36 protein-coding genes, 3 tRNA genes and 2 pseudogenes are annotated in these 52,381 nt (G+C 66.1%); 27 read left to right on the plus strand and 14 right to left on the minus strand.

Annotated features, from left to right (window positions below; all coding sequences use genetic code 11):
* From ABWY06_RS23485 to ABWY06_RS23515, 7 genes are all read left to right on the plus strand, one after another.
* Positions 1-6,791, plus strand: a 6,791-nt coding sequence (locus tag ABWY06_RS23485; RefSeq protein WP_353928015.1) for a non-ribosomal peptide synthetase, incomplete at its 5' end; no start/stop codon positions are given.
* A complete protein-coding gene (locus tag ABWY06_RS23490) occupies positions 6,788-10,288 on the plus strand; it encodes a non-ribosomal peptide synthetase (RefSeq protein ID WP_353928016.1) in 3,501 nt (1,166 codons plus the stop codon). The genes ABWY06_RS23485 and ABWY06_RS23490, both read left to right, overlap by 4 nt.
* The gene (locus ABWY06_RS23495) at positions 10,285-18,579 is read left to right on the plus strand and encodes a non-ribosomal peptide synthetase (protein WP_353928017.1); all 8,295 of its coding nucleotides are present in this window, start codon (positions 10,285-10,287) and stop codon (positions 18,577-18,579) included. The genes ABWY06_RS23490 and ABWY06_RS23495 overlap by 4 nt, the downstream gene beginning before the upstream one ends.
* Positions 18,576-19,538: a TauD/TfdA family dioxygenase gene (locus ABWY06_RS23500; protein WP_353928018.1), complete on the plus strand. Its 963-nt coding sequence runs from the start codon at positions 18,576-18,578 to the stop codon at positions 19,536-19,538. Before ABWY06_RS23495 ends, ABWY06_RS23500 begins: the two co-directional genes overlap by 4 nt.
* Before the next feature lie 46 nt (positions 19,539-19,584).
* A complete protein-coding gene (locus ABWY06_RS23505) occupies positions 19,585-20,556 on the plus strand; it encodes a TauD/TfdA family dioxygenase (RefSeq protein ID WP_353928019.1) in 972 nt (323 codons plus the stop codon).
* The gene (locus tag ABWY06_RS23510; protein WP_353928020.1) at positions 20,553-21,725 is read left to right on the plus strand and encodes a hypothetical protein; all 1,173 of its coding nucleotides are present in this window, start codon (positions 20,553-20,555) and stop codon (positions 21,723-21,725) included. The genes ABWY06_RS23505 and ABWY06_RS23510 overlap by 4 nt, the downstream gene beginning before the upstream one ends.
* Positions 21,726-21,751: 26 nt before the next feature.
* Positions 21,752-23,128 carry an alpha/beta hydrolase family protein gene (locus ABWY06_RS23515; protein WP_353928021.1) on the plus strand — a complete coding sequence of 459 codons (1,377 nt, stop codon included), beginning with the start codon at positions 21,752-21,754 and terminating at the stop codon, positions 23,126-23,128.
* 7 nt (positions 23,129-23,135) lie between these two features.
* Here the strand turns inward: ABWY06_RS23515 and ABWY06_RS23520 are convergent, their stop codons facing one another.
* Positions 23,136-23,369: a hypothetical protein gene (locus ABWY06_RS23520; protein WP_353928022.1), complete on the minus strand. Its 234-nt coding sequence runs from the start codon at positions 23,367-23,369 to the stop codon at positions 23,136-23,138.
* A gap of 237 nt (positions 23,370-23,606) precedes the next feature.
* Positions 23,607-23,858, minus strand: a complete 252-nt coding sequence (locus ABWY06_RS23525; RefSeq protein WP_353928023.1) for a DUF1654 domain-containing protein — start codon at positions 23,856-23,858, stop codon at positions 23,607-23,609.
* A gap of 668 nt (positions 23,859-24,526) precedes the next feature.
* Between ABWY06_RS23525 and ABWY06_RS23530 the strand changes: the two genes are divergently transcribed.
* Both ABWY06_RS23530 and ABWY06_RS23535 read left to right on the plus strand, forming a co-directional pair.
* Positions 24,527-24,847: a helix-turn-helix domain-containing protein gene (locus ABWY06_RS23530; protein ID WP_353928024.1), complete on the plus strand. Its 321-nt coding sequence runs from the start codon at positions 24,527-24,529 to the stop codon at positions 24,845-24,847.
* A gap of 83 nt (positions 24,848-24,930) precedes the next feature.
* Positions 24,931-25,446 carry an SRPBCC family protein gene (locus ABWY06_RS23535; RefSeq protein ID WP_353928025.1) on the plus strand — a complete coding sequence of 172 codons (516 nt, stop codon included), beginning with the start codon at positions 24,931-24,933 and terminating at the stop codon, positions 25,444-25,446.
* 13 nt (positions 25,447-25,459) lie between these two features.
* Here the strand turns inward: ABWY06_RS23535 and ABWY06_RS23540 are convergent, their stop codons facing one another.
* The 4 genes from ABWY06_RS23540 to ABWY06_RS23555 form a co-directional block, all read right to left on the minus strand.
* Positions 25,460-25,765, minus strand: coding sequence for a hypothetical protein (locus tag ABWY06_RS23540; RefSeq protein WP_353928026.1), 306 nt, complete (start codon positions 25,763-25,765; stop codon positions 25,460-25,462).
* Between the two features lie 225 nt (positions 25,766-25,990).
* Positions 25,991-26,266, minus strand: a complete 276-nt coding sequence (locus tag ABWY06_RS23545) for a hypothetical protein (RefSeq protein WP_353928027.1) — start codon at positions 26,264-26,266, stop codon at positions 25,991-25,993.
* Positions 26,267-26,752: 486 nt separating this feature from the next.
* Positions 26,753-27,094 carry a DUF3703 domain-containing protein gene (locus ABWY06_RS23550; protein WP_353928028.1) on the minus strand — a complete coding sequence of 114 codons (342 nt, stop codon included), beginning with the start codon at positions 27,092-27,094 and terminating at the stop codon, positions 26,753-26,755.
* Positions 27,091-29,364: a heavy metal translocating P-type ATPase gene (locus ABWY06_RS23555; protein ID WP_502948243.1), complete on the minus strand. Its 2,274-nt coding sequence runs from the start codon at positions 29,362-29,364 to the stop codon at positions 27,091-27,093. Before ABWY06_RS23555 ends, ABWY06_RS23550 begins: the two co-directional genes overlap by 4 nt.
* A gap of 128 nt (positions 29,365-29,492) precedes the next feature.
* On the opposite strand from ABWY06_RS23555, the gene cadR reads away from it, so the two are divergent.
* Complete coding sequence (cadR, locus tag ABWY06_RS23560) at positions 29,493-29,939, plus strand: Cd(II)/Pb(II)-responsive transcriptional regulator (protein ID WP_353928049.1); 447 nt, start codon at positions 29,493-29,495, stop codon at positions 29,937-29,939.
* Between the two features lie 76 nt (positions 29,940-30,015).
* On the opposite strand, the gene ABWY06_RS23565 is transcribed toward cadR, so the two are convergent.
* Together ABWY06_RS23565 and ABWY06_RS23570 are read right to left on the minus strand one after the other, a co-directional pair.
* On the minus strand, positions 30,016-30,738 hold the full coding sequence (locus ABWY06_RS23565; protein WP_353928029.1) for a UDP-2,3-diacylglucosamine diphosphatase: 723 nt from the start codon (positions 30,736-30,738) through the stop codon (positions 30,016-30,018).
* On the minus strand, positions 30,735-31,229 hold the full coding sequence (locus tag ABWY06_RS23570; RefSeq protein ID WP_353928030.1) for a peptidylprolyl isomerase: 495 nt from the start codon (positions 31,227-31,229) through the stop codon (positions 30,735-30,737). Before ABWY06_RS23570 ends, ABWY06_RS23565 begins: the two co-directional genes overlap by 4 nt.
* 122 nt (positions 31,230-31,351) lie before the next feature.
* Here ABWY06_RS23570 and ABWY06_RS23575 point away from each other — a divergent pair, with 122 nt between their 5' ends.
* Positions 31,352-33,046: a glutamine--tRNA ligase/YqeY domain fusion protein gene (locus ABWY06_RS23575; protein WP_353928031.1), complete on the plus strand. Its 1,695-nt coding sequence runs from the start codon at positions 31,352-31,354 to the stop codon at positions 33,044-33,046.
* Between the two features lie 124 nt (positions 33,047-33,170).
* Entirely contained in the window at positions 33,171-34,553 is a 1,383-nt protein-coding gene (cysS, locus tag ABWY06_RS23580; RefSeq protein ID WP_353928032.1) for a cysteine--tRNA ligase, read from the plus strand.
* Between the two features lie 134 nt (positions 34,554-34,687).
* Here the strand turns inward: cysS and ABWY06_RS23585 are convergent, their stop codons facing one another.
* From ABWY06_RS23585 to ABWY06_RS23600, 4 genes are all read right to left on the minus strand, one after another.
* Positions 34,688-34,885 (minus strand): hypothetical protein, encoded by a 198-nt coding sequence (locus ABWY06_RS23585; protein ID WP_353928033.1) that lies wholly within the window; start codon positions 34,883-34,885, stop codon positions 34,688-34,690.
* A gap of 82 nt (positions 34,886-34,967) precedes the next feature.
* A complete protein-coding gene (locus tag ABWY06_RS23590; RefSeq protein ID WP_353928034.1) occupies positions 34,968-35,717 on the minus strand; it encodes a DUF695 domain-containing protein in 750 nt (249 codons plus the stop codon).
* Positions 35,718-35,749: 32 nt separating this feature from the next.
* A complete protein-coding gene (locus tag ABWY06_RS23595) occupies positions 35,750-36,706 on the minus strand; it encodes a class I SAM-dependent methyltransferase (RefSeq protein ID WP_353928035.1) in 957 nt (318 codons plus the stop codon).
* Positions 36,707-36,889: 183 nt separating this feature from the next.
* On the minus strand, positions 36,890-38,782 hold the full coding sequence (locus ABWY06_RS23600; RefSeq protein WP_353928036.1) for a sigma-54-dependent Fis family transcriptional regulator: 1,893 nt from the start codon (positions 38,780-38,782) through the stop codon (positions 36,890-36,892).
* Between the two features lie 310 nt (positions 38,783-39,092).
* Between ABWY06_RS23600 and ABWY06_RS23605 the strand changes: the two genes are divergently transcribed.
* The 6 genes from ABWY06_RS23605 (at position 39,093) to ABWY06_RS23630 (ending at position 45,072) form a co-directional block, all read left to right on the plus strand.
* Entirely contained in the window at positions 39,093-40,187 is a 1,095-nt protein-coding gene (locus tag ABWY06_RS23605; protein ID WP_353928037.1) for an ABC transporter ATP-binding protein, read from the plus strand.
* Complete coding sequence (locus tag ABWY06_RS23610) at positions 40,187-41,284, plus strand: ABC transporter ATP-binding protein (protein WP_353928038.1); 1,098 nt, start codon at positions 40,187-40,189, stop codon at positions 41,282-41,284. The genes ABWY06_RS23605 and ABWY06_RS23610 overlap by 1 nt, the downstream gene beginning before the upstream one ends.
* The gene (locus tag ABWY06_RS23615) at positions 41,281-42,147 is read left to right on the plus strand and encodes a carbohydrate ABC transporter permease (protein ID WP_353928039.1); all 867 of its coding nucleotides are present in this window, start codon (positions 41,281-41,283) and stop codon (positions 42,145-42,147) included. The genes ABWY06_RS23610 and ABWY06_RS23615 overlap by 4 nt, the downstream gene beginning before the upstream one ends.
* 10 nt (positions 42,148-42,157) lie before the next feature.
* Positions 42,158-42,955, plus strand: a complete 798-nt coding sequence (locus tag ABWY06_RS23620) for a carbohydrate ABC transporter permease (RefSeq protein WP_353928040.1) — start codon at positions 42,158-42,160, stop codon at positions 42,953-42,955.
* Between the two features lie 11 nt (positions 42,956-42,966).
* Positions 42,967-43,239 carry a DUF2160 domain-containing protein gene (locus tag ABWY06_RS23625; RefSeq protein WP_353928041.1) on the plus strand — a complete coding sequence of 91 codons (273 nt, stop codon included), beginning with the start codon at positions 42,967-42,969 and terminating at the stop codon, positions 43,237-43,239.
* Positions 43,240-43,329: 90 nt separating this feature from the next.
* The gene (locus tag ABWY06_RS23630; RefSeq protein WP_353928042.1) at positions 43,330-45,072 is read left to right on the plus strand and encodes an ABC transporter substrate-binding protein; all 1,743 of its coding nucleotides are present in this window, start codon (positions 43,330-43,332) and stop codon (positions 45,070-45,072) included.
* A 629-nt stretch (positions 45,073-45,701) separates the two neighbouring features.
* Here the strand turns inward: ABWY06_RS23630 and folD are convergent.
* The gene (gene folD / locus ABWY06_RS23635; RefSeq protein WP_353928043.1) at positions 45,702-46,556 is read right to left on the minus strand and encodes a bifunctional methylenetetrahydrofolate dehydrogenase/methenyltetrahydrofolate cyclohydrolase FolD; all 855 of its coding nucleotides are present in this window, start codon (positions 46,554-46,556) and stop codon (positions 45,702-45,704) included.
* A gap of 280 nt (positions 46,557-46,836) precedes the next feature.
* Between folD and ABWY06_RS23640 the strand changes: the two genes are divergently transcribed.
* The 8 genes and pseudogenes from ABWY06_RS23640 (at position 46,837) to ABWY06_RS23675 (ending at position 50,061) form a co-directional block, all read left to right on the plus strand.
* Positions 46,837-46,913: transfer RNA gene (locus ABWY06_RS23640), tRNA-Arg, on the plus strand.
* A 51-nt stretch (positions 46,914-46,964) separates the two neighbouring features.
* A tRNA-His gene (locus ABWY06_RS23645) sits at positions 46,965-47,040 on the plus strand.
* A 58-nt stretch (positions 47,041-47,098) separates the two neighbouring features.
* Positions 47,099-47,183: transfer RNA gene (locus ABWY06_RS23650), tRNA-Leu, on the plus strand.
* A 504-nt stretch (positions 47,184-47,687) separates the two neighbouring features.
* Positions 47,688-48,393 (plus strand): annotated as a pseudogene (locus ABWY06_RS23655) (tyrosine-type recombinase/integrase); the annotation flags it as partial.
* Between the two features lie 260 nt (positions 48,394-48,653).
* Positions 48,654-48,795: pseudogene (locus ABWY06_RS23660) on the plus strand (IS3 family transposase); the annotation flags it as partial.
* Positions 48,780-48,905 (plus strand): DUF4113 domain-containing protein, encoded by a 126-nt coding sequence (locus ABWY06_RS23665; protein ID WP_353928050.1) that lies wholly within the window; start codon positions 48,780-48,782, stop codon positions 48,903-48,905. The pseudogene ABWY06_RS23660 and the gene ABWY06_RS23665, both read left to right, overlap by 16 nt.
* A 369-nt stretch (positions 48,906-49,274) precedes the next feature.
* Entirely contained in the window at positions 49,275-49,556 is a 282-nt protein-coding gene (locus ABWY06_RS23670; protein WP_353928044.1) for a hypothetical protein, read from the plus strand.
* A 139-nt stretch (positions 49,557-49,695) separates the two neighbouring features.
* Positions 49,696-50,061, plus strand: coding sequence for a hypothetical protein (locus tag ABWY06_RS23675; protein WP_353928045.1), 366 nt, complete (start codon positions 49,696-49,698; stop codon positions 50,059-50,061).
* A 242-nt stretch (positions 50,062-50,303) separates the two neighbouring features.
* On the opposite strand, the gene ABWY06_RS23680 is transcribed toward ABWY06_RS23675, so the two are convergent.
* Entirely contained in the window at positions 50,304-50,492 is a 189-nt protein-coding gene (locus ABWY06_RS23680; RefSeq protein ID WP_353928046.1) for a hypothetical protein, read from the minus strand.
* A gap of 665 nt (positions 50,493-51,157) precedes the next feature.
* Between ABWY06_RS23680 and ABWY06_RS23685 the strand changes: the two genes are divergently transcribed.
* Complete coding sequence (locus ABWY06_RS23685) at positions 51,158-52,351, plus strand: IS4 family transposase (protein ID WP_353928047.1); 1,194 nt, start codon at positions 51,158-51,160, stop codon at positions 52,349-52,351.
* Positions 52,352-52,381 lie beyond the last annotated feature (30 nt).

Consider the following 52,381-nt stretch of genomic DNA (forward strand, 5'->3'; position numbering starts at 1 on the left):
CGCAGCCGGGCGCCGAGCTGCAGCCGGCCGGGCTGCGTGCCGCGCTGGCCGCGGTGCTGCCGGACTATATGGTGCCGACGGCCTATGTACGGCTGCCGCGCCTGCCGCTGACCGCCACCGGCAAGCTCGACCGTCGCGCGCTGCCGGTACCGGATGACCAGGCCGTGCTGCAGCGCGATTACCAGGCGCCGGAGGGCGCGCTGGAGCAGGACCTGGCGCAGCTCTGGTCGCAGCTGCTGGGGGTGGAGCGGGTCGGCCGCCAGGACCATTTCTTCGAACTGGGCGGCCACTCGCTGCTGGCCATTCGCCTGATCTCGCAGCTGCGTCAGCGCCTGAACATCGAGCTGCCACTGGCGGCGCTGTTCGCCCATCCGCGCCTGCAGGCGCTGGCGGTGCAAGTGGCGGCGGCCGGGCAGAGCCGCCTGGGCCGCATCGAACCGGCGGACCGCAGCGCTCCCTTGCCGCTGTCCCCGGCCCAGCAGCGCCTGTGGTTCGTCGCCAGCGTCGACGCCCGCGCCAGCCTGGCCTACCACATCCCCGTGGCCGTGCGGCTGCGCGGCCAGCTGGACCGGGCGGCGCTGCAGCACGCGCTGGACCGTATCCTCGAACGCCACGAGGCACTGCGCACCCGGGTGGTCCTGCTCGAGGGCCGGCCCTGCCAGGTGATCGATCCGCCGCGACCCTTTGCACTGCCGATACAGGAGGCGCGCGACCTGCCACCAGGTGGCCTGGAGGCGTTATGCCAGGCGGCCGCGGCCGAACCCTTCGACCTGGCGGCCGGGCCGCTGGTGCGTGCACGGCTGCTGTGCCTGGCGGACGACGACCAGGTGCTGCTGCTGACCCTGCACCACCTGGTGGCCGATGGCTGGTCGCTGAGCCTGCTGATGCGCGAATGCGCGGCGCTGTACCGGGCCGCCCGCGAGGGCCAGGCCGATCCCTTGCCGCCGCTGGCCCTGCAGTACGCCGACTACGCCGTCTGGCAACACCAGGGGTTGCAAGGCCCACGCCTGCGTCAGCAACTCGAGGCCTGGGCGCAGCAGCTGCGTGGCGCACCCGAGCGGGTCGACCTGCCCAGCGACCGGCCGCGCCCTGCGCTGCAGGACTACCGGGGCGCGAGCCTCGCGGTCAGCCTGGACGCAGAGCTCAGCCAAGGCCTGAAGGGCCTCGCCCAACGCCACGGCGCGACCCTCTACATGACCCTGCTGGCGGCCTGGGCGGCACTGGTGGCGCGCCTCAGTGGCCAGGCGCAGGTGGTGATCGGCAGCCCCCATGCCGGGCGCAACCGGGTCGAGGTCGAGCCGCTGATCGGTCTGTTTATCAATACCCAGGCGGTCAAGATCGACCTGCAGGGGGCGCCAACGACCGCCAGCTTGCTGGCCCAGGTGCGCGAGACCACCCTGGCCGCCCAGGCGCGCCAGGAGGTGCCGTTCGAGCGCCTGGTCGAGGCACTCAATCCGTCGCGCTCCATGGCCCATCACCCGGTGTTCCAGCTGATGCTGGCGTGGCACAACACCCCGCCCGTGGACCTGCACCTGGACGGCCTGGCCGTCGAGCGGGTCGACAGTCTTCCCGCCAGCGCGCAGTTCGAGCTGGCCCTGGACCTGGAAGAGCAGGGCGAGGGCATAGTCGGCCGGCTCAACTACGCCACCGCGTTGTTCGACGCGCCCAGCGTGGCGCGGCATTGGCGCCAGCTGCAGGCGCTGCTGCGCGGCATGTTGGCCGACGACCAGCAGCCGCTGGAGCGCATCGACCTGCTCGACAGCGCCGAACGCCAGCAGCTGCTGCAGGGGTTCAACCCGGTGCCGCTGGCGGCGACCGAGGAAGGCCTGGTGTACCAGGGGTTCGAGCACCAGGCGCGGACCCGGCCGGCGGCCACCGCGCTGTCGTACGAGGGCCAGACGCTCAGTTATGCCGAGCTCAACCGGCGCGCCAACCAGCTCGCCCACTACCTGCGTGAGTACGGGGTACGTCCCGACGATCGCGTGGCCCTGTGCCTGGAGCGCGGTATCGACGCACTGGTGGCGTTGTTGGCCACGCTCAAGGCCGGTGGCGCCTACGTGCCGCTGGACCCGGCCCAGCCCGATGCGCGCCTGGCTTACCTGCTGCAGGACAGCGCGCCGCGGCTGCTGCTGACCCAGGCCGCGCTGCTGCCCCGGCTGCGCCTGCCGCCGAGCTGCGCGGCGCTGCTGCTCGACAACCACGCCGGCGCCCGGCGGCCCTGGGCCGACGGCCCCGGGCACGACCTGGCGGCCGCCGAGGTCGGCTTGCAGGCCCGGCACCTGGCTTATGTGATCTACACCTCGGGCTCCACCGGCGAACCCAAGGGCGTGATGGTCGAGCACCGGCAACTGGTGGCGCAGCTGGCCGCGTTGCAGCCGCTGTACAAGGTGGGCCCGGACGACCGGGTGTTGCAGTTCAGCGCGCCGGGATTCGATGTGGCCCTCGAGGAAATCTTCGGCGCCCTGCTGCACGGCGCGACCCTGGTGCTGCGCAGCGACGCCTGGCTCGACGAGCCGCGGCACTGGTGCCAGCTGTGCGCCGAACAGGGGCTGACCCTGGTCAACTTGCCTACCCTGTTCTGGCAGCGCCTGGCCCAGGCCCCGGAGGTCAGCTTGCCGCCCCGCTTGCGGCAGATCGTGATCGGCGGCGACGCGGTCAGCGCCGCGGCACTCGAGGCCTGGTGGCAGCGCCCGGGCCACCGTCCGGCCCTGGCCAATGCCTACGGCCCCACGGAAACCACCGTCAATGCCAGCGTGGCCCGCTGCGCCCCCGACGACAGCCCGGCCAGTATCGGCCGGCCACTGGCCTGCAGTCGCCTGTACGTGCTCGACGGTCAGGGCCAGCCGGTGCCGTTGGGGGTGGTCGGTGAGCTGCATATCGGCGGCAGCGGAGTAGCGCGCGGCTACCTGGGACGTCCGGCCCTGAGTGCAGAACGTTTTGTCCCGGACCCCTTCGCCGGGACAGCCGACGCGCGCATGTACCGCAGCGGCGACCTGGCGCGCTGGCGCGCCGACGGCAGCCTGGAGTTTCTCGGCCGCAACGATTTCCAGGTCAAGCTGCGTGGCTATCGCATCGAATTGGGCGAGGTCGAGGCGCAACTCAGGGCATTGCCCGGGGTGGCCGAGGCAGTGGTCCTGGCCCGCCCCGACGAGCTGGGCGAGCCGCGCCTGGTCGCCTACCTGGTGGCAACGGCGGACGGCGAGCTGGAACCGGCGGACCTGCGCGCGCAACTGGCCGAACGGCTGCCGGCCTATATGGTGCCGGCGGCCTATGTGCGGCTACCGGCCTTGCCGCTGACGGCCAGCGGCAAGCTCGACCGCCAGGCGTTGCCGGCACCCCAGGACCAGGCGCGGGCGCAGCGGGCTTATGCGGCGCCGCGCGGCGCCCTGGAGCAGCGCCTGGCGCAGCTCTGGTCGCAGTTGCTGGGGGTCGAACAGGTCGGCCGCGATGACGATTTCTTCGAACTGGGCGGCCATTCATTGCTGGCCATCCGCCTGATTTCGCAGCTGCGCCAGCAGCTGGACCTGGAGTTGCCGCTGACCACGGTGTTCGCCCAGCCACGCCTGGCGGCGCAGGCCGCGCAGCTGGCCGAGGCCGAGCAGAACCGCCTGAGCGCCATCGAGCCGGCCGACCGCAGCCAACCCTTGCCGCTGTCCCATGCCCAGCAACGCCTGTGGTTTGTCACCCGGATCGACGCCCATGCCGGGCCCGCCTACCACATCCCCGGTGCCCTGCGCCTGCGCGGACCGCTGCATCGGTCGGCCCTGCGCGCGGCGGTGCAGCGCATCGTCGAACGCCACGAGGTGCTGCGTACGCGTTTTGTCAGCCACGAGGGGCAGGCCTGCCAGGTGATCGACGTTCCGGGCGCGCTGCGGTTGGAGGAGCGCGACATCACCGGCGTCGGCGCAGCCGAATTGCAGCGGATTTGCCGCCAGGAGGCCGCCGCGCCCTTCGACCTGGAGCGCGGGCCGCTGATCCGCTGCCAGCTGTTGCGCCTCGGCGAGGAGGACCATCTGCTGCTGCTGACCCTGCACCACATCATCGCCGACGGCTGGTCGCTGAGCGTGCTGGCGCGGGAATTTTCCAGCCTGTACCGGGCCTTTTGCCGGGGCCAAGCGGACCCCTTGCCCGCGCTGGCCATCCAGTACGCCGACTATGCGTCGTGGCAGCGCCAGTGGCTGCAGGGCCCGTTGCTGCAGGCGCAGTTGCAGTACTGGGTCGGGCAGTTGCAGGGCCTGCCGGCGCTGATCGCGCTGCCCACCGACCGGCCGCGCCCGGCCAGCCAGGACTACCGCGGCGCGACCTTCGCGGTCGAGCTGGATGAGGCACTCAGCCAGGGCCTGCGGGCGCTCGGCCAGCGCCATGGCACGACGCTCTACATGACCCTGCTGGGCGCCTGGGCGGCGCTGCTGGCGCGGCTTAGCGGGCAGACCCAGGTGGTGATCGGCAGCTCGGTGGCGGGCCGCAACCGCGCCGAGTTGGAGCCGCTGATCGGTTTTTTCGTCAACACCCAGGCGCTGCGCTTCGACCTCGAGGGTCCGCTGGAGGTGACGCAGTTGCTGGCCCAGGCCCGGCGCGTCGCCCTGGCGGCGCAAAGCAACCGCGATGTGCCCTTCGAGCAGGTGGTGGAAGCGCTGAACCCGCCGCGCTCGATGGCCTATAACCCGATCTTCCAGGTGCGACTGGCCTGGCAGAACACCCCCGAGGCGCGCCTGGAACTCGACGACCTGCAGTTCGAGAGCCTGGGCAGCAGCGCCGGCAGCGCGCAGTTCGACCTGTCCCTGGACCTGGAGGAGTCCGGTTCGCGCATCGTCGGCCAACTGAACTACGCCAGCGCGCTGTTCGACGAGGCCAGCGTGCGCCGCCACTGGCAGCAGCTGCAGCGGCTGCTGCGGGCCATGGTCGCCGATGACCGGCAAGCGCTGGCCGGCATCGAGTTGCTCGACCCCGCCGAGCGTCAGCAGCTGCTTCAGGGTTTCAACGACAGCCGCCGCGAGTATGCCGGCGAGCCGCTGCTGCACCGGCTGTTCGAGCGCCAGGCCGAGGCACGGCCGCAGGCCACCGCGCTGGTGTTCGACGGCCAATCGCTCAGTTATGCCGAGCTCAACCGCCGCGCCAACCAGCTGGCCCATCACCTGCGCGCCCAGGGGGTACGCCCCGACGACCGTGTCGCGCTGTGCCTGGAGCGTGGCTTCGAGCAGGTGGTGGCGCTGTTGGCCACGCTCAAGGCCGGCGGCGCCTATGTGCCGCTGGACCCGGTCCACCCGGACGCGCGCCTGGCCTACCTGCTGCAGGACAGCGCGCCACGCCTGCTGTTGACCCAGGCCCGGCTGCGGCCGCGCCTGCGCGAGCCGGCCGGCTGCACCACCTTGCTGCTGGACGCTGCGACCTGGCACGGATCGCCCTGGGCCACCGCGTCGCCGCACGACCCACTGCCGGCCGAGGTGGGCCTGGACGCTTCGCACCTGGCCTACGTGATCTACACCTCGGGTTCGACCGGCCTGCCCAAGGGGGTGATGGTCGAGCATCGCCAGGTGCTGAATTTCCTCCATGGGCTGGAGGACGTCGTCTACGGCGCCCAGGCCGACTGCCAGCGAGTGGCCTGGAACTCGTCCCTGGGTTTCGACATGGCGGTCAAGGCCTGGGGCCAGCTGCTCCGCGGGCGGACCCTGTTCCTGCTGTCCGAGCCGACCCGCCTGGATGCCGAGGCCTTGCTCGACTTCCTCGAACGCCATGCCATCGAGGCGATGGAGTGCACCCCCTCGCACCTGCGCATGCTGATGGCCGCCGGCTTTGCGCAGCAGCGGCCGACCTCGTTGCGCCTGCTGTTGCTGGGCGGCGAGGCCCTGGACAGCGCCACCTGGCAGGCCCTGACGGAGGTCCGCGGAACCCGTTTCATCAATATGTACGGCCCTACCGAATGCAGCGTCGACGCGCTCTGCGGGCCGGTCGAGGGCGCGCTGCCGAACGTCGGGCGGGTGATGCCCAATGCCCGTGTCTACCTGCTCGATGCGCAGTACCAGCCGGTGCCGTTGGGGGTGGTCGGCGAGCTTTATATCGGCGGCGCCGGGGTTGCCCGCGGTTACCTCGGCCGCGAGGACATGACCGCGCAGCGTTTCCTCCCCGACCCGTTCGTCGAGGTGGCCGGGGCGCGCCTGTACCGTACCGGCGACCTCGGCCGCTGGCGCGCCGATGGCTGTCTGGAGTACCAGGGCCGCAACGATTTCCAGGTGAAGATCCGCGGTTTGCGCATCGAGCTGGGTGAGATCGAGGCCCAGTTGCTGCAGCTGGCCGAGGTACGCGAAGCCCTGGTGCTGGCCCGCCAGGACAGCCCGGGCGAGCCGCGCCTGGTCGCCTATGTGGTGGCACGGCAGGGCGCGACGCTGGAACCGACCGTGCTGCGCACGCAGCTGGCCGAGACCTTGCCGGACTACATGCTGCCGAGCGCCTTCGTGACGCTGGCGGCCTTGCCCTTGACCGCCAATGGCAAGCTCGATCGCCAGGCGCTGCCGGCGCCCGAGGCGCAGGCGCTGGCGCAGCAGGCCTACGAGGCACCGGGCGACCTGATCGAACAGCAACTGGCCGAGTTGTGGCGCGAGCTGCTCGGGGTGGCGCGGGTCGGCCGTCAGGATAATTTCTTCGAGCTCGGCGGCCATTCCGCCCTGGCCATCCAGTTGATCCAGCGTATGGGCGAGCAGCAGCTGCAGGTCGACGTGCAGATGATTTTCAACGCGCCGACCCTGGCCCATCTGGCGAGCGCAACGGTGCAACTGGAAGAGGTGCTGCTATGAGTGCGCAAGCGCTATTGGAGGAACTGGATGGCCTGGGCCTGGAGTTGCGGGTCAAGGATGACAAACTCGCGGTGCTCGGCGACACGCGCCTGCTGGCCGATGCACGGCGGATGGCCGCGCTGCGCACCCACAAGCAGGCGCTGATCGGCTTGCTGCGCCAGCGCGAGGGCGGCGATCCGCTGCACTACCGCATCGCCCCGGGAACCCGGCAGATCACCCCGCAGATGCTGCCGCTGGTGCAGCTCTCGCCGAGCGAACTGGCGGCATTGCTGGGTGCGATTCCCGGCGGTGCGGCCAATGTGCAGGACATCTACCCCTTGGCGCCACTGCAGGAGGGCCTGCTGTACCACCATCGCCTGCAGCGCGAGGGCGATACCTACGTGGTGCCGACGCTGCTGCGCTTCGACAGCCGCGCGCGCCTGGAGGCGTTCGTTCAGGCGCTGAACCAGGTTATCGCCCGTCACGACATACTGCGTACCTCGGTGCATTGGCAAGGCCTGGCGGAACCGCTGCAAGTGGTCTGGCGCGAGGCGCCGCTGCTGCTGCAGACCGAGACACGGGCACCCGGCGAGTCGGCCCTTGAACGCCTGCAACAGCTCACCGAGCCGCGGGTGCTGCGCCTGGACCTCGGTCAGGCGCCCCTGCTGCGGGCGCTGGCCTGCGACGAGGGTGACGGCCACTGGCTGCTGCAACTGCTGCATCACCACTTGATCATGGACCACCGCTCCAGCGAACTGCTGGTGCAGGAAGTGCTGGCCATTCTGCAGGGACGTGGCGCCGACCTGCCGTCACCGCTGCCGTTTCGGGCGCTGGTGGTGCATGCGCGACGGGGCCTGTCGACGGCCGCCCACGAAGCCTATTTCCGTCGGCAACTGGGGGATGTCGACGAACCCACGGCGGCCTTTAGTTTGTTCGATCTGCAGGGCGATGGGTCGACGGTGCAGCGGCGCGGGGCACACCTGGGGCGGGCACTGGCCGGGCGCCTGCGCGAGCAGGCGCAGGCGCGTGGGGTCAGTGCGGCGAGCCTGTTCCACCTGGCCTGGGCCAAGGTGCTGGCCTGTGGCAGCGGCCGTGACGACCTGGTGTTCGGCAGCGTGCTGTTCGGTCGCCTGCACGGCGGCGCGGCGGCCGATCGCGCGTTGGGCCTGTTCCTCAACACCCTGCCGCTGCGCGTGCGCCTGGGGCAGGACAGTGTCGAGCAGGGCCTCAAGCGCACCCATGCAGCCCTGGCTGAACTGCTGCACCACGAACACGCGCCACTGAGTCTGGCGCAACGCTGCAGCGCGCTGCCGGCGGATCGGCCGCTGTTCACCAGCCTGCTCAATTACCGCTACAGCCATGCCGGCGGCGACCGCCTGCTGGAGGGCATCGAGCACCTGGGGGGCGACGACCGCACCCATTATCCCCTGAGCGTCGATATCGACGACCTGGGCGATGATTTTCTGCTGACTCTGCATGTGGCACCCCCCGCGGATGGGGCCCGCCTGCTGGCCTTTACCCAGCAGGCGGTGACGCAGCTGGTCGAGGCCCTGGAACAGCGGCCCGACCTGCCGCTGAGCCAGCTGGACGGCCTGCCCGAGGCCGAGCGCCAGCAAGTGCTGCAGGGCTGGAACGCCACCGCCGGTATGCGGCTGGAGTCCGTTTGCCTGCACCAACTGGTCGAGGCCCGCGTGGTGTCCATGCCCCAGGCGGTGGCGGTGGAGCAGGGTGGGCGGCAGCTGACCTATGCCGCGCTCAATGCCCAGGCCAATCGGCTGGCCTGGGTGCTGATCGAGCAGGGGCTGCGACCGGACGCGCTGGTGGCGCTGCATGGCCACCGCAGCCCGGACCTGCTGATCGCCATGCTGGCGGTGCTCAAGGCCGGTGGCGCCTACCTGCCGCTGGACCCGGACGCCCCCCGGGAGCGCCTGGCGCTGTTGCTGCGCGACAGTGCCCCCGGTTGGCTGATCGGCTGGGATGCCTGCCTCGCCCCCTGGGTCGCGGCGCCGGATGGCGGCCCGCGCCTGGTCGACCTGCGCGACGCGGCCGTGCAGGGCCGGGCGCCGCGCGACGACAACCCGGAGCCGCTCGCCCTGGGGCTGCACCCGGGGCACCTGGCCTACCTGATCTACACCTCGGGGTCCACCGGGCGGCCCAAGGGGGTAATGGTCGAGCACCGCGCGGTGGTCAACGAGGTCAGGGCCTTCGCCGATGCCCTCGGCCTGCACGGCGGGGACCGGGTGCTGCAGTTCGCGGCGCCGGGTTTCGACGTTTCGGTGGAAGATATCTTCGCCACCCTGGCCCGGGGCGCCACCCTGGTGCTGCGCAACCAGGACTGGCTGGTGGGCGGGGCCGGCTTCTGGGCGCTGTGCGAAGGACACCGTATCAGCGTGCTGAACCTGCCGACCCAGTTCTGGGGGCAATTGGCGCAGGCCGATGCCCGGGTACCGGCCTGCGTGCGGTCGTTGGTGATCGGCGGCGATGCCCTGGGCGAGGCGGCGTGGCGCGCCTGGTTTGCCGGCGCGGGCTGGCGGCCGGCGTTGTACAACGGCTACGGGCCCACGGAAACCACGGTGACCACCAGCCTGCTGCGTTTGCAGGGCCACGCGGATGAATGGCGCCGGATCGGCGGGCCGCTGGCCAACACGCGGTTCTATGTGCTGGACAAGCAACGCCAGCCGGTGCCGATCGGCGTGGCCGGCGAGCTGTATATCGGCGGCGCGCAGCTGGCGCGCGGTTACCTGAACCAGCCGGAACTGACCGCCGAGTGCTTTCTCGAGGACCCCTTCGTGCCGGGCGAGCGCCTCTACCGCACGGGCGACCGGGTCAGCTGGCACGGCGACGGCAGCCTGACCTACCTGGGCCGTGAGGACTTCCAGGTCAAGGTCCGCGGTTACCGCCTGGAACTGGGCGAGCTCGAGGCGCAGTTGCTGCGCCTGGACGGGGTGGCGCAGGCCGTGGTGGCGGTGCGCGAGGAAGCGCCCGGCGACCAGCGCCTGGTCGCCTATCTGGTGCCGCAGCCCGGGTCGGTGCCACAGCCCGCCGCGCTGCGCGCGCAACTGGCGCAGTGGCTGCCCGACTATGCCGTACCGGCCGCCTATGTGTGCCTGCCCCAGTTGCCGCTGCTGGCCAGCGGCAAGCTGGACCGTCGCGCCTTGCCCGTGCCGACGCCCGACGCCTTCGCCCGCCAGGCCTACGAGGCGCCGGTGGGCGAGGTGGAGGTGGAGCTCGCGCGGATCTGGCGCGGCTTGCTGGGCACCGAAGAGGTGAGCCGGCATGACAGCTTTTTTGCCCTGGGTGGCCATTCGTTGCTGGCGGTGCAACTGCTCGAACAGCTACGCCAGCGCCACTGGTCCATCGACATTCGCGCGTTGTTCGCCCAACCGGCGCTGGCCGCCATGGCGGCGGCCGTCCAGCGCGCACCCACCCCCATCACTGACGCCATGCCCCGCAGCGCCATCCCGGACGCCTTTGCGGCCTTGGCTTTGGACAATGATATCGAGGAGCTCAGACTGTGACCGCAGAAGCCGTGAGTGTGCAAACCCAGGACGCGTCCGCCCTGATCGAATGGCTCGAGGCACGCCAGGTCGAGGTGCGAGTGGAACAGGGCGAACTGGTGGTCAAGGCGGCCCGCGGCCTGCTGACACCGGACAAGGTCGCCTCGCTGAAGCGCCACAAGCAGGCGCTGCTGCAGTGGGCGGAGGGGCTGGCGGATGCGCCGCCGGGTGCCACGGCCGCGGCCGCTGCCCGGATCACCCCCGAGATGGTGCCGTTGGTGCGCCTGGACCAGGCGCAGATCGACCGTATCGTCGAGGCCACGCCAGGCGGGGTGAGCAATATCCAGGACATCTACCCGCTGGCGCCGTTGCAGGAGGGCATTCTCTTCCATCACCTGTTGCAGCAGGAGGGCGACGCCTACCTGACCCAGTCGCTGATGAGTTTCGCCAGCAAGGCCCTGCTCGACCAGTTCGCGCTGGCCATGGAGCAGGTCATCGCCCGCCACGACGTGCTGCGCAGCGCGGTGCACTGGGACGGCCTGAGCGAACCGGTGCAGGTGGTCTGGCGCCGGGCGCGGCTGCAGATCGAGGAACTGCAGTTCCCCCACGGCGACGTGCAGGCGCAACTCTGTGCCCATGCCGACCCGCGCCGTCTGCGCCTGGACGTGCGGCAAGCGCCGTTGCTGCGGGGGTTCGCGGCCTTCGATGAAGCGGGGCAGCGCTGGTTGTTGCAGCTGCTCTACCACCACCTGGTCATGGACCATATCAGCCTGGAGCTGCTGGTCGAGGAAGTGGCGCTGCTATTGCAAGGTCGCGACCAGCAGCTGCCCGAGCCCGTGCCGTTTCGCCACTTCGTCGCCCAGGCGCGCCTGGGCAGCAGCGAGGCCGGCAGCGGCGGGGCCGAGCACCAGGCGTTTTTCCGGCAGATGCTCGGTGACCTGGATCAACCCACCGCGCCCTTCGAATTGCTCGAAGTGCAGGGTAGCGGCGCCAACACGGTCCAGGCCAAATTGGTGCTGGACACGGCGCTGGCCGCGCGCCTGCGGCGGCTGGCGCGTGGGCGGGAAGTGAGTCCGGCGAGCCTGTTCCACCTGGCCTGGGCCCAGGTGCTGGCGCGGTGCAGCGGACGCGACGACCTGGTGTTCGGCACCGTGCTGTTCGGCCGGCTGCAGGGCGGGCCCGGTGCGGACCGGGCCATGGGCATGTTTATCAATACCCTGCCATTGCGCCTGCGCCTGGCCGGGCAAACGGTCGAACAGGGCCTGCTGCAGACGCACCAGGCGCTGATCGAGCTGCTGCGCCACGAGCATGCGCCGCTGAGCCTGGCGCAGCGCTGCAGCGGCCTGCCGGCCAACACGCCGCTGTTCTCGGCCCTGCTGAACTACCGCTACAGCCCGCAGGAGCAGCCGGCCAATGGCCAGGTGATCGCCGGCATCCAGCACCTGGAAAGCCGGGACCGCACCAACTACCCCTTTGTGCTGCACGTCGACGACCGCGGCCAGGGCTTTAGCCTGACCGCCGAGATCGTCGACAGCCTGTCGGCCGAGCGTATCGCCAGCTTTGTCCTGCAGGCGCTGGAGGCCCTGGTCGATGCGCTGGAGCAGGCGCCGCGTACCCCGCTCCAGGCCCTGGAGGTGCTCCCGCTCGGCGAGCGCGAGCAATTGCTGGCGGGGCTCGGCAGCGGGGCGCGGCAGCCCCGCGCGGGCACGCTGGTCCACCGGCAGTTCGAGCGCCAGGTGGCCCGCACGCCTGAGGCTGTGGCGCTGGAGTTCGAGCATCAGCGCATCAGCTACCGCACGCTGAACGAGCAGGCCAACCAGCTGGCCCATCACTTGCGTGGCCTGGGGGTTGGCCCGGACCAGCGGGTGGCGGTCTTTCTGGAACGCGGGCCGGGCCTGGTGCTGGCCCTGCTGGCCACGCTCAAGGCCGGGGGCGCCTATGTGCCGCTGGACCCGGCGCACCCCCGCGAGCGCCTGGCGCAAATGCTCGAGGACTGCCAGCCACTGGCGCTGCTGAGCCAGCCCCGGCTGGCCGAGCGGCTTGCGCCGCCGGCGGGCTGTGTCGGGTTGCTGCTGGACCAGCTGCCCTGGGAGCAGGGCCCCTGGGCCGGGCAGCCGCGCGACGACCTGGAAACCGAGGCGCTTGGCCTCGACCCCGACCACCTGGCCTATGTGATCTACACCTCCGGCTCCACCGGGGTACCCAAGGGCGTCGGCATGCCGCACCGGGCCCTGGTCAACCTGTTGGCGTGGCAGCAGCAGGTCTTGCCCGAACCGGCGCGGACCCTGCAATTCGCCGCACCGGGTTTCGACGTGGCCTTCCAGGAAATCTTCTCCACCCTGGTGGCGGGGGGCACCCTGGTGCTGGTTGACGAGACCCAGCGCCAGGACCTGTCCAACCTGGCCGACTGGATCGGCCGGCACGCCATCGAACGTCTGTTCCTGCCCTATATCGCCTTGCATACCCTCAGTGAGCTCTGGGCGCAGCAGGGCACCGCGCTGTCGGCCTTGCGCGACCTGATCACCGCCGGCGAGCAACTGCGCATCACGCCGGCCATTCGCCGGTTGTTCGAACAGACCGCCGCGCGGCTGCACAACCACTATGGGCCGACCGAAAGCCATGTGGTCTGCGCCCATACCCTGAGCGGGCCCGCGGCCGACTGGGAGGACTTGCCGCCGATTGGCCGGCCGATCGACAACTGCCGGATCCACCTGCTCGACGCCCAGCGCCAATTGGTGCCGCTGGGCGTGGCCGGTGAGCTGTGCATCGGCGGAACCGCGGTGGCGCGCGGTTACCTGCAACGCCCGGAGCTGACCGCCGAGCGCTTCGGCGAGGATCCGTTTTTCGCCGGCGAACCCTTGTACCGGACCGGCGACCTGGCCCGCTGGCGCGCGGACGGCACGCTGGAGTACCTGGGACGCAACGATTTCCAGTTGAAGGTCCGTGGCTACCGCATCGAACCGGGGGAGGTCGAGGCCCAGCTGTTGCGCCTGCCGGGACTGCGCGAGGTGGCCGTGGTGGCGCGCGAGGACGTGCCCGGCGAGCCACGCCTGGTGGCCTACGTCGTGGTTGACGAAGGGGGCGAGGCGCCCGACCCGGCCGTGGTCCGCGCCCAGCTGAGCCAGGTGCTGCCGGCCTATATGTTGCCGGCCGCCTTTGTCGCCCTGGCGGCGCTGCCGCTCACGCCCAACGGCAAGCTGGATCGCCAGGCGCTGCCGGCGCCGGAAGGCCAGGCCTTCAGCCATCGCGGTTACGAAGCCACGATCGGCGACATCGAAACCACCCTGGCGCGGATCTGGTCGAGCCTGCTGGGCGTCGAGCAGGTCGGCCGCCAGGACAATTTTTTCGAACTGGGCGGCCACTCGTTGCTGGCCATGCGGCTGATCTCGCAATTGCGCCAGCAGCTGGGCATCGAGTTGCCGCTGGCGGCGCTGTTCACCCATCCGCAGCTGGCGGACCTGGCCCAGGACGTGGCCGAGGCCGGCCAGCACCAGCTGACCGCGATCCTGCGCGCCGACCGCTCGGTGCCGCTGCCGCTGTCGTTCGCCCAGCAGCGCCTGTGGTTTATCGCCCGGGTCGACCCCGAGGCCAGCAAGGCCTACCACATTCCCGACGCGGTCCGGCTCAGCGGCCCGCTGGACCGGTCGGCCCTCAAGGCGGCGCTGGACCGCATCGTCGAACGCCATGAGGTGCTGCGCACGCGTTTTGTCGGTATCGGCGGCGTGCCGCGCCAGGTGATCGACGCGCCCCGCGGCTTTGCCTTGCGTCAGCGCGACCTGCCCGGGGCCAGCGACGCCGAGCTGGCGCGGATCTGCGCCGAGGAGGCCGCGGCGCCCTTCGACCTGGCCCGCGGTCCGCTGATCCGCGGCCAGCTGCTGTGCCTGGGCGAGGAGGACCATGTGCTGCTGGTGACCATGCACCACATCATTTCCGATGGCTGGTCCCAGGCGCTGCTGACCCGCGAGTTCGCCACGCTGTACCCGGCGCTGCGCGACGGCCAGGGCGATCCCTTGCCCGCGCTGGCGATCCAGTACGCCGACTACGCGGCCTGGCAGCGCCAGTGGCTGCAGGGGCCGTTGCTGCAGCAGCAGCTGCAGCAGGCCGTCGAGCGGCTGCGCGGCGCGCCGAGCCTGCTCGACCTGCCCACCGATCGTCCGCGTCCGGTCTTGCAGGACTACCGTGGCGCGAACCTGGCGGTGGATCTGGGCGTCGAGCTCAGCCAGGGCCTGCGCGCCCTCAGCCAGCGCCATGGCTGCACCCTGTACATGACCTTGCTGGCGGCCTGGTCCGCCGTGCTCGCCCGCCTGAGCGGCCAGCAGCAGGTGGTGATCGGCAGTTCCTACGCGGGTCGCAACCGGGTCGAGGTCGAGCCGTTGATCGGCTTTTTCGTCAACACCCAGGCACTGAAGCTCGACCTCGGCGCCGGCCCGAACGTCAAGGCGTTGCTGGCCCAGGCCCGCGAAGTCGCCTTGCAGGCCCAGCGCCTGCAGGACGTGCCGTTCGAGCGGTTGGTGGAGGCGCTCAACCCGCCCCGTTCGCTGGCCCATCAGCCGTTGTTCCAGGTCATGCTGTCCTGGCACAACACGCCCAAGGGCTCGCTGCAGCTGCCGGGGCTGCAGGCGCAACGCCTGGGCGACGAGCCGGACAGCGCGCAGTTCGAGCTGTCCCTGGAGCTGCGCGAGGAGGGCGAATCGATCGTCGGCCAGCTGAACTACGCCACCGCGCTGTTCAACCCGGCCACCCTCGCGCGGCACCTGGGCTATTTGCGCGCCATGCTGCAGGCCATGGTCGAGGACGACAGCCAGCCCGTGGCGCGCATTGCCTTGCTCGACGCCCGCGAGCGCGAGCTGCTGCTGCAGGGTTTCAACGACAGCCCCGCCGCGCTGCTGCAGGACCCGCTGCTGCACACCCGCTTCGAGCGGCAGGCGGCGGCCCAGCCGGAGACCCTGGCCCTGGTCCATGCGGGGCAGAGCCTGAGCTACGCCGCGCTCAATGCGCGGGCCAACCAACTGGCCCATCACCTGCGTGCACTGGGTGTCGGCCCCGACCAGCGGGTGGCGATCTGTGCCGAACGCGGCCTGGACCTGCCGGTCGCGCTGCTGGCGACGCTCAAGGCCGGTGGTGCCTATGTGCCGTTGGATCCGGTGTACCCGGATGCACGTCTGCAGCAGATGCTGCGCGACAGCGGCGCGCGGGTGCTTCTGACCCAGCGCGCGCTGGGCCCGCGCCTGCACCCGGCGCCGGACTGCGCGCGGCTGCTGCTGGACGACGCGTCCTCGACCCAGGGCGCCTGGGGTGGGCAGCCGACCGACAACCCCACGCCGGCTGCGGTCGGCTTGCAGCCCTCGCACCTGGCCTATGTCATCTACACCTCCGGTTCCACCGGCACGCCCAAGGGGGTGATGGTCGAGCACCGCCAGGTGCTGAATTTCCTCGAGGGCCTGGAGCTGCATGTGCACGGGCTGCAGCCGGACTGCCGGCGCATCGCCTGGAACTCCTCCTTCGGCTTCGACATGGCGGTCAAGGCCTGGGGCCAACTGCTGCAGGGTCGCACCCTGTACCTGGTGCCCGATGCCACCCGGCTCAGCGCCCAGGCGTTGCTGGCCTTTCTCGAGGAGCAGCGGATCGAGGCGCTGGAGTGCACGCCGTCCCATTGGCGCCTGCTGCAGGACGCCGGGCTGCTCGACGGCCGGGCGCCCGCCCTGCGCAAGGTATTGCTGGGCGGCGAGGCGCTCGATGGCGCCACCTGGAACAGCCTGGCGGCGGATGACAGCCGGCTGTTTTTCAATATGTACGGGCCCACCGAGTGCAGCGTCGATGCCAGCTGCGCGCTGATCGACGGGCGTCTGCCCCACGCCGGACGGGTCATGCCCGGCGCGCGCATTTACCTGCTGGACGCCGAGCGCCAGCCAGTGCCATTGGGGGCAGTCGGGGAAATCCATATCGGTGGGGCCGGGGTGGCGCGCGGTTACCTGGACCGCGAGGCGTTGACCGCCGAGCGATTCCTGGCGGACCCGTTCGTCGCCACGCCAGGCGCGCGCCTGTACCGCACCGGCGACCTTGGCCGCTGGCGCGCGGACGGCAACCTGGAAGTCCTGGGTCGCAACGATTTCCAGGTCAAGCTGCGCGGCTTTCGCATCGAACTGGGGGAAATCGAAGCCCAGTTGCTGCTGCAGCCGGGAGTGCGCGAGGCGGTGGTGATCGCCCGCGAGGACCAGGCGGGCGAACCGCGCCTGGTGGCCTATGTGGTCGCGCAGGCGGCGCTGGAGTCGCTGGACCCGGCCGCCTTGCGTGCCGGCCTGGCCGAACGGCTGCCCGAGCATATGTTGCCGGTGGCATTCGTGACCCTGCCAGCCTTGCCGTTGACCGCCAACGGCAAACTCGATCGCCGCGCGCTGCCCGCGCCGGAGGGCCAGGGGTTGGCGCTGCAACGCTACGAGGCCCCCGAGGGCGCGCGCGAGCAGGTGGTCGCCGCGCTCTGGTCGCAGTTGCTGGGGGTCGAGCGCATCGGCCGCCACGACAACTTCTTCGACCTCGGCGGCTATTCGCTGATGCTCTTCCAGGTGATCGAGGGGCTCAAGGAACACGGCTACGAGGTGGCCCTGCAGGACGTGCTGCAAGCTCAGAAACTCAGTGCCCTGGCGCAGGTGCTGAGCCGCGCCGAGGAGGCGCTGGCGGCCCACCCGCAGTGGCTGGTGTTGCGCAAGGGCGGCGCCCGGCGGCCGTTGATCTTTATCCACGAGCCGAGCGGCGAGGTGCTGTCCTACGAGCGCCTGACCCGCGTGCTGGACCCGGAGATCGGTGTCTACGGCATCCGCGCGGACCGCCACGGGGTGGGTGCCGACAGCACCCATGAGGCGCTCGCCGAACATTATGTGCAGCTGATTCGCCAGGCACTGCCGGACGGCCCCTACCGCCTGGCGGGGTGGTCCGCCGGCGGCGCGCTGGCCTATGAAGTGGCGCGGCAGTTGATCGGGCAGGGCCAGTCGGTGGAGTTCCTCGGCCTGATCGACAGCTGGCACCACGGCGAACACGACCGGGGCGTCTCGGCCTTGGGCCTGGACGACAAAAAGCTGCTGTTGGTCGCGTTGATCGAGTACTACGGTTACAAGCTGCAGGAGGAGCAGATCGCCCATCTGATGCAGGCGCCCGACCTGCCGGCGGCGGTCGAGCGGGCCCGATCCGCAGGCTGGTTGACCAAGGAACTGAGCGGCGAGGAGGTCGAGGCGCGGGCACAGCTGTGGTTCGACCTGCGCGCCGCCGCGCACCGCTATCATGCCCAGCCGGTGGACGTCCCGGCCCACCTGTTCAGCGCGCTGCCGGCCGAGCCGGCGGACCCCTCGAACGGCTGGGGCGCGCTGCTGGGGCGGCGCCTGACGGTGCATCCGGTCGGTGGCGATCACTGGAGCATCATGATGGATCCGCGCTGGGCCACCCGCGTCGGTCATTTGATCGACGCGACCCTGGCCAGGATCGACGCCGCGACGCCACCGCCCGATGCGCCGTTGCACCCCTCGGCCGTGCTGATCCGCAGTGGCGGCGCAGGGGCCAGCAGGGTCTTCTGCATCCCCGGCGCCGGGGCTAATGCCACCTCACTGCTGCCGCTGTGCAGTGGCTTTGCCGGTCCCACCCGTTTTATCGCCTTGGAGGCGGCGGGCCTGCTCGACCCGTCGGCTGCGGTGCACAGCGTGCAGGACACCGCCGGGGCCTATGTCCGGGCGATCCAGTCGATGCAGCCACAGGGGCCCTACCACCTGCTCGGCCATTCCTTCGGCGGCTGGATCGCCCTGGAAGTAGCCCGTCAGCTGTTCGAACAGGGCGCCGCGGTGGCGCCGGTGGTGCTGCTGGACACCCAGGCACCGCGCGAGCAGGGCCATGGCGGGCGCAGCGAGGCCCTGGGCGAATACCTCAAGCTGATGGAGCTGACCGCGGGCGCCAGCCTCGGGCTCGACCTTGAGGCGCTGGCGGCGCTGGATGAAAGCGCCCAGTGCCAGCGCCTGTTCGAGCGGATGAAGCAGGCCGGAGTCTTGCCGGCCAGCGCCCGCCTGCGGGACATCGCGCCGGTCATCGAGCTGTTCTGCCGCCAGTGCGCCATGGGTTATCCCGCCGAGCAGCCGTTCGCTGGCCTGCCGCTGCTGCTGCGCGCCACGTCGCGCGCCGACGGTGACGATGACCTGCAGCGCTGGCGTCGCCGCGAACCGGGGGTCCGGGTGGTCGAGGTCGAGGGCAGCGATCACCTGTCGATCCTGCAAGCGCCCCATGTCGAGCGCCTGGTCGAGGTGATCGGCCAACACTGGTACCTGGCGCCATGAGCGCCTTCGACGAGGGACGGCTGATGGCCAATCCGGCGGCTGGCCAGGACCTGGAGTTTCCGCTGCGGGTGCAGGTCGACCTGGCCGAGTCGCAGTGGCGGGCCTGGCTGGAAACCCATCGCGTGGCATTGCTGGAACGCCTGCAACAGGTCGGGGCGGTCCTGTTGCGCGGCTTGCCCCTGCGCAGCGCGGCGGACTTCCAGCAGGCGGTGGCGTTGCTGGCGCCGCGGCTGCGCGGCTATGCCGGCGGCACCTCGCCGCGGCGCCAGGTGGTCGAAGGGGTGTACACCTCCACCGAGTACCCGCCGCACCTGGAAATCCCCCTGCATAACGAGATGGCCTACAGCGCCCGCTGGCCGCAGCGGCTGTTCTTCTTCTGCGCCCAGGCGGCGGCCCAGGGCGGGGAAACCCCGGTTGCCGACTCGCGGCGGATCCTGGCGCGGCTGCCGCCGGCGCTGGTCGAGCAGTTCGAGCGGCGCCAGCTGCTCTACGTGCGCAATCTGGCTTCGGCCGAGTCGCGCTACAACGCCTGGACCCAGGCCTTCGAAACCACCGACCCGGCGCAGGTGGAGGCGACTTGCCGGGACCTGGACATCGATTTTCAGTGGCAGCCGGGGGGAGGCCTGCGCATCCGCGAAGTCCGCCCGGCGTTGCGGGTCCATCCGCAGACCGGCGAGCGGGTCTGGTTCAACCAGGCTCACCTGTTCCACGCCTCCAATACGCCGTTGGCCAGTCAGGTCAGCGCCCACATCGAGCGCGGCCTGCCGATGGCCGCCTATTACGGCGACGGCGGGCGCATCGACAACGACAGCCTCGACCGCGTGCGTGCGGTGCTGCGTGCCGAGCGGCATCTGGTGCCTTGGCAAGCGGGCGACCTGCTGCTGCTGGACAACCTGCTGGCCGCCCATGGCCGCATGCCCTTCGAGGGGCCGCGGCAGGTACTGGTGGCCATGGCCTAAACCCGTGGACCGCGCTTTTACCCAACCAACCTGTGAGTTCAGGACCATGAATATATCAAGTGCGACGCGCGAGCCCCTCGCGCCATGGATCAGGCGGCACCGCGACGAGATCGACCAGGCCCTGTGGACGGACGGCTACGTGCTGTTTCGCGATTTTGCGGTCGATGGCCTGGCGGGCTTCGAACAGGCGGCCAGCGCGGCTTGCGATCAGCTCTACAAGGACTACGGCGACCTGCCGTTGAGCAGCGCCGGCGACCATGTGTATTTCGCCACGCCCTATCCCAAACACCTGCCGATCCAGTTCCATAACGAGGCCTCGCACACCCCCAGCTGGCCCTCGAGGCAGCTGTTCTATTGCCTGGCTCCGGCCGCGCAGGGGGGCGAATGGGCCCTGTCTGACGGGCGCCAGGTGCTCGAGCAATTGCCTGCGGCCATGGCCGAGCGTTTTCGCGAGCTGGGCCTGCTCTACCGGCGGCGTTTTATCCGCGGGTTGGACACCTCCTGGGAGCAGTTCTTCCAGGTTGCCAGCCTGCAGCAGCTGCGGGACAAGGTGGTTCCCAGCGGCCAGCAGGTCGAGGCCAGTTCGGCCGATGACGTATGTGTGTCCTACCGCACCCGGGCGGTGCTGGAACTGCCCGAGCGGGGCACCGCCGCCTGGTTCAACCAGGTGCTGCTGCACCATCCCGCCGCGCTGGCCCCCGAGGTGGCGGCGCTGTTGGGCAAGCACTTCAGCCCCGAGCGGTTTCCCCGCACGGTGTTGTTTGGCGACGGCAGTCCGATCCCGGGTGACTGGATCACGGCCCTCGAGGCGCTGCTGAACCGTAGCGCGCTGCGCATCCAGACCCATGCCGGGGACGTGTTGCTGGTCAATAACCTGCTGATGGCCCACGGCCGCCTGCCTTACAGCGGCAACCGCCAGGTGCGGGTGGCGCTGGGCGATATGCGCAGCCACGGCTGCGGGGCGCTCGCCAGCCGAGGGCAAGGTTCGAATACTCACAGCAGGAGGCAATGGGGATGATCAAGCGTCAGCAGGTGGTCAGCGATTTTTTTGCCGAGGCCGAGTCGTTGCGCACGGCGTTCGAAAACCGGGTCAGGAACAGTTACCAGCAGGGTATCGCCTGGCGCTATTTCTGCGTACCGCAGATGTACACCTACCTCAGCTGCGTACCGCAGGCGTTCGCCCCCGAGCCGCTGGTGGCGCGTTTTATGCGCCACCTGACGCAGTGGTGCCTGGATAACCTGGGCATGATCCCCACCGGTCCACCCAACCTGCACCTGATGGTCAACGGCTGCACCCTCGGCTTGCACAGCGACTTCCATAACGGCACTTGGGGCTTCGTCTATTCGCTCACGCGCTGGGAGGAACGCAAGTTTTCCGGTGGCGAGACGCTGCTGATGCGCGACGGGGTGCCCAGCTACAAGAAACACCATGTCCATGGCGAAGTGCTCTACGAGCTGTTTCCCGCGCACTTCAACCAATTGCTGCTGTTCGACGATCGCATCGTGCATGGTACCCGGACCATCGAGGGCAGCATGGACCCGCTGCAGGGGCGGATCGCCCTGGTCGGCCATCTGCGCGCCACCTCGCCACGCATCAGCGGTCCCCTGGAGCCCGCGGCGGCGCGCCAGGTCATCCTGGCCGTGCAACGCGAGCTCGGGCCCCGGCTGCGGGACTTCCAGGAGGTGCAGGGCAGTTTCAGCTTCCGCTTGGCGGTGACAGCCTCAGGTGCAGTGGAGTCGATCACCGCGCTGACCGACAACCTGGTGACCGCAGCCAGCGGTTACCAGGCGTCCGCCGAGGTCGAACAGGTCAGGGCGCTGCTGCATCAGGCATTGTCCAGCCTGCAGTTTGCCGCCGCCGCGGAGGCTTCCTCCGTCACCGCCGCCGTGCTGGTGCCGCTGCCGGAGCTCAGTTCCATCGAGGTCCAGGTACCGCACCAGCGTCACCCGGGCACGCTGCTGGAGCTGCTGAACCGCCAGCTGAGAAACGGCCAGGCCCTGGGGTTCCAGGCCGTGCTGCAGGGTGACACCTTTGTGGTGCAGGAACCCCTGGCGGGCAGCATCCGTATCGAGGCCACGCGCATCCTGGCGACCTTCGAGCCGCCGATGTGGGTGCCGTCCCAGCGCGATCACTTCGAGACGGCGCTGCGCGAGAACCTGGAGTACCTGGTGACGCAGGGTGGCTAAACGGCGGGGTGACGGGGGAAGGACGGATGTCGGCGCTCGATAGCCTGTTGCTGCTGGCGGGTATCGGCCTGGGGTTGTGGATCGGCCTGTCCCGCCGATGGCCAGGCCAGGGCCTGTTGGTCGGCTGGGCGCTGCTGGTGCTGGGCGCGCTGCTGCAGTTCGGCCTGGAAGGTTTCTATTGGCAGTTCCTGCCGCTCTACGCGGTGCTGGCGTGGGCCGGTGTACAGCTGCTCAGGCCGCGGCGCGGCCGCAATTTCGGGCTGGCCGGCGCCAGCCTGCTGGCGCTGGCGCCTTGGGTGCTGCTGCCGGTGCCTCAGTTACCCGCACTGCACGGGCCCTACCGGGTCGGCACCGAGGTGTTTCGCTGGGTCGATCCAAACCGCCCGGAGTCGGCCACCGCCACCCCGGACGACCGTCGCAACCTGGTGGTCCAGGCCTGGTACCCGGCGGCGGCCGGGCAAACCGGGACAAGCGCGCCCTATATCGATGGCGTGGAGCGCTTGCCCGGCTGGGTGTCGTTTTTACCCGGTTGGGCGATGGCCCGTTTCGACCGCATCGACAGCCATGGCCGGCTTGGCGTCGCCCTGTCCGCCGACCTGCGCCAGTGGCCGGTGGTGATCTTCTCCCCCGGTTACGGTGCGCCACGAGCGTTTTACACCGCACTGGTCAGCGACCTGGCCAGTCGCGGTTTCGTGGTGCTGGCCATTGACCATCCCTATGAAGCGGCGGTGACTGAACTGGCCGATGGCCGGCTGGCCACGCCGATCGAGCATTTTTTGCCGAACGATCCCGACCTGCTCGCCTATATGGACCAGCACCTGGCGCTGCGCGCGGCGGACCTGGGCTTCGTTCTCGATCAGCTGCAGCGGCCCGCCGTCTGGGGCCCGCGGCTGGCCGGGCGGCTGGACCTGCAACGGGTCGCGGCGATCGGTCATTCCTTCGGCGGCGCCAGCGCGGTGGCCGTGGCTGTGGCCGATGCGCGGATCACGGCGGCGGCCAATATCGACGGTACCCTGTATGGCGGCTTGGCCGACCAGCCGTTGTACCGGCCGTTCCTGCTGCTGGAGAGCGACCATGGCGAAACCGGCCATTCCGCGCAGTACCTGCAGGACAACCAACGACTGGGCGAGACCCTCAAGGCGCCGGGCGCGCGCTACCAGCTCCTGCGGGCGAACCACTTCAGCTTTACGGACGCGCCGCTGTTTTTCTCGCGACCCGCGCGCTGGGCGCTGGCCCAGTTGATCGGGGGGACCCGCGGCACCGCGCGCACCCTGGCGGCGTCCAACGACTTGCTCACGACGTTCCTGCAGCAGGCGTGGGGCAAGGGGCCAGCGGATACGCAGGCCGTGGCGATGCGCTACGGCGATATCCGTGGCGGACCCATAACGCGGCAGGGTCGGTAAGCGGGGGTCAATCCTGGGTTTCGAGGCCGTAACGCAGCGACTGGTCACGGGCGCGGGTGGCGCAGGTGATACGGGCCAACCAGTAACTCAATTCACGGTCATCGAACACCGTCAGTCCATGGGCCATATAGGCCATGCCTTCGGCGAGGTTGAGCTGGGGTGTCGCGGACGAATTGATCAACCTGATCTGGTTTTCGATCAGGTCGCTGGCATTGGCTTTCAGATCCGCGATTTTCAACATGTATAACACTCCTTGTCGATATTGCCTGGCATCCCATGCCAGCCCTGAATGGGTAGGTGTCGCCGTATTCGCTTCTCGTACACCCTGAGAAGCATTGCTAGCCTAGCTGGATTCTCCACGCTTGCCATCTGTCCAGTGGCGACAAACGGAGGTGGTGGCGGTGCAAACCGCCACTGCCGTGCAAAAGGAGTGCTTTCGGCTGGTTCATCGCTTGCCCCAGGCGGATCCGTGGCTCGTTCAGTCCTCCTGGGGCACGATCCAGAACAGTTGTACGCCGCCGTCATCGCGATAGGCCAGGGTCACGTTGTCGGTGTCTTCGATCTCGGCCAACAACTGTGCCCAATCGTCCGCTGACTCATGCTCGGCCTTGAACAGCAGGGCCGATTTGCTCTTCTGCGCCGTCTGCGAGTTGATGATTTTCTGTACCCGCAGCGCGACCTGTTCATAGGGGCTGGGCAGCGGAAGGCGGGAGGGTTTGGCGTTGGCCATGGCGCACCTGTAACTGTATGGATAAACAGTATAGTGCCAGGCGGCATAGCCGTTGACCAGCCCAGGCCTAGCCAGCCGTGCACTGGGTCTGGCGGCTCCTCAGCGTGCGCGCAGCCAACTCGCCAGCCAGCGCGGCAGTCGACCCGAAGGGTGCAATTTCAGGCGCAGGGAACGCGCATGGCACTGTTCGCAGCGCAGTACCGAGACCCCGGTCCGGCCTTTGGCAATCGGCTGTAACGGGCCGCCACAGTGGCGGCAGGGGACTGACTGAACCAAGGCGAGCTCCTCTGGGATGTGCACGGCCGTGCCGAAAGCTGTTTTGACACGAGGCCAGACGTGACCGGCGGCATTGGTGAACAGGCCAGGCCTGGGACCATTTCCCGCGCAACGCGGCGGGTGAGGCCTGTGCCCGCACGCCCGGGCAAAACCGCCTGCGGCACTTCGGCACCCTGAGCGCAGGGCCCATGCTGCATAGAGCGACGTGTAGCGAAATGGTTGCGGTCAGCGGTCAGGGCCCGGCCTGATACCAGCCCAAACATGAAATCGTTCTACCGTCGGTCTATCGGCCGGTCGAAGCGTTCATTAACCTCACGACATAGCTACGATTAACGTAGTATCCAGTCAGGTGCAACGATTCTCGTAGTCCCTCAATGCAGCAGGGCTCCAGCATGGCGAGTAATCGGGTGTGGGCACGCCGTTTCAAGGAGGCCCGGGAAGCCAAGGGATTGTCCCAGCGGCAACTGGGTATCGAAGCGGGGTTGGACCCCTCGGTGGCCAGCACACGGATCAACCGCTATGAAACCGGAGTGCATCGGGCGGCCGGTCCCATAACCGAAAAGGTGGCGCAGGTGCTGGATATCCCCGTGGCCTACCTCTACGCCGACGATGACCTGTTGGCCGAGCTTATTTTGTTTTTTGACCGTGCCAGCGCCGCGCAAAAAGCCGAGTTGCTGCACCTGGTTCATGAATGGAAGCAAAAAAAAACCTGAACGCAGCGCATCGGTAACACCAGGGGCGTGTTGTAGCTTGACCGACGTTGAAAGAACGACCTCCGGGAATGATTGGAGCAGCGATGACTGGACTAAGGCGCAGTACCACAGATAAGCAGGCGAACACCGCCGCTACCGCAGAGTCGGCCAAGGAGGGCCTTGTCATCAGTCGATTGATCGACGCTCCACGGGAGCGGGTGTTCCAGGCCTGGACCGATCCCGCCGAACTGGTGCACTGGTGGGGCCCTCATGGCTTCAGCACGCCCCTGTGCGAACTGGACGTGCGGCCCGGCGGCGAATTCCGCTTGCATATGCGCTCGCCGGAGGGCGAGGTTTACCCCATCAGGGGCCGTTACCACGAGGTGGTGTGCCCCGAATTGCTGGTCTACAGCGACGATTGGGAGGAGGGTTTTCGGCCCTCCCAGGATTCCCACGTACAGGTGCAGTTTACCGAGCAGGCGGATAAAACCCTGCTGACGGTCAGGTCGCTGTTCGCCTCGGTCGAGGAGCGCGAAGCCATGGAGCAGCAGGGGTTGATCGAGGGCTGGCTGGAAGGCCTCGAACGCCTCGAGTCGCATCTGGCCAAAGGCCGAAGCTGAGGTGACCCCGTAGTCAGGACTGACCGGCTGACTTCAACTCGGTAATGACCGCCCCGCGGTGTTCCATAGGGCGCGCCGGCAGGCGACCTGCGGTCGCAAGTGCCAGCTCTTCGAGAAACAGTTTGCCCAGGCGACGGATCTGCTGCGGCCGGCAACAGTCGGCGGCGCGCACGCCGACGATGGCGAAGCAGTCCGGGTTGGCGCGGCTGTGGAATTGAAACGACAGGGAGCCGTCGACTCCGCGCGTGCAGCGTGCCTGGAAGGACGGCATGCATGCCTCCAGAAGCCGTTCGATCTCGTGAACCGGCAATGCATTCATCACTGAACACCTCCGCGAAAACCAACTACCACTTGGCCCAACATAGCAGTTACGGCTAAAAGTTGAAGGCTGGCGTTTTGCCTTATCTGGCCCTACGCCATGGGTTCAACTCGGGATTGAGTGGGCGTGGTCCGGCGACAGCGCTGCCCTAAGCCGAGCGGCCTTGGCAGGCGGGGGTTTGACCTTTTGTCCAGCCGACAATCGGTAGGTGGCTAAGGCGCCGTGCTACTCGCTGATTTGGCGAATATCCAGCAATGCCCAGGTTTCCAGGCCTTCTTTACGCACAGCCTTCTCCGCCTCGAGTTGGGCTTGCAGGGTGCTGATGGAGCTGGATTTGTATTCGAAGCGAAAGGGTGGGCCGCCACTGGGGTGGCGCACGCTTAACTCCACCAGGGTGTAGGTCGAGCGGCGTTTGTTGATGGTTTTTGCGGGAGTGGCTTTGCTCGGCGCCAGCCCCAGGGCTGCGCGCATGTCGGCTTCGGTGATCTGCGGTGAACTCACTGATTATTTCCGTTAATACTCGATAACTGTTTGACCGCTCAATCGGCAAGCGTTCACCGTGGCGGAGCATTGACATCCTGTTAGGGTTAAATAGGCTGCGGAGTGCGTGCTAGACGCACTCCAGAGTGCCGTCGACCAGTATAAGACAGACGGACCCGGACCGTGACCCCTGGTTTTGCCTCGGCCGGGATCCAGCCGCTGTCATTTAACCCTGGAGCGGGCGCGTAATGTCGTACAGCGCCTGGTGCGCCTTGCAGCCTGGGTATGAGCGCCTTGCAGCATGGGTATCGCTGCGCTCAACGCCATCCTACGGGGTCCCGCGGCCCCTTGTAGGAGGCGCGCCTCCGCGCCGAAGGCGGCCGGGTTACCGTGGTGTTGTGCAGGGTCCTGCCGCATGGGTATCGCTGCGCTCAAGGCCGTCATACGGGGTTCCGCCGCATGGGTATCGCTGCGCTCAACGCCATCCTACGCCGCCCGGGTTTGTCCTTAGGGGTCCGCCAGCAGGTCTTCCAGCTCGGGCGTTAGCGGTGCGGGGGCGAAGGCACTGACGCGGGCGCGGCCGCTGTTGCCGCGGGGGACCCAGAGGGTGGAAAAAAGCAGGGCGGCCAGCACGCGCGGCAGCTGGCCGAACACTTCCCGGGCGTCCCGGGTGACCCAGCCCAAACGCAGCATGCCGAGGTGGACGCGGGCATGCAGCAGGGGCCGGCGCTGGCTGAGGATATGCGCACGTTCCAGCCACGCATAGGCCGCTTCCGGTTGCCGGTTGAGCTCGGCGGCCCTGGCCTGGGCAAAGGCCTGGTCGATGGCGTGGCGCAGGACCGGGTTCACGACGCGGTACCTGAAGCGGTTGCCGCGTCCTTATGGTGCGCGGCGGGCAGGCGCACCAGGCGCAGGCCATTGAAGACCACCAGCAGGCTGACGCCCATGTCGGCGAACACCGCCAGCCACAGAGTGCCATGGCCGGCCAGGACCAGGATCAGGAACAGCGCCTTGATGCCCAGGGCCAAGGCGATATTCTGCTTGAGCACCGCGGCGGTGCGCCGCGACAGGCTGACAAAGGTCACCACCTTGCGTAGGTCGTCGTCCATCAGCGCGACATCGGCGGTTTCGATGGCAGTGTCGCTACCGGCCGCGCCCATGGCAAAGCCAATCTCGGCCTGGGCCAGGGCGGGGGCGTCGTTGATCCCGTCGCCGACCATGCCTACCTGATGCCCCAAGGCCTGCAGCGCCTGGATCGCCTGGAGCTTGTCCGCCGGCAGCAGGTTGCCGCGCACCTCGTCGATGCCGACAGCCTTACCCACGGCCACCGCGCTGTGCGGATTGTCGCCCGTCAGCATAAGGGTGCGGATACCCAGCGCGTGCAGTTGCCGGACGGCCTCGCGGCTGGAGTCCTTGAGCGTGTCGGCCACCGCGAACAGCGCCAGTACCTGTTGCTCGCTGCACAGCAGCACCAGGCTTTTGCCCTGGCGTTCCAGCGGCTCCAGGGTGGCCTCCAGCTCGGCTGAGCAGAGGCCGAGGTCTTCCACGTGGCGGTGGTTGACCAGGTGGTAACGTTGGCCCTCGAGGATGCCGCTGATGCCGCGTCCGCCCAGGGCCTCGAAGGCCTCGACCGCAACCCGTGCAATGCCCTGTTCATCGGCCGCGCGGCTCAGGGCCTGGGACACCGGGTGATCGGAGCGGCCGGCCAGGCTGGCGGCCCAGACCCGATAGGCCTGGATCGCCTGCGGATCGTTGGCGGCCAGGGGCAGGAAATCGGTCTGGCGCGGCTTGCCGTGGGTGAGGGTGCCGGTCTTGTCCAGCGCCAGATAGTCCAGCGAGCGGCCCCGTTCCAGGAACAACCCACCCTTGATCAGGATGCCCGCGCGCGTGGCGGCCGTCAGGCCGCTGACCAGGGTCACCGGTGTGGAAATCACCAGCGCGCACGGGCAGGCCACCACCAGCAACACCAGCGCCTGGTACAACCAGTCCAGCCACTGGCCACCCAGCACCAGGGGTGGCAGCAGCGCGGTCAGCAGGGCCAGGACCAACACCGCTGGCGTATAGACCTGGGCAAAACGGTCGACGAACCCCTGGGTCGGGGCCTTGGCGTTCTGGGCCTGTTCGACCGCATGGACGATACGCGCCAGGGTGGTGTTGCCCGCCGTGGCACTGACCTGGAACTCCAGTTCACCGGCCTGGTTGATGGTGCCGGCGTACAGGGCATCGCCCGGGGCCTTTTCCACCGGCAGGCTCTCGCCGGTAATGGGTGCCTGGTCGACGGTGGAAAAGCCCTTGCTGACCCGGCCGTCGAGACCAATGCGTTCGCCTGGGCGAACCCGTACCCGGGCGCCCAGCGCCACGCTGCTGACCGCGACCTCCTGCCAGCTGCCGTCCGTCTGTTGCACCCTGGCCTGCTGCGGGCTCAGGTCCAGCAAGCCGCCGATGGCGCGGCGGGCGCGTTCCAGCGACTTGGCCTCGATCAGCTCGGCAAGGGCGAACAGCACCATGACCATCGCCGCTTCTGGCCATTGGCCGATCAGCAGGGCGCCGGTCACTGCGATACTCATCAGCGCGTTGATATTCAGGTTGCGGTGACGCAGGGCGATCCAGCCTTTTTTATAGGTGCCCAGGCCGCTGCCGAGTATGGCCGCCAGGGCCAGCCCGGCGATCAGCCACTCGGGCGCCAATTGGGCGAAATGCAGGCCCTCGGCAGCCAGTGCGGCGATGCCCGCCAGCGCCAGCGGCCAGCGTGACTTTGCCGGTGCTGGTGTCGGCGTCGCTTCGGCGGCCTGGCCGCTGGTGAAGGGCTGCTCGGGCACCGGAGTGAAACCCAACCGGCGAATGGCGTCGAGGGCGCCCGCCAGCGCATCGGTTTGATGGCCGATGGTGAGCACGCGCTGGATCAGGTTGAAGTCCAGCGTCAGCACGCCCGGCAGCTTCGCCAACTGGTCCTGGATCAGGCCCTGTTCGGTGGGGCAATCCATCTGCTCGATGCGTACCCGGGTGGACAGGGAGTCATCCGCCGGGCTGGCCTCCATGCCGGGGGTGGCCACAGGCACCGCGGGCGGTGCGTTCAGGGGATCGGGATGCGCCGGGTGATTGCCACAGCAGGAGGTCATGGAGGTCATCCTAGAAAGGGGGTTTACAGAGTGAACACCCTGTAGCCACTATAGGGTCAAGCATTTGTTGGTAGCGGCTCGGCGAGTTTTTTTGCGCCCGCCGCCACAGGAGAAGGCGTATGGGTACTCTGAAAATAGGTGAGTTGGCCAAGCTGACCGATTGCCCGGTCGAGACCATCCGCTACTACGAGCGCGAGGGACTGTTACCGGCACCGGCGCGTAGCGAGGGTAACTACCGGCTGTACAGTGAGGTGCATGCTGAACGCCTGCGTTTTATCCGCAACTGCCGGACCCTGGACATGACCCTCGAGGAAATCCGCAGCCTGCTCGGGTTGCGCGACAGTCCTCGGGCCCAGTGCGAGGAGGTCAATGCGCTGGTCGATGCGCATATCCGCCATGTGCAGGTGCGCATCGCCAACCTGCAGGCCTTGCAGGCGCAGTTGCTGGAGCTGCGAGGGCATTGCCTGGACGAGTCGGCCCTGGCGCAATGCGGCATCCTGCAGCAGCTCAACAGCAGCGATGCGATCAGCCTGGAGCCTGGTGAGACCCATGTGCGCGACAGCCACGGGCATTGAGTAAGGGCGCGCGCCGAGGGGCCGCCCGGCGTGGTAGGGCGGGCAACGCCCGCGTAGCCTGAGCGATGGGGCCGGTTTATTGGAAGGGGAAGGGCGCCAACCGTATGCCGTTGCCATCGACCTGAATGGCCCACCCCTGCTCGTGCCAGTCGCCCAGCACGATGCGTCGCGCCGGTTGGCCGTCGACCTGCAAGTCGTGGATAGCGGGACGATGGGTATGGCCATGGATCAGGGTGCGCACGCTATGGGCGGCCATGACCCGGGGCACTTCGTCGGGGTGCACGTCGGTGATATAACTGGCCTTCTGGCGGGTCTGCTCGCGACTGCCGCTGCGCAAGGCGCGCGCCAGTTTGTGACGGGTCTTGAGCGGCAGGTGGCGCAGGATCCACAGCACCAGCGGGTTGCGCAGGATGCGCCGCAGACGCATGTAATCGAGGTCCTGGGTACAGAGACTGTCGCCATGCATCAACAGCACCGTTTCGCCATTGAATTGCACGCGGCTGGGGTCGCTCAGCAGGGTGCAGCCGGCCTGGCGGCAAAACGCCTGGCCGAGCATAAAATCGCGGTTGCCGTGCATCAGGTAGATCGCCGTGCCGTTGTCGCTCAAGTGGCGCAGGGCGGTGGCGATGGTCTGCTGGAACGGGCTGATGGCGTCGTCGCCGATCCAGACTTCGAAAAAGTCGCCGAGGATATACAGTGCCTCGGCGTCCTTGGCTCGCTCATCGAGAAAATGCAGAAATGCCCGGGTAATGTCCGGGCGCTCCTGTTCAAGATGCAGATCGGCGATCAGTAGGATCACTCAACGATCTCGGCACGCTCGATGATCACGTCGTCGACCGGTACGTCCTGGTGGCCGGATTTCATGGTGGTGGCCACGCTCTTGATTTTTTCGACCACGTCCAGGCCTTCGACCACTTCACCAAACACGGTATAGCCCCAGCCCTGCACGGTCTTGGCGCTGTGGTTGAGGAAATCGTTGTCGGCGACGTTGATGAAAAACTGTGCGGAGGCCGAATGCGGCTCCATGGTGCGGGCCATGGCCACGCTGCCTTTCTTGTTGGATACGCCGTTGTCCGCTTCGTTCTTGATGGTGGCGCGGGTAGTTTTCTGCTTCATGCCCGGCTCGAAACCGCCGCCCTGGATCATAAAGTTGCTGATCACGCGGTGGAACACGGTGTTGTCGTAATGGCCGTCCTTGACGTACTGCTCGAAGTTGGCCACGGTTTCCGGGGCCTTGTCGGCGAACAGGTTGAGGGTGATGACGCCGTGGTTGGTATGCAGCTTGATCATGGTGAAAATCCACTCGTTCAAAAAAAGAGAAGGCCTGTCAGGGGGTTGACAGCTTCGGCTATGATAAGCGCTTTGATTTGGCCGGCCTACCCTGGCCGCGCACTCGTACGTTCAAGGACCCCATGAGCACGCCTAACACCACTCCAGACGCCAAAGACGCCAAGACTCCGGTCGTACCCGCCAATTTTCTTCGCCCTATCGTTCAGGCGGACCTGGAAAGCGGCAAGCACCAGAAAATCGTCACGCGTTTTCCGCCGGAGCCCAACGGTTACCTGCACATCGGTCATGCCAAGTCGATCTGCGTGAACTTTGGCCTGGCCCAGGAATTCGGCGGCGACTGCCACCTGCGGTTCGACGACACCAACCCGGCCAAGGAAGACCAGGAATACATCGATTCGATCGAGCGCGACGTCAAGTGGCTGGGCTTCCAGTGGGCCGGCGAGGTGCGCTACGCCTCCCAGTACTTCGACCAGCTGCATGACTGGGCCGTCGAGCTGATCCGCAGCGGCAAGGCCTATGTCTGCGACCTGACCCCCGAACAGGCCCGCGAATACCGCGGTAGCCTTACCGAGCCGGGCAAGAACAGCCCCTTCCGCGAGCGCGGCGTCGAGGAAAACCTCGACCTGTTCGCGCGCATGAAGGCCGGCGAGTTCGCCGACGGCGCCCGGGTGCTGCGCGCCCGGATCGACATGGCTTCGCCGAACATGAATCTGCGCGACCCGATCCTCTACCGGATCCGCCACGCCCATCACCACCAGACCGGCGACACCTGGTGCATCTACCCCAACTATGACTTCGCCCACGGCCAGTCGGATGCCATCGAGGGCATCACCCACTCGATCTGCACCCTGGAATTCGAGAGCCATCGGCCGCTCTACGAGTGGTTTCTCGACAACCTGCCGGTGCCGGCCACGCCGCGCCAGTACGAGTTCTCGCGGCTGAACCTGAGCTACACCGTGACCAGCAAGCGCAAGCTCAAGCAACTGGTGGACGAGCAGCACGTCGAGGGGTGGGACGACCCGCGCATGTCGACCCTGTCCGGCTACCGTCGCCGTGGTTACACCCCGGAGGCCATCCGCAACTTCTGCGACATGATCGGCACCAACCGCTCCGATGGCCTGGTCGATGTGGCCATGCTCGAGTTCAGCATCCGCGAAGACCTGGACCACAGCGCGCCGCGCGCCATGTGCGTGCTGCGCCCGCTCAAGGTGGTGATCAGCAACTACCCCGAAGGCCAGGTCGAGCAGCTCGAATTGCCGCGCCACCCCAAGGAAGACATGGGCATGCGGGCCTTGCCGTTCTCCCGCGAGCTGTACATCGACCAGGACGACTTCGTCGAGGGTGAGCCGCCCAAGGGCTTCAAACGCCTGGTGCTGGGCGGCGAAGTGCGTCTGCGCGGCAGCTACGTGATGCGCGCCGACGAGGTGATCAAGGACGCCAACGGCAAGCTCGTCGAGCTGCGTTGCTCCTACGATGCCGATACCCTGGGCAAGAACCCCGAGGGCCGCAAGGTCAAGGGCGTGATCCACTGGGTGCCGGCGGCCGAGAGCCTCGAGTGCGAAGTGCGCCTGTACGATCGCCTGTTCCGCTCGCCGAGCCCGGAAAAGGCCGAGGAGGGCGCGACCTTCCTGGACAATATCAATCCGGATTCGCTGACGGTGCTGCGCGGTTGTCGGGCCGAACCGTCGCTGGCCCAGGCCCAGCCGGAAGACCGCTTCCAGTTCGAGCGCGAAGGTTATTTCTGCGCCGACCTCAAGGACAGTCAACCGGGCAAGCCGGTATTCAACCGTACCGTCACCCTGCGTGACTCCTGGTAAGAGCCGCTCCGGCGCTCCCTGCCCACCCCGCCTGAACGGCGGCGTGGGCCGGCCCTGCCATCGACGTTCCGGGTTCCGGGCGAAACGTCGTCGAGCGCAGGCACTATTCGGATAGGACCTCAGCATGCTTTCGATTTACAACACCCTGACCAAACGCAAGGAAGTCTTCACGCCGCTGGACGGCAACAAGGTCCGCATGTACGTGTGCGGCATGACCGTCTACGACTTCTGCCATATCGGCCATGGCCGTAGCATGGTGGCCTTCGACGTGGTGACGCGCTGGCTGCGCCACAGCGGCTACGAGCTGACCTATGTGCGCAATATCACCGACATCGACGACAAGATCATCAACCGTGCGCGGGACAACGGCGAGTCGTTCGAAGCCCTGACCGCACGCATGATCGACGCAATGCACGAGGACGAGGCGCGACTGAACATCCTGCCGCCGGACCTGGAGCCGCGCGCCACCGAGCATATCGCCGGCATGCACGGGATGATCCAGACCCTGATCGACAAGGGTTATGCCTACGCCCCGGGCAATGGCGACGTGTACTACCGGGTCGGCAAGTTCGAGGGCTACGGCAAGCTGTCGCGCAAGCGCATCGAGGACCTGCGCATCGGCGCGCGGATCGAGGTCGACGAGGCCAAGCAGGACCCGCTGGATTTCGTGCTGTGGAAAGGGGTCAAACCCGGCGAGCCGAGCTGGTCGTCTCCCTGGGGCGAGGGGCGCCCGGGCTGGCATATCGAGTGCTCGGTGATGTCCACCTGCTGCCTGGGTGAGACCTTCGACATCCACGGCGGCGGCAACGACCTGGAGTTTCCGCACCACGAGAACGAGATCGCCCAGAGCGAGGCCGCCACCGGCAAGCTCTACGCCAGCACCTGGATGCACGGCGGGATGATCCGGATCAATGGTGAGAAGATGTCCAAGTCGTTGAACAACTTCTTCACCATCCGGGACGTGCTGGCGGTCTATCACCCGGAAGTGGTGCGTTACCTGCTGGTGTCCAGCCTGTACCGCAGCCCGATCAATTACTCCGAGGACAGCCTGAAGGAGTCCAAGGCGGCGCTGGAGCGTTTCTATACCGCGCTGCGCGGCTTGCCGGCGGTCGCGCCGAGCGGCGGCGAAGCCTTTGTCGAGGCCTTTACCCAGGCCATGAACGACGACTTCAACACGCCCCAGGCCTGCGCCGTGCTGTTCGACATGGCGCGGGAGGTCAACCGCCTGCGCGACAGCGACCTGGGCGCGGCGGCCACCTTGGCGGCGCGGTTGAAGGAACTGGCCAACCTGCTGGGCGTGCTGCAACTGGAGCCGGATGCCTTCCTGCAGGCCGGCGCCGCCGCCCAGGTCGATACGGTCCTGGTCGAGCGCCTGATCGCCGAGCGCCTGGCGGCCCGTGCGGCCAAGGACTGGGCCGAGTCCGACCACATTCGCGACCAGCTTAACGCCCTGGGCGTGGTGCTGGACGACGGCAAGGGCGGCACCACCTGGCGCCTGGCCGACTGAGGCGGTTGTTGTCATTAAAAAGGGCCGCATTGCGGCCCTTTTTTATGGCTTACAAGGCGTGACGCGGAGCGTCACCGGCGGCATTCCCACGCGGAGCGTGGGAACGATCAAAGCAGTTGCCGCGAGGTCGCGCCTCACACGTCGCGGTACCAGCCAACGGTACCTGCAGGAGACCCGACCTCGGGGCGATATTGGGCGCTCCGTTCTATAGGTGTTTTTAATGTCAACACGATAAAAAAGACAAAGGCGATCAGCATCATCAAGCCCGCCAGCAGGTTGCCAGCCAATGCCCAGACGCGGCGAGGCGGAGTAGGGGGGCGGCGTTTATTCATGGGCCTGGACGGGGCTCCAAGTCTCGGTTGACGGGGGGCTGGGCTCAAGCGGCAACGCTGCCTGACTCAGCCCATGACGGCTTCAGTTAACGACCTGCGATTCCCAGCCGTCGTACTCGCCGCCATGTTTGAGCGCCAGGTCGGATAACAGCAAGGTCACCTCGTCGATACCGCCCTCGGCGGGAATATCCGCGCGCCAGAGCTGGGCGCAGTGCTGATCCTCGTCATCGTCTTCTTCATCGGCGTGCTGGGCGCGCAGGGAAAAGCCCATGGCCTGGGCCTCGGCGATAAAGGCCCGCAGGTGGTCGGCGTTGGCGAAATAGGTCCAGTGATCGATTTCCCGCGGTTGGGTCAGCGCGTCTCCCTGCTGCTCCAGCGCCCGGCAGACGCGTCGGTTGTTGATGATCTGCAAGTCGGCGGTTTCGGGGTACAGGAAAGAAAAGTAGGTCGACCAATCGCGGTCTTCGCGGGTCTCGACCTCGTAGCGATACTGCTTGAACGACGCCATGCAAGTGGCGACTCGCGCGGTCCATTCCTGGGGATGAGCCACGTAGAAAAAGAAGTCGCGACAGCCATTGCCGGTACAGCGGCCCACATAACCGCTGTGGACGTCCGTCACCTGGGCCTCCAGGGCGTCTTCGATCGCGACCAGGGCGTCATACTCCTGTTCGCTGGACAGCCCATCCTCGCGCGGTGCATTCAGCCTTACCCGCACATAGGCCATATGGGGCAAGGCGTCCCGGGGTGGGGCGTCATAAATGCCAAGGTCGAGAAAAATCGAGGCGGGTCGATCATTGACGTTCAGAAAATAGAAATCCCAGTCCTGTGTCATCGTGAGTGGCTGCCATGCAAAGGGAAGAAGTATCAGGGGTTCTGGTCCGTTGAGCCCTGGTGGAATACCAGAACCTTCAGGCCGCCGCCGGGAAAACTGTCGGCGAACTCGGGGGGATTGTCCAGGCGCCGTTGGAAAACCAGGCCGGGGGCTTCGGCGGCCATGCCCTCAAGCAGAAAGTCGGCGCCGATGGCCGGATCGTTCAGGCAGGCCAATACCTGGCCCTGTTCGCTGAGCAGGCCGGGCAGGCGGCGCAGTACTTTCCGATAGTCCTGGGTCAGCACGAAACTGCCTTTCTGAAAGGACGGCGGATCGACGATGATCAGATCATAAGGGCCGCATTTGCTGATTTTTCCCCAGGACTTGAACAGGTCGTGGCCGAGGAAGCCCACCTTGCCAAGGTCGTGGCCGTTGAGCCGGTGGTTGTCGCGGCCCCGGGTCAGCGGCCCCTTGGCCATGTCCAGGTTGAGCACGTGCAGGGCGCCACCGGCGATGGCGGCCACCGAAAATGCGCAGGTATAGGCGAACAGGTTCAACACGCGCTTGCCCTGTGCCTGCTGCTGGACCCAGCGTCGACCGTAACGCATGTCGAGGAACAGCCCGCTGTTCTGGTTCCTGCCCAGGTCCAGCTTGAAGCGCAGGCCGTGTTCGCTTACAGGCCAGTGATCGACGGGCTCGCCCAGCAGGAACTCGCTGGCGCTGTCGGCGCGGTAGCGGTGCTGCAGCAGCAGTTTTTGCCCGTTGCGTTCACGCCAGGCCGCGCTCTCGGCCAGGGCCAGCAAGCGCTGTTTCAAGTCCGCCAGTTCGGCCTCTGCCGGCTGGCGAAACAGTGTCACCAGCAGCACCCCCTGCAGCCAATCGACGGTGATCGACTCCAGCCCCGGCCACCGATGGCCACGCCCGTGAAACAGCCGACGGACCTCATCGGGCGCGTTTGCCAGGGCGGTGAGCAGGTGCTGCTGAAGAGTGTCGAGGGCGGCTGGGGTCATGGGAAGCGTGGGCACGGATAGAGGGGCGCGCAGTTTATACCGATCCGGCTGCCCGGCGGAGCGGCGAGCGCTCCCGACCACCCTGACCTGATCGTACCCACGCTCCGCGTGGGCACGCCGACCGGACGCTCCGCGTCCCAACCCGGCGACGCAGGGGGGCAATGACAGCGCGCGACACACTCGCTACAGCTTCAGCCCCTGTTCGCGCAGGCGTTTGTACAGGGTGTTGCGGCTGACGCCCAGGCGGCGGGCCAGGTGCGAGATATTGCCGCCACAGGCCTGGAACTGGCTGGCCAGGTCGGCATCGGCAACGGGCTCGGCAGGATCGGGGCGGCTGGCCGTCGGCGCGCTGGGCACCGTTACCTGGACCGAAGCGGCTGAGTGCAAGTCGGCGAAGAAATCGTCAGGCAGGTGTTCGACCCCGATCGGCTGGTCGTCGGCCATGGCCAGCGCCACCTGGATCACGCTGCTGAGCTGGCGCAGGTTGCCGGGCCAGGGATGGTCGTGAAACAGGCCCGCCACCTCGTCGCTCAGGCCCGCGTATTGCCCGGCTTCGCGGTGATAGGCCAGCAGCCGCTGGAACAGCGCGGCTTTGTCGGTGCGTTCGCGCAGGGGCGGCAATTCCAGGTTAAGGCCGCTGATGCGGTAGTAAAGGTCCTGGCGAAACAGGCCGTCGAGCACGTCCTGGCGCAACGAGCGGTTGGTCGCCGAGACCAGGCGGATATCCACCGCATGGGGTTCGCTGGCGCCCAGGGGCTGCACGCTGCGCTCCTGCAGCACCCGCAGCAAACGGGCCTGGACCTTGAGCGGCATATCGCCGATCTCGTCGAGAAACAGCGTGCCTTTGTGCGCCTTGCGGATCAGGCCGATGCTGCCTTTCTGGCTGGCGCCGGTGAAGGCGCCTTTTTCATAGCCGAACAGTTCCGACTCCACCAGGTCGGCGGGAATCGCCGCGCAGTTGACCGCGATCAGCGGTTGCTTGGCCCGTGAACTGGAGCGGTGCAGGGCCTTGACGAAGACTTCCTTGCCGACCCCGGTCTCGCCCTGGATCAGGATCGGTATGGCTTTTTCCAGCAGGCGTTCGGCCTGGCGCACGGCCTTGTCCACCCGCGGGTCGCCGAGGTTGATCGAGGCCAGGGTGAAGTCATCGCCCTCGGCCGCCGTCTCGATCGCCGACACGGCTGGCGCGGGGCGAAAATCCCGCGCCTGGATCGCCGGGGCCTGCTGCGGACGCTTGAGCACGCCATGAAAGCGGTAACGGCCGGCGGCGCGCAGGGCGAAGGGCAGGCCTTCGGGCTGGTTGAGCAGTTGGCGCAACGGCAGGCCGAACAAACTTTCGATCGTCACCCGCGACAGGCCGACCCCGAGCAGGGTGTCGGCGCGGCGATTGGCCGAGACCACCTGGCCGCTGTCGTCGAAGATCAGCAGACCGGCCCACTGGCTGTCCAGGTTGTCCAGGCCGGTGTTGAAGGTCAGTTGGTAGTAGTTGCCCTGGAACAGGTTGAGGATCAGCCGGTTCTCCACCGACTGGCTCATCATCTTGACCATGCCCAGGGTGTGGGAGGGCGGCAGGTAGCTGTCGCTGGAAACGTCCAACACACCGATCATCTGCCGCTTGGCGTCGAAGATCGGCGAGGCCGAACCGGTCATAAAACGGTTGGCCTTGAGGAAGTGCTCGTCGTGCTGGATATGCACCGCCTGGCCGCTGGTCAAGGCGGTGCCGATGGCATTGGTGCCGGTGAAGCGCTCCAGCCAACTGGCGCCCGCGACAAAACCGGGGGCATGGGCCGGTTCGATAAAACGCTGGTCGCCCCAGGACTGCAACAACTGGCCCTGGCTGTCGGCCAGCATGATCAGGCAGTTGGAATTGGCCAGGATGTTCTCGTAGAACGGCAGCACTTCGCGGTGGGTGGTCTGCACCAGGAAATGCTGGCTTTCCAGCAGCGCCGAGACATCGCCCTGGGCCGGCCGGGTAAAAGTCGGGGCACTCAGGTGAGTCAGGCCGAATTCGCGGCAGCGGGCCCAGGAATCCTGGATCAGGGTGTCGTGGGACGGAGCGGGGGCAGGGACAGCCATAGGGTTTTCGCTTCTTGTGATGCCGTGCTTCTTGTTTTTATCCGGTCGCGGGTCGGGCCCGTACCGTTTTCTGGCCTACAGAGTGTTGTTCAGCAGTGTTCAGTGTCAACGGCAAAAGTGTTCAGTTGTTCACGTTGAACACTGAACAGTTGCGCAGGTGATTGGTTTGCCAAGACATGACGACTCTATTAAATACATATTAATCAGTATGTTAGGTGTTTTTTATGGATTCTGGCAAAAAACGGCATGGAAGTCGCAATGCCCAGGCAAAGCGGTCTGACCGCAGGGCACACAATAATAAGGGCACGCCATGTCGCTCACCCTCGAGCATGTCAGCCGGCTCGTCGACAATCAGCTGTATATCGACGACGCCTGCCTGAGTTTCGAACCCGGATCCTTCAACGTACTGCTGGGCCGCACCCTGGCCGGCAAGACCAGCCTGATGCGCCTGATGGCCGGGTTGGACAAGCCCACCAGCGGCCGCATCCTGATGAATGGCGCCGATGTCACCGGCGTCCCGGTGCGCAAGCGCAACGTATCGATGGTCTATCAGCAGTTCATCAACTACCCGACCATGACCGTGTACGAGAACATCGCCTCGCCGTTGCGCCAGGCCGGTGTGTCGGCCGACGAGATCGAGCGCAAGGTGCAGGAAACCGCGCGCATGCTGCATATCGAGGCCCTGCTCAAGCGCCATCCCCTGGAGCTGTCCGGCGGCCAGCAGCAGCGCACCGCCATGGCCCGGGCGTTGGTCAAGGACGCCGACCTGGTGCTGTTCGACGAGCCCCTGGTCAACCTCGACTACAAGCTGCGCGAAGAGCTGCGCCAGGAAATGCGCGAGCTGTTCCGCACCCGCCATACCATCGCCATCTACGCCACCACCGAGCCCAACGAGGCCCTGGCCCTGGGCGGTACCACCACCATCCTGCACGAGGGGCGGGTGATCCAGAGCGGCAAGACCGCCGAGGTCTACCACCGTCCGCAGCAGGTGCTGGCGGCCGAGCTGTTCTCCGAGCCGCCGATCAACCTGATGGCCGGACGCATCAGCGGCACCGAGGTGAGTTTCGAGGAGTGCGTGCACTTCCCGCTGAATTCCGACCTGCGCGATTTGGGCGAGGGCAACTACCGTTTTGGCGTGCGCCCCAGCCATATCGGCCTGGTGCCGTCCAACGACGACGACCTGGAACTGGCGGTGACCGTCGAACTGGCGGAAATCAGCGGCTCGGAAACCTTCCTGCACGTGCGCAACGAGCACTTCGTGCTGGTGCTGCACCTGCCAGGCGTTCACGAGTACGACGTCGACGCGCCGATCCTGATCTATATCCCGACCCATAAACTGTTTGTCTTCGACGCCCAGGGTCGTTTGGCCCAGGCACCCAGTCGTCGCCTGGCGAGGAGTGCCTGATGGCCGAGATTCGTTTGCAGAACCTGGCGCACAGCTACAGCAGCCAGCCGAGCGGCCCGGCGGATTACGCGATCCGGGAAATGACCCACAACTGGGAACAGGGCGGCGCCTATGCCTTGCTCGGCCCGTCCGGCTGCGGCAAGTCGACCCTGCTCAATATCATCTCCGGCCTGCTCAGCCCGTCCGAGGGCCAGGTGCTGTTCGACGGCGTGGAGGTCAACCAGCTGCCCCCGGAAAAACGCAATATCGCCCAGGTGTTCCAGTTTCCGGTGGTCTACGACACCATGACGGTGTTCGATAACCTGGCTTTTCCGCTGCGCAACCAGGGTATGACCGAGGCGCGCGTGCTGAGCAAGGTGCACGAAATCGCCGAGGTATTGGACCTGCACCCGCTGCTGAAGAAAAAAGCCAGCAACCTGACCGCCGACGAAAAACAGAAGGTCTCCATGGGCCGCGGCCTGGTACGCGACGACGTGTCGGCGATCCTCTTCGACGAACCGCTGACGGTGATCGACCCGCACCTGAAGTGGAAACTGCGGCGCAAGCTCAAGCAGATCCACGAGCAGTTCAATATCACCATGGTCTATGTCACCCATGACCAGTTGGAGGCCTCGACCTTCGCCGACAAGATCGCGGTGATGTACGGCGGCCAGATCGTCCAGTTCGGCACCCCGCGCGAGCTGTTCGAGCGGCCCAGCCACACCTTCGTCGGCTACTTTATCGGCAGCCCCGGCATGAACCTGATCGAGGTGCAGGCCTGTCCCGGTGGCGTGCAGTTCGGCGAGGTGCGCCTGCCGCTGGGCGACGCCCTGAACCAGCGCCTGGCGGAACTGCCCGGCAAGAGCTTGAAGATCGGCATTCGCCCGGAATTCGTGCACGTCTGGGACGGCCCCTATCCCGATGCGCTGTGCTGCGACGTGCTGCATGTCGAGGACCTGGGGACCTACAAGATCCTGGCCCTGCGCCTGGGCGAGCAGACCCTCAAGGTGCGCCTGCAGGAAGACCAGCCGGTGCCGCAGAAGCAGGCCTATATCAGTTTTCCGGCGCAGTGGCTGATGCTCTATGCCGACGAGTACCTGGTGGAGGTGGCGCCATGAACAAGGTCTACAACAACAAGGCCTGGTGGCTGGTGCTGCCGGTGTTCCTGCTGGTGGCTTTTAGCGCCATTGTGCCGATGATGACGGTGGTCAACTACTCGGTACAGGACATCTTCGACCAGTCGACCCGCACCTTCGTCGGCTTCGACTGGTACAAGCAGGTGCTGCAGGACTCGCGTCTGCACGACTCGCTGCTGCGCCAGTTTATCTACTCGGGCTGCGTGCTGCTGATCGAGATTCCACTGGGCATCGCCATCGCCCTGACCATGCCGACCAAGGGCCGCTGGGCCTCGTTGTGCCTGATCGTCATGGCCATTCCGCTGCTGATCCCGTGGAACGTGGTTGGCACCATTTGGCAGATCTTCGGCCGCGCCGATATCGGCCTGCTGGGCTGGGGTCTGAATGGCATGGGGGTGGACTACAACTACGCCTCCAACACCCTGGACGCCTGGGTCACGGTACTGGTAATGGACGTCTGGCACTGGACCTCGCTGGTGGCGCTGCTCAGCTACTCCGGGCTGCGCGCCATTCCCGACGTCTACTACCAGGCCGCGCGCATCGACCGGGCCTCGTCCTGGGCGGTGTTCCGGCATATCCAGCTGCCGAAGATGAAGAGCGTGTTGCTGATCGCCGTGCTGTTGCGCTTTATGGACAGCTTTATGATCTACACCGAACCCTTCGTACTGACCGGCGGCGGGCCAGGCAACGCCACCACCTTCCTTAGCCAGACCCTGACGCAGATGGCCATCGGGCAGTTCGACCTGGGCCCGGCCGCCGCGTTCTCGCTGGTGTATTTCCTGATCATCCTGCTGGTGTCCTGGCTGTTCTATACCGCCATGACCCACGCCGACACCCGTCGCTGAGGAGGCCGAGATGCTGCGCAAGAAAATCGTGTTGTCGCTGTATATCCTCTTTCTGCTGGTGCCGATCTACTGGTTGCTGAACATGTCGTTCAAGAGCAACACCGAGATCCTCGGCACCCTGACGTTGTGGCCGCAGGATTTCACCCTGGCCAACTACCGGGTGATCTTCACCGACCCCAGCTGGTACGAGGGTTACCTTAACTCGCTGTACTACGTGTGCCTGAACACGCTGATCTCCCTGACCGTGGCGTTGCCGGCGGCCTACGCGTTCTCGCGTTATCGCTTCCTGGGCGACAAGCACCTGTTTTTCTGGCTGCTGACCAACCGCATGGCGCCACCTGCGGTGTTCCTGCTGCCGTTCTTCCAGCTGTATTCGTCGATCGGCCTGTTCGACACCCATATAGCCGTCGCCCTGGCCCACTGCCTGTTCAGCGTGCCATTGGCGGTGTGGATCCTCGAAGGGTTCATGTCCGGGGTGCCGAAGGAAATCGACGAGACGGCCTATATCGACGGCTACAGTTTCCCGAAGTTTTTCCTGAAGATCTTTATCCCGCTGATCGGCTCCGGCATCGGGGTGACGGCGTTCTTCTGCTTTATGTTTTCCTGGGTGGAACTGCTGCTGGCACGGACCCTGACCTCGGTCAATGCCAAGCCGATTGCGGCGGTGATGACCCGTACGGTCTCGGCCTCGGGCATCGACTGGGGGGTGCTGGCCGCGGCCGGCGTGTTGACCATCCTGCCCGGCATGCTGGTGATCTGGTTCGTCCGTAACCATGTGGCCAAGGGCTTTGCCCTCGGCCGCGTCTGAGGAGAAATACGATGGATTGGATGGCTTGGACCTTACCCACGGCGGCCTTTTTCGGCGCCATTGCCCTGGTGCTGGTGAGCATGACAGTCTGGGAGCTGCGCTCCCCCTGCGTCGAACGCCGGGGTTTCCTGCCGATCGCCACCACCCGCGGCGACCGGTTGTTTATCGGCCTGCTCGGCAGTGCCTACCTGCACCTGTTGGTGGTCGGGGTAACCGACTGGCCGACCTGGATCGCGTCCGTTGTTTCCATGCTGTGGCTGTTTGCGGTGATGCGCTGGGGTTAGGCCTGGCGAGCGAGAGTGCGAGTGCTGCACGGGCTTCGACGCCGGTTTCGGTCGAGCGGTGCCTACCAACAAACCAGAAAGGAGATGTCTATGTTCAACAATAACAACAAGACCCGACATAGCGCGGCACTGACGGCCCTGCTGGCATTGTCCGGCTTGAGCGGTGCCGCCTGGGCGGATGCTTACGAGGACGCGGCAAAAAAATGGTTGGGTGCCGAGTTCACCCCTTCGACCCTGACGCCCGAGCAGCAGCTCGAGGAACTGAAGTGGTTTATCAAGGCGGCCGAGCCGTTCCGTGGCATGGAAATCAACGTCGCCTCGGAAACCATCGCCACCCACGAATACGAGTCCAAGGTGCTGGCCCAGGCCTTTAGCGAAATCACCGGGATCAAGCTCAAGCACGACCTGATGCAGGAAGGCGATGTGGTTGAAAAACTGCAGACCCAGATGCAGTCGTACAAGAACATCTACGACGGTTACATCAACGACTCCGACCTGATCGGCACCCACTTCCGCTACGGCAAGGCCGTGGCGATCAGCGACATGATGGCCAACGAAGGCAAGGCCGTGACCTCGCCGACCCTGGACCTGCAGGACTTTATCGGCATCTCGTTCACCACCGGTCCGGACAAGAAGCTGTACCAGCTGCCCGACCAGCAGTTCGCCAACCTTTACTGGTTCCGCGCCGACTGGTTCGAGCGCCCCGAGCTGAAGGCCAAGTTCAAGGAAATCTACGGCTACGAGCTGGGGGTGCCGGTCAACTGGTCCGCCTATGAAGACATCGCCGAGTTCTTCTCGGAGAAGGTCAAGGAAATCGACGGCAAGCGCATCTACGGCCACATGGACTACGGCAAGAAAGACCCGTCCCTGGGTTGGCGTTTCACCGACGCCTGGTTCTCCATGGCCGGTGGCGGCGACAAGGGCCTGCCCAACGGCTTGCCAGTGGACGAGTGGGGCATTCGTGTGGAAGGCTGCCGTCCGGTGGGCTCCAGCGTCTCCCGTGGCGGCGACACCAACGGCCCGGCAGCGGTCTTCGCCACCACCAAGTATGTCGACTGGATGCGTAAGTACGCGCCGCCGGAAGCCCAGGGCATGACCTTCTCCGAGTCCGGCCCGGTACCGTCCCAGGGCAGCATCGCTCAGCAGATCTTTTGGTACACCGCCTTTACCGCCGACATGACCAAGCCTGGCCTGCCGGTGATGAACGAGGACGGTACGCCGAAGTGGCGCATGGCGCCGTCGCCCAAGGGTCCTTATTGGGAAGAGGGCATGAAGCTGGGTTACCAGGACACCGGTTCCTGGACCTTCCTCAAGTCGACCCCCGAGAAGCAACGCCTGGCGGCCTGGCTGTACGCCCAGTTCGTCACCTCAAAGACCGTGTCCCTGAAAAAGACCCTGGTGGGCCTGACGCCGATTCGTGAGTCCGACATCAACTCCCAGGCCATGACCGACGCCGCGCCGAAACTGGGCGGCCTGGTCGAGTTTTACCGCAGCCCGGCCCGGGTGCAATGGACGCCGACCGGCACCAACGTGCCGGACTACCCGCGCCTGGCGCAGCTGTGGTGGCAGTTTATCGCCGAAGCCGCCAGTGGCGACAAGACCCCGCAAGAGGCGCTGGATGGCCTGGCCGCGGCGCAGGACACCATGATGGCGCGCCTGGAGCGTTCCAAGGTGCAAGGCGAATGCGGTCCCAAGCTGAACGAGCCGCGTGACCCGCAATACTGGTTCGACCAGCCGGGCGCACCCAAGCCCAAGCTGGCCAATGAAAAACCCAAGGGCGAGACCGTGGTCTACAGCGAACTGCTGAAGTCCTGGGAACAGGCACGCAAGTAAGGCTTTTTGCGGCAACAACAGAACGGCGCCCTCGGGCGCCGTTTTTTATGGCAGCGGTAAGAGGGCGGTTCGGGCTTTCACGCCGCACACCTCTCTGGACGCCGTCATTCCGCGCAGGTGGGAATCCAGGGGTACGACGAGGGACCGGCCAGGCAACAACCTCGACGCGCGCTGGCTGACAGGGAAGGGCCGGAGCCGATTGCTCGTCAGGCCGCTCGGCGCTCTCGACGCCGTCATTCCCGCGCAGGCGGGAATCCAGGGGCCCGGCCACGGACCGCCCAGGCAAAACCTCGACGCGCGCTGGCTCAATCTCGGGCGCGCCACAGGCCGATTGGGCTTCACGTCGCACGCCTCTCTGGACGTCGTCATTCCCGCGCAGGCGGGAATCCAGGGGCAAGGTCACGGACCGCCCAGACAAAACCTCGACGCTAGCCAGTTGCGCAGGGAAAGGCCAGAGCCGATCGCCCGTCACGGCGGATGGCGCTCTCGACGCCGTCATTCCCGCGCAGGCGGGAATCCAGGGGCCCGGCGGGACGGTCGGGTATACAGGGTATTGCCCGCGATCCCCATCAACCCCTGCCCATAAAAAACGGCACCTTCAGGTGCCGTTTTTAATTCGCGCGTTAGGCTCAGGCGTGCAGGTGCTCGGCCGCGTGCAGGGTGTTCTCCAGCAGGCAGGCGCGGGTCATGGGACCGACGCCGCCCGGCACCGGCGTGATCCAGCCGGCGCGGGGCAGGGCGGTCTCGTAGACCACGTCACCCACCAGCTTGCCGTCTGCCTGGCGGTTGATGCCGACGTCGATCACGATCGCCCCCGGCTTGACCCATTCGCCTTGGACCAGTCCGGGTTTGCCCGCCGCCACCACCAGCAGGTCGGCATCGGCCACATGGCGAGCCAGGTCGCGGGTGAAACGGTGGGTCACGGTGACCGTGCAACCGGCCAGCAGCAGTTCCATGGCCATGGGCCGCCCGACGATATTGGAGGCGCCCACCACCACCGCGTGCAAGCCATAGAGGTCGACCCCGGTGGTTTGCAGCAGGGTCATGATGCCCTTGGGTGTGCAGGGGCGCAGCAGCGGCATGCGCTGGGCCAGACGGCCGATGTTATAAGGGTGGAAGCCGTCGACGTCCTTGTCCGGGCGAATGCGCTCGAGCAAGTGCGAGGCATCGAGGTGGGCCGGCAGCGGCAGTTGGACCAGGATGCCGTCGATGCTTGGCTCGTCGTTCAGCTGGTCGATCAGGGCTTCCAGGTCGGCCTGGCTGGTGTCGGCCGGCAAGTCGTAGGCTTTGGAGAGGAAGCCGACTTCTTCGCAGTCTTTGCGTTTATGGGACACATAGACTTGCGAGGCCGGATCGCTGCCCACCAGTATCACCGCCAGGCCCGGCGCGCGCAGGCCCTGCTCGCGGCGTTCGGCGACACGTTTGGCGATCTGTTGGCGCAGGCCGGCAGCTATTGCCTTGCCGTCAATCAGTTGTGCGGTCATGACGCTTGGTTAACCATCGGGAAGGATCGAAAAAGGACGCGCATTCTCGCATGGTCGGGCGGGTGGGCAAAGGCAGCTTGTCAGCATTTTCCCGTAACTCCTTTATCTCGCTGAATTTTTTCACATTTATGGTTGACGACCCCTGGCCTCATCGATAACATACGCCCCGCTTGCCGAGCACAGCCAGAAGCTGGGTACAAAGGCAAAGCGGGCCGATATCTGGTTTCGCTGTAGTCGAGCTTGAAGTCTGCGCTCCGTGTAAACGAAGTCGGATTGATAAGCGCCCGTAGCTCAGCTGGATAGAGCACCCGCCTTCTAAGCGGGTGGTCGCAGGTTCGAGTCCTGCCGGGTGCGCCAATTTGGCAACTTTGGCACAAGCAATACAGGTAAGATGCAAGACGTTATATGGTGGGCGTAGCTCAGTTGGTAGAGCACAGGATTGTGACTCCTGTTGTCGTGGGTTCGATCCCCATCGTCCACCCCATATTTCGAAAACGAGCCAGGCTTTTATAGCCTGGCTTGTTTGTTTAAAGCTTTTACCCGCGGACGTGGTGGAATTGGTAGACACACTGGATTTAGGTTCCAGCGGCGCAAGCTGTGAGAGTTCGAGTCTCTCCGTCCGCACCATTTTATAAATCAAGGGGTTGCGAGCTTTTAGCCTCCTGATCCTACGCACACTGGATCAGTTGCGTGAACGGAACGTGAACTCCCCTGTTCACGCAGACCGTCCAATACCCTGGCTGCATCCCGCACTCGCGCCGGCGCCAACTGCGCGTACCGCTCGGTCATCATGATCGTCGAGTGACCCATTAAATTGCCGACTTCCGCCAGCGCAGCGCCGGCATTGATCAGGTGCGCAGCACTCGAGCCCCAGCATTTCCTCCTTTCGGCACCTCGTATTCACCGCCAACCGCACGAAGCTCTCCAGAGTGATGCCGATTTTCTGCGCCCGCGCAGCCCGACAAAGTGCCTCGACCTCGACCTCGGCTCGCGTCAGCCACCGTACCCGGCCTTCGGGCTCCTTGAGGGTGCGACCCTTCACGCGATTGGGCAGGGCGCACTCGAATTCCACGTTGCACCAGTTGATCGCCTCGACAGCGCGGCAAGCTCGCGGTCGATTGTCACGGCTGACGCCCCGGCCTCATGCCGGGCTGCCGTGTATGCTCGGACCTGGACATCGTCGCAGCGGTGCAACCCCCGGTACAGCACAACCCGATCCTGCGTCAGGACGAGCTCGGCGCGTTTCTGGTCGCTCTGCGCGCCGCTCAAGGATCGATGCTGACGCTGATGGGGGTTCGCCTGCTGCTGTTGACCGGGGTACGTACGCAAGAGCTGCGCTTTGCCACGCCGGATCAATTCGATCTGGAAAACGCCTTATGGCGGGTGCCACCTGAGGGCGTGAAACAGCTCAGGGCGCGCGTGAGAACCGAAAGCGGGGCGGTGCCTCCCTACTTGGTGCCCTTGTCACGCCAGGCCGTGGAGGTGGTGAATAGGCTACTGCCCTTTTCAGGGCAATACCGCTACTTGTTGGCCGTTGGCCGGTCGAAACGACCCCAATAAACCCATCAGCGAAAACACGCTAAATGGTGCCATCAAGCGCCTGGGTTATCAGGGGCGGCTAACCGGCCATGGCATTCGAGGGACGCTCTCGACGGCCCTTAACGAGTTAGGCTACAACCCTGACTGGATCGAGGCTCAACTGTCGCACGCCGATCCGAATCAGGTGCGTGGGGCCTATAACCACGCCCAGTATGTCGAGCAGCGGCGGCAGATGATGCAGGACTGGGCGGATTTGTTGGATCGACTGGAACAGGCGGCCAAGGGCATAAACGGCTAGGCATTTCGAGTGTTCGTAGTACTACTGTGAGGTCTGCCTCGATGGCGACATGCATGGGGTGCAAGGGGTCGAGTGTTCAAATCACTCCGTCCCGACCATTTAATTCAATGACTTAGCCCGGTTCCGAAAGGACCGGGCTTTGTTGTTTCTGGGATTTGGCTGCTCTGGTTGCCAATTCGTTGCCAATTGAGATTGGCTCGACTGATTCTGCCCAGTTTCTGTGGACACCCGTTAAGCGAGAAACCGCAACGGGGTGAACCATGCCAAGGTTCTCCATCCCGATGAAGCAAAGCCGCCCCCGTCATTCCCTCGCTGACAAGGCGAAGCGCTGGCCTGGCAGAACGTAACGGCGTCAGTAAAGCCGCCGCACAGCCTGGCTTTCATGCATCCCAGCTTCAGGGCTAGCGGAGTCAGCAGCAAAAAGCCCAGAGCAGCAATGTATGCGCTGCGAGATGATGAGCCAGAGCTACACAACGCGGCTGGATCAGTTGTGGACGGTACATTGTAAGTAGCGCGTTCTGAAGAGGCTGACGCCGTCTGCGCTGAGAGGGATTCGTGCACGGCGGGCATCGCGTTGAAAACAGCGAAAGCTCTGGGTAACGCACAAGGTGGTCGGGGGAGGCAGGCTGCAACCTTTCAGACGGCATTGGGCTGCCCGCGCCTCGTCGCGGCGTTAAAGCTTGAGGATACAGACGCGCCAATCAAAGGCTTGAGTGCGGTGGGGTAGGGTGTACCTGCCGGTTTGGTACTTTAGAGATCGCCTTTATGCAAACGGTACTTTGGCAGGTCGGGTTCATCAGATCGCCACTACACTCCGATCTCCAGCAAAGCCATTGGGTGGTTACCATCGTTTTAGCGCTTGAATCGTCAGGACGAACGTTGTGAATGAGCACCTGCCACTCGGTACCATCGAGCAAATTCTCGACCTGTACATGCCATCGTTCAGCGCGATCTGCACGCGCTGCCCAGACGGGACCTTAACCTTTCAATTTCAAAGCCGCGCCGGCCTTGATGGGTTTGCCATTGTGGGAGTGCCCAAGGCGAACTGCCGAACGCCTCTGCAGGTGGAGCTTCTTGCGAAGCAGTTTAGGGAGGATTTTGCCGTCGCTACAGGCAGTGATTCGGGCAACGGAGTAACGAATCTCCGGCGTACGGACGACTGACCAACGTGGCGCAAGTATTGCCTCTTGAAAGTAAAAAACTCCCAGTCCGCCTCAAACCCCGCGGGACCTCAAGGCGCAGCGCCCCGAAACAGTGAACTATAGCGACCACTTTATTTTCCACTGAATACAGGTGGAGAAGATGGCATCGGTATTTCTGCTGGCCCTGCTATCAATTGTCGGGGATCAGGCAGCTATGGAGGCACAGATGAAGAACCTTGCAGAGGCCCAATCACCTAATCATTCGGCTGCAATTGAGCTCCTCGAACACGAACTCGACGCCCAGTCGCACTCGGCGAAGCCCGATCAAGCCCGCGCCAGTGGACTGTTGGATATGGCCGAAGCGACGGGGGTTATCGATACGGTTGACCTGCGTTACTGGCGTCTGAAAGTCAGTGTGGTATGTGACATGCGACGTCAGCGGCTTCGGTACGGCATGGGCGTTTACAGGCCACAAAACGAAGGTCGGTCGGCGAGACCGCTAACGCTAGGCTGGCCGTTTGCATAACCCTGCGCAATGCGTCATTCACGCATCCTGCGTGGGACCAGAGGGCTGTTTAACGACGGTCACTTAACATGACGCCTAGTAACGCTGATCGAGGGGCAATCGGGAGTAGGCGAACGGCTTTTGTGGTGGATTGGCCGTATAAATGATCCAGTCCCAGGATATGCCCTGATCAGGTAGGGTCCGCCTAGGCCGCGAGGATGTGTTCTGGCCCGCGGGTTCAGCGCGGGCCAGGGGCATTGCCTTTAGGCCACGTTGTGCGCCATACGTGCCTTCAGCGCAAGCGTGACCTGCTCACGCCACTCCTCGGCGGTGAGTCCCCAGGCGTTACAGTCATCAACGTTGGCGATACCCTGCAGATCTTTTTGCATTTCTTGCACGCTGCGATAACGGTAGCAGAGGGCGGCGAAGGGCTTGTTCCGTAGTCTGATCATTGTCGTTTCCTCCTGAATCGACGATCCCCGCGTTGGCGGGTGTGGGGTGACTATAGAACCGCTGCAAACAGGTTGCGCTTGAGTGGCGCCAAGAGGGCGAGCCGCTTCGACCCTCAGGCACGCGCGCCCCCCGTAGGTAGCGGCCAAATGGTTGTAGGCCGCCAATCTTTCTAGGTTTCGGGGTCGTGCTGCCCTGTGCGGTGATGAGCAGTCGACGCTCCAGTTCATGCACGCTCACCAGATAGGGATCCAGTGGCCGGGCGAGCCCGATGGGGGGTGTAGCAGGCGATAAGACCTGACTGTTCCTCTGCGGAGCTGCCGCTCCACAGGCGTTTCCAGAACGCATCCGGCGTGCGAAGACTATGAGAGTTGATGAAATAGTCATTTGCCCTATCTGGAGCGTTGCTGCCATAAACTGGCTGACTCGGCGCTATTGACGCTGGTTTTTCGGGCGTAGTGCTAAAAATCGAGGTTCCGGTTGTAATATCGTTAGCACGCCGAGCCTGGCGCGTACCGTTGCCCGCCGTTACGCCTGATCGATTATTCACTCCGACCCTGAGTGATCCCCACAAAAATCCGTGGTGGCTCAAACGCTTGGGCTTGAAGACGTCTGCATGGGCGAGCATCGTGGTTGTCACCAAACAGTCCACGTCCCCGTGATTCCCATGCAGACCGTTCGATTTTTACACGCCGCACTCGCGCAAGCACTCCCTACCGTTCACGCTCGTCGTCTCACTGCCCTGATGTGCACCGTAGCGGCCCTATTGAATGGCTGCCGCCTGACCTTGACCGGGTTGGGCCGCGCCATGCCTGGCACGGCATACCCCAAACACGCCATCAAGCGCGTCGACCGCCTGCTGGCCAACCCGCACCTGCAGGCCGAGCGCCCACTGTTTTACTGGGCAATGCTGCGCGCCGTACTCGGTGCCCTAAAGCACCCGCTGATCTTGGTCGACTGGTCCCCCATCGATGCGCCTGGGCGCTACTTTTTGCTGCGTGCCGCGCTGCCCCTGGCCGGGCGCTCCATGGCGATTTACGAGCACGTGCACGACCGCGAGGGCTGTCCCCGCTACCAAAAGCAATTACTGCAGGCGTTGGCCGCCATGCTCCCCGCGGGCTGCACGCCGATCCTGGTCACCGATGCCGGCTTTCGCCGGCCCTGGTTACAGGCCGTCCAGGCCCAGGGCTGGTACTACGTCGGACGGGTGCGCAACCGGGACCTTTACCGGATCGGCACGCAGCCCTGGGCCCCGGTGACCGGCCTGTATGCCCAGGCGACCGCGTCGCCCAAGGCACTGGGGACGGTGGAAATGACCCGCAAACATCCCTTCGTCACCCGCTTGTACGGTGTGAAACAACCGGCCCACGCGCGCCGGCACCAGCGAATCAGTGGGCGTATCGCGCGCGATAAACGCAGCCGCGTCCACGGGCGACGCGAACGCGAGCCCTGGTTGTTGGCCAGTAACCTGCCCGAGACCCAATGGAATGCGGCTCAGGTCGTGGCGCTGTACAAGCGCCGCATGCAAATCGAGGAAGGGTTTCGTGACGTGAAAAGCGCACCGCTGGGACTGGGTCTCGAGTTGCACCGCAGCCACTGCCCCAAACGTATCGAGGTGCTGTTGTTGATCGCCGCGTTGGCCAACTACCTGATTTTGTTGGTGGGTTTGCAGGCGCGCCAGCTGGGCCATGAACGGCGCTTCCAGAGCAACAGCCTCAGGCGTAAGCGGGCCCTGTCGCTGTGGCGCTTAGGCCTGGAATACGGCCGAAAACACGCCACCTCCCTCAGTGGGAACGTCCTGGAAGACCTCGAGCGCCGACTGCGCTACGAAGCGCAGCAACAAAGCCGAGTGGTGGGCTAAATATGTGGGGATCACTCAGACTCCGACCCC

Origin of the sequence: Pseudomonas sp. (assembly GCF_040514055.1) — a bacterium.
Lineage (GTDB): Bacteria > Pseudomonadota > Gammaproteobacteria > Pseudomonadales > Pseudomonadaceae > Aquipseudomonas.

Bases quoted from the DNA above. Each gene is read 5' to 3' on its own strand.
- ABWY06_RS23500 (WP_353928018.1), top strand. From the start codon at position 18,576: ATGAGCGCCTTCGACGAGGGACGGCTGATGGCCAATCCGGCGGCTGGC.
- ABWY06_RS23515 (WP_353928021.1), top strand. From the start codon at position 21,752: ATGTCGGCGCTCGATAGCCTGTTGCTGCTGGCGGGTATCGGCCTGGGG.
- ABWY06_RS23570 (WP_353928030.1), bottom strand. From the start codon at position 31,229: ATGATCAAGCTGCATACCAACCACGGCGTCATCACCCTCAACCTGTTC.
- ABWY06_RS23530 (WP_353928024.1), top strand. From the start codon at position 24,527: ATGGCGAGTAATCGGGTGTGGGCACGCCGTTTCAAGGAGGCCCGGGAA.
- ABWY06_RS23595 (WP_353928035.1), bottom strand. From the start codon at position 36,706: ATGACCCCAGCCGCCCTCGACACTCTTCAGCAGCACCTGCTCACCGCC.
- ABWY06_RS23615 (WP_353928039.1), top strand. From the start codon at position 41,281: ATGAACAAGGTCTACAACAACAAGGCCTGGTGGCTGGTGCTGCCGGTG.
- ABWY06_RS23535 (WP_353928025.1), top strand. From the start codon at position 24,931: ATGACTGGACTAAGGCGCAGTACCACAGATAAGCAGGCGAACACCGCC.
- ABWY06_RS23590 (WP_353928034.1), bottom strand. From the start codon at position 35,717: ATGACACAGGACTGGGATTTCTATTTTCTGAACGTCAATGATCGACCC.
- ABWY06_RS23685 (WP_353928047.1), top strand. From the start codon at position 51,158: ATGCAGACCGTTCGATTTTTACACGCCGCACTCGCGCAAGCACTCCCT.
- cysS (WP_353928032.1), top strand. From the start codon at position 33,171: ATGCTTTCGATTTACAACACCCTGACCAAACGCAAGGAAGTCTTCACG.
- ABWY06_RS23575 (WP_353928031.1), top strand. From the start codon at position 31,352: ATGAGCACGCCTAACACCACTCCAGACGCCAAAGACGCCAAGACTCCG.
- ABWY06_RS23675 (WP_353928045.1), top strand. From the start codon at position 49,696: ATGGCATCGGTATTTCTGCTGGCCCTGCTATCAATTGTCGGGGATCAG.
- ABWY06_RS23620 (WP_353928040.1), top strand. From the start codon at position 42,158: ATGCTGCGCAAGAAAATCGTGTTGTCGCTGTATATCCTCTTTCTGCTG.
- ABWY06_RS23585 (WP_353928033.1), bottom strand. From the start codon at position 34,885: ATGAATAAACGCCGCCCCCCTACTCCGCCTCGCCGCGTCTGGGCATTG.
- ABWY06_RS23520 (WP_353928022.1), bottom strand. From the start codon at position 23,369: ATGTTGAAAATCGCGGATCTGAAAGCCAATGCCAGCGACCTGATCGAA.
- ABWY06_RS23525 (WP_353928023.1), bottom strand. From the start codon at position 23,858: ATGGCCAACGCCAAACCCTCCCGCCTTCCGCTGCCCAGCCCCTATGAA.
- ABWY06_RS23605 (WP_353928037.1), top strand. From the start codon at position 39,093: ATGTCGCTCACCCTCGAGCATGTCAGCCGGCTCGTCGACAATCAGCTG.
- ABWY06_RS23555 (WP_502948243.1), bottom strand. From the start codon at position 29,364: ATGACCTCCTGCTGTGGCAATCACCCGGCGCATCCCGATCCCCTGAAC.
- folD (WP_353928043.1), bottom strand. From the start codon at position 46,556: ATGACCGCACAACTGATTGACGGCAAGGCAATAGCTGCCGGCCTGCGC.
- ABWY06_RS23610 (WP_353928038.1), top strand. From the start codon at position 40,187: ATGGCCGAGATTCGTTTGCAGAACCTGGCGCACAGCTACAGCAGCCAG.
- ABWY06_RS23630 (WP_353928042.1), top strand. From the start codon at position 43,330: ATGTTCAACAATAACAACAAGACCCGACATAGCGCGGCACTGACGGCC.
- ABWY06_RS23600 (WP_353928036.1), bottom strand. From the start codon at position 38,782: ATGGCTGTCCCTGCCCCCGCTCCGTCCCACGACACCCTGATCCAGGAT.
- ABWY06_RS23625 (WP_353928041.1), top strand. From the start codon at position 42,967: ATGGATTGGATGGCTTGGACCTTACCCACGGCGGCCTTTTTCGGCGCC.
- ABWY06_RS23510 (WP_353928020.1), top strand. From the start codon at position 20,553: ATGATCAAGCGTCAGCAGGTGGTCAGCGATTTTTTTGCCGAGGCCGAG.
- ABWY06_RS23505 (WP_353928019.1), top strand. From the start codon at position 19,585: ATGAATATATCAAGTGCGACGCGCGAGCCCCTCGCGCCATGGATCAGG.
- ABWY06_RS23490 (WP_353928016.1), top strand. From the start codon at position 6,788: ATGAGTGCGCAAGCGCTATTGGAGGAACTGGATGGCCTGGGCCTGGAG.
- ABWY06_RS23540 (WP_353928026.1), bottom strand. From the start codon at position 25,765: ATGAATGCATTGCCGGTTCACGAGATCGAACGGCTTCTGGAGGCATGC.
- ABWY06_RS23680 (WP_353928046.1), bottom strand. From the start codon at position 50,492: ATGATCAGACTACGGAACAAGCCCTTCGCCGCCCTCTGCTACCGTTAT.